The 57,671-nt window shown below is 41.6% G+C and carries 38 protein-coding genes, 1 tRNA gene, 1 other RNA gene and 2 pseudogenes (1 of these 42 running past the window's edge); 23 read left to right on the top strand and 19 right to left on the bottom strand.

The window, feature by feature from the left end; translation table 11 throughout:
- Positions 1–185 precede the first annotated feature (185 nt).
- Positions 186–530, bottom strand: coding sequence for a helix-turn-helix domain-containing protein (locus tag VGE44_RS00330; protein ID WP_331075784.1), 345 nt, complete (start codon positions 528–530; stop codon positions 186–188).
- Between the two features lie 202 nt (positions 531–732).
- Here VGE44_RS00330 and VGE44_RS00335 point away from each other — a divergent pair, with 202 nt between their 5' ends.
- Positions 733–1,848, top strand: coding sequence for a helix-turn-helix transcriptional regulator (locus tag VGE44_RS00335; RefSeq protein WP_331075785.1), 1,116 nt, complete (start codon positions 733–735; stop codon positions 1,846–1,848).
- 348 nt (positions 1,849–2,196) lie between these two features.
- On the opposite strand, the gene VGE44_RS00340 is transcribed toward VGE44_RS00335, so the two are convergent.
- Positions 2,197–3,744, bottom strand: a complete 1,548-nt coding sequence (locus VGE44_RS00340; protein ID WP_331075786.1) for a Fic family protein — start codon at positions 3,742–3,744, stop codon at positions 2,197–2,199.
- A 428-nt stretch (positions 3,745–4,172) separates the two neighbouring features.
- Between VGE44_RS00340 and VGE44_RS00345 the strand changes: the two genes are divergently transcribed.
- Positions 4,173–5,111 (top strand): HNH endonuclease, encoded by a 939-nt coding sequence (locus tag VGE44_RS00345; protein ID WP_331075787.1) that lies wholly within the window; start codon positions 4,173–4,175, stop codon positions 5,109–5,111.
- A gap of 267 nt (positions 5,112–5,378) precedes the next feature.
- Here VGE44_RS00345 and VGE44_RS00350 read toward each other — a convergent pair whose 3' ends face one another.
- From VGE44_RS00350 to VGE44_RS00385, 9 genes and pseudogenes are all read right to left on the bottom strand, one after another.
- On the bottom strand, positions 5,379–7,205 hold the full coding sequence (locus tag VGE44_RS00350) for a hypothetical protein (protein WP_331075788.1): 1,827 nt from the start codon (positions 7,203–7,205) through the stop codon (positions 5,379–5,381).
- Positions 7,206–7,263: 58 nt separating this feature from the next.
- Positions 7,264–10,866 carry a hypothetical protein gene (locus tag VGE44_RS00355; protein ID WP_331075789.1) on the bottom strand — a complete coding sequence of 1,201 codons (3,603 nt, stop codon included), beginning with the start codon at positions 10,864–10,866 and terminating at the stop codon, positions 7,264–7,266.
- A gap of 132 nt (positions 10,867–10,998) precedes the next feature.
- A pseudogene (locus VGE44_RS18410) lies at positions 10,999–11,064 on the bottom strand (SEC-C metal-binding domain-containing protein); the annotation flags it as partial.
- A gap of 232 nt (positions 11,065–11,296) precedes the next feature.
- On the bottom strand, positions 11,297–12,655 hold the full coding sequence (locus tag VGE44_RS00360; protein ID WP_331075790.1) for a phage tail sheath family protein: 1,359 nt from the start codon (positions 12,653–12,655) through the stop codon (positions 11,297–11,299).
- Between the two features lie 792 nt (positions 12,656–13,447).
- Positions 13,448–13,816 carry a type II toxin-antitoxin system death-on-curing family toxin gene (locus tag VGE44_RS00365; protein ID WP_331075845.1) on the bottom strand — a complete coding sequence of 123 codons (369 nt, stop codon included), beginning with the start codon at positions 13,814–13,816 and terminating at the stop codon, positions 13,448–13,450.
- A gap of 30 nt (positions 13,817–13,846) precedes the next feature.
- Positions 13,847–14,248: pseudogene (gene rhuM, locus VGE44_RS00370) on the bottom strand (RhuM family protein); the annotation flags it as partial.
- Positions 14,249–14,269: 21 nt separating this feature from the next.
- Positions 14,270–14,443, bottom strand: a complete 174-nt coding sequence (locus VGE44_RS00375; protein WP_331075791.1) for a hypothetical protein — start codon at positions 14,441–14,443, stop codon at positions 14,270–14,272.
- Positions 14,444–14,808: 365 nt separating this feature from the next.
- A complete protein-coding gene (locus VGE44_RS00380; protein WP_331075792.1) occupies positions 14,809–15,690 on the bottom strand; it encodes a PorP/SprF family type IX secretion system membrane protein in 882 nt (293 codons plus the stop codon).
- 16 nt (positions 15,691–15,706) lie between these two features.
- Positions 15,707–22,018 carry a cadherin-like beta sandwich domain-containing protein gene (locus VGE44_RS00385; RefSeq protein WP_331075793.1) on the bottom strand — a complete coding sequence of 2,104 codons (6,312 nt, stop codon included), beginning with the start codon at positions 22,016–22,018 and terminating at the stop codon, positions 15,707–15,709.
- A 234-nt stretch (positions 22,019–22,252) separates the two neighbouring features.
- Between VGE44_RS00385 and VGE44_RS00390 the strand changes: the two genes are divergently transcribed.
- Positions 22,253–23,026, top strand: a complete 774-nt coding sequence (locus VGE44_RS00390) for a helix-turn-helix domain-containing protein (protein WP_331075794.1) — start codon at positions 22,253–22,255, stop codon at positions 23,024–23,026.
- A 255-nt stretch (positions 23,027–23,281) separates the two neighbouring features.
- Here the strand turns inward: VGE44_RS00390 and VGE44_RS00395 are convergent.
- The 4 genes from VGE44_RS00395 to VGE44_RS00410 all read right to left on the bottom strand — a co-directional run bounded on the left by VGE44_RS00395 (position 23,282) and on the right by VGE44_RS00410 (position 27,593).
- A tRNA-Ile gene (locus VGE44_RS00395) sits at positions 23,282–23,355 on the bottom strand.
- 196 nt (positions 23,356–23,551) lie between these two features.
- Positions 23,552–24,844, bottom strand: coding sequence for a gluconate:H+ symporter (locus VGE44_RS00400; protein WP_331075795.1), 1,293 nt, complete (start codon positions 24,842–24,844; stop codon positions 23,552–23,554).
- Between the two features lie 128 nt (positions 24,845–24,972).
- Positions 24,973–25,752, bottom strand: a complete 780-nt coding sequence (locus VGE44_RS00405) for a ThuA domain-containing protein (RefSeq protein WP_331075796.1) — start codon at positions 25,750–25,752, stop codon at positions 24,973–24,975.
- A gap of 89 nt (positions 25,753–25,841) precedes the next feature.
- The gene (locus tag VGE44_RS00410) at positions 25,842–27,593 is read right to left on the bottom strand and encodes a sensor histidine kinase (RefSeq protein ID WP_331075797.1); all 1,752 of its coding nucleotides are present in this window, start codon (positions 27,591–27,593) and stop codon (positions 25,842–25,844) included.
- 83 nt (positions 27,594–27,676) lie between these two features.
- Between VGE44_RS00410 and VGE44_RS00415 the strand changes: the two genes are divergently transcribed.
- Positions 27,677–28,315, top strand: coding sequence for an HAD family phosphatase (locus VGE44_RS00415; RefSeq protein WP_331075798.1), 639 nt, complete (start codon positions 27,677–27,679; stop codon positions 28,313–28,315).
- Positions 28,316–28,735: 420 nt separating this feature from the next.
- On the opposite strand, the gene VGE44_RS00420 is transcribed toward VGE44_RS00415, so the two are convergent.
- Positions 28,736–29,929 carry a proline dehydrogenase family protein gene (locus VGE44_RS00420; RefSeq protein WP_331075799.1) on the bottom strand — a complete coding sequence of 398 codons (1,194 nt, stop codon included), beginning with the start codon at positions 29,927–29,929 and terminating at the stop codon, positions 28,736–28,738.
- A 76-nt stretch (positions 29,930–30,005) separates the two neighbouring features.
- On the opposite strand from VGE44_RS00420, the gene VGE44_RS00425 reads away from it, so the two are divergent.
- The 6 genes from VGE44_RS00425 to aroC all read left to right on the top strand — a co-directional run bounded on the left by VGE44_RS00425 (position 30,006) and on the right by aroC (position 36,007).
- The gene (locus VGE44_RS00425; RefSeq protein WP_324487171.1) at positions 30,006–30,212 is read left to right on the top strand and encodes an RNA-binding S4 domain-containing protein; all 207 of its coding nucleotides are present in this window, start codon (positions 30,006–30,008) and stop codon (positions 30,210–30,212) included.
- Positions 30,209–31,267, top strand: coding sequence for a 3-dehydroquinate synthase (gene aroB, locus VGE44_RS00430; RefSeq protein ID WP_331075800.1), 1,059 nt, complete (start codon positions 30,209–30,211; stop codon positions 31,265–31,267). Before VGE44_RS00425 ends, aroB begins: the two co-directional genes overlap by 4 nt.
- A gap of 256 nt (positions 31,268–31,523) precedes the next feature.
- Complete coding sequence (locus tag VGE44_RS00435; protein ID WP_324487173.1) at positions 31,524–32,351, top strand: prephenate dehydratase; 828 nt, start codon at positions 31,524–31,526, stop codon at positions 32,349–32,351.
- Positions 32,352–32,429: 78 nt separating this feature from the next.
- The gene (locus VGE44_RS00440; protein ID WP_331075801.1) at positions 32,430–33,533 is read left to right on the top strand and encodes a chorismate mutase; all 1,104 of its coding nucleotides are present in this window, start codon (positions 32,430–32,432) and stop codon (positions 33,531–33,533) included.
- 2 nt (positions 33,534–33,535) lie between these two features.
- Positions 33,536–34,768, top strand: coding sequence for a 3-phosphoshikimate 1-carboxyvinyltransferase (locus VGE44_RS00445; RefSeq protein ID WP_331075802.1), 1,233 nt, complete (start codon positions 33,536–33,538; stop codon positions 34,766–34,768).
- 135 nt (positions 34,769–34,903) lie between these two features.
- Positions 34,904–36,007: a chorismate synthase gene (gene aroC, locus VGE44_RS00450; protein ID WP_331075803.1), complete on the top strand. Its 1,104-nt coding sequence runs from the start codon at positions 34,904–34,906 to the stop codon at positions 36,005–36,007.
- Positions 36,008–36,302: 295 nt separating this feature from the next.
- Here the strand turns inward: aroC and VGE44_RS00455 are convergent, their stop codons facing one another.
- Positions 36,303–38,720, bottom strand: coding sequence for an alpha-ketoacid dehydrogenase subunit alpha/beta (locus VGE44_RS00455; protein WP_331075804.1), 2,418 nt, complete (start codon positions 38,718–38,720; stop codon positions 36,303–36,305).
- A 186-nt stretch (positions 38,721–38,906) separates the two neighbouring features.
- On the opposite strand from VGE44_RS00455, the gene VGE44_RS00460 reads away from it, so the two are divergent.
- The 9 genes from VGE44_RS00460 to VGE44_RS00500 all read left to right on the top strand — a co-directional run bounded on the left by VGE44_RS00460 (position 38,907) and on the right by VGE44_RS00500 (position 48,536).
- Positions 38,907–39,296 carry a DUF1573 domain-containing protein gene (locus tag VGE44_RS00460; RefSeq protein ID WP_331075805.1) on the top strand — a complete coding sequence of 130 codons (390 nt, stop codon included), beginning with the start codon at positions 38,907–38,909 and terminating at the stop codon, positions 39,294–39,296.
- 64 nt (positions 39,297–39,360) lie between these two features.
- Entirely contained in the window at positions 39,361–40,557 is a 1,197-nt protein-coding gene (locus tag VGE44_RS00465) for a pyridoxal phosphate-dependent aminotransferase (RefSeq protein ID WP_331075806.1), read from the top strand.
- Between the two features lie 87 nt (positions 40,558–40,644).
- Positions 40,645–41,013, top strand: a transfer-messenger RNA (tmRNA) gene (gene ssrA / locus VGE44_RS00470).
- A 240-nt stretch (positions 41,014–41,253) separates the two neighbouring features.
- Positions 41,254–41,574, top strand: a complete 321-nt coding sequence (locus VGE44_RS00475) for a metalloregulator ArsR/SmtB family transcription factor (RefSeq protein ID WP_331075807.1) — start codon at positions 41,254–41,256, stop codon at positions 41,572–41,574.
- Between the two features lie 35 nt (positions 41,575–41,609).
- Positions 41,610–42,455 (top strand): SRPBCC domain-containing protein, encoded by an 846-nt coding sequence (locus VGE44_RS00480; RefSeq protein ID WP_331075808.1) that lies wholly within the window; start codon positions 41,610–41,612, stop codon positions 42,453–42,455.
- A 299-nt stretch (positions 42,456–42,754) separates the two neighbouring features.
- Positions 42,755–44,962 carry a catalase/peroxidase HPI gene (katG, locus tag VGE44_RS00485; RefSeq protein ID WP_331075809.1) on the top strand — a complete coding sequence of 736 codons (2,208 nt, stop codon included), beginning with the start codon at positions 42,755–42,757 and terminating at the stop codon, positions 44,960–44,962.
- 159 nt (positions 44,963–45,121) lie between these two features.
- Entirely contained in the window at positions 45,122–45,613 is a 492-nt protein-coding gene (locus VGE44_RS00490; RefSeq protein ID WP_331075810.1) for a cupin domain-containing protein, read from the top strand.
- A 42-nt stretch (positions 45,614–45,655) separates the two neighbouring features.
- Complete coding sequence (locus VGE44_RS00495; RefSeq protein ID WP_331075811.1) at positions 45,656–47,101, top strand: sulfatase-like hydrolase/transferase; 1,446 nt, start codon at positions 45,656–45,658, stop codon at positions 47,099–47,101.
- A gap of 19 nt (positions 47,102–47,120) precedes the next feature.
- Entirely contained in the window at positions 47,121–48,536 is a 1,416-nt protein-coding gene (locus tag VGE44_RS00500) for an alpha-L-fucosidase (RefSeq protein WP_331075812.1), read from the top strand.
- 265 nt (positions 48,537–48,801) lie between these two features.
- Here the strand turns inward: VGE44_RS00500 and VGE44_RS00505 are convergent, their stop codons facing one another.
- Positions 48,802–51,528 (bottom strand): sulfatase-like hydrolase/transferase, encoded by a 2,727-nt coding sequence (locus VGE44_RS00505; protein WP_331075813.1) that lies wholly within the window; start codon positions 51,526–51,528, stop codon positions 48,802–48,804.
- 164 nt (positions 51,529–51,692) lie between these two features.
- Between VGE44_RS00505 and VGE44_RS00510 the strand changes: the two genes are divergently transcribed.
- From VGE44_RS00510 to VGE44_RS00520, 3 genes are all read left to right on the top strand, one after another.
- On the top strand, positions 51,693–53,204 hold the full coding sequence (locus VGE44_RS00510; RefSeq protein WP_331075814.1) for an arylsulfatase: 1,512 nt from the start codon (positions 51,693–51,695) through the stop codon (positions 53,202–53,204).
- Positions 53,205–53,235: 31 nt separating this feature from the next.
- A complete protein-coding gene (locus tag VGE44_RS00515) occupies positions 53,236–54,726 on the top strand; it encodes an arylsulfatase (RefSeq protein ID WP_331075815.1) in 1,491 nt (496 codons plus the stop codon).
- Between the two features lie 201 nt (positions 54,727–54,927).
- Entirely contained in the window at positions 54,928–55,680 is a 753-nt protein-coding gene (locus VGE44_RS00520; protein ID WP_331075816.1) for a hypothetical protein, read from the top strand.
- Between the two features lie 16 nt (positions 55,681–55,696).
- Here the strand turns inward: VGE44_RS00520 and VGE44_RS00525 are convergent, their stop codons facing one another.
- Positions 55,697–57,124 carry an ATP-dependent DNA helicase gene (locus tag VGE44_RS00525; protein ID WP_331075817.1) on the bottom strand — a complete coding sequence of 476 codons (1,428 nt, stop codon included), beginning with the start codon at positions 57,122–57,124 and terminating at the stop codon, positions 55,697–55,699.
- A 123-nt stretch (positions 57,125–57,247) separates the two neighbouring features.
- Here VGE44_RS00525 and VGE44_RS00530 point away from each other — a divergent pair, with 123 nt between their 5' ends.
- A protein-coding gene (locus tag VGE44_RS00530) for a DUF3822 family protein (RefSeq protein WP_331075818.1) crosses the window boundary here: on the top strand, positions 57,248–57,671 show its 5' end (the start). Its footprint extends 431 nt past the window's final position; 424 of the gene's 855 nt are visible here — the first part of the coding sequence; its start codon is at positions 57,248–57,250; the stop codon falls past the right edge of the window.

Raw genomic sequence — 57,671 nt, forward strand, 5'->3', positions numbered from 1 at the left:
GATTGCACCCACAGGATAAAACGTGGATTTACAACAAATATCAGGAAGGCGCGGCTCTTTTGCTTACTTTTCCAGCTGCAGGGAAAAGTAAGTGCCCTCTCCGCCGGCAAGAGGCGGGTGATATAATATTTAATATTTGCTATTTTTTGTAAACATACCTCTCAGCTAAATAGAATGCATAGCCGCTATTTCATAAAGCGATGCCTGATTTTTAATATATCCTGCTTTAAGTAATAGTAGCGGCGACCAATACAAAAGGGTTTGAGGGTGCCATCCTTCCGGCGGCGGCGCAGGGTACTGGTACTTATTTTGAGTTTAATTTTCAGATCCGAATCATCCCACCAGTCGGATACGTCTTCTTCAGGCAATAAAGAGGGTTCCAGCGGGGCAAGGGTTTCAGTAGAAGGAGCAGCAGCTTTGCTTCCAGAGGACATTTCAGCAGTCGTTGTTCCTGACTCATATCTGTCAAGAAGGAGCTGGAGCTTTAAGAGAAGCTCGCGGATTTCGGCTATGTAAACCTTGTCGTCCACCTTTGTTTGTTCAACAAAACAAAAGTGTGGCAAGTTTTTGCTAATGAAGAAGAAAGCCTGCACGATTTGTGTGCATACCCTGCCCGATTTATGCGCATCGCAAAAAGCAATGCCAGCCCGATGCCATTCGTGTTTTATTTGTTGCAGCTAGTCCTTATATTTACTATAGCTCTCGCATTGTTAAACATTCATCTGTCTGCCAATGGGAAAATTTAACCTCGCAAACGCACTCCTGCAATACCGTACGCGCGAGTGCCTGAGTCAAAAACAAATGGGAGAGATATTAAACATGTCGCGTTCGGCATACGACAGGCTGGAGAAGGGCGTAAGAATACCGGGCTATGACGAGGTAGTAAGGCTGGTCAGAATACTTGAACTCCAGATTGAAGAAGATGAAATCATCCCCACTACGAGAAATCCCCTGCCAGAATCGATAGTTAATCTAAAACATGACCTTCTTTACAATACCATCGGCTTGTACGATGCGCTTAGCCGGGTAAAAGCATTTGCGAAAAGTATCAACTGCAGAAATTTATTAGAATGGTCACATAGCGAACTGGTAGGTTACCTTGAAAACCCCGGTTTTTCCGACTACCGTATCTACCCGCATGAATACTTAGTGAATTTTGAAAGCGGAAATGAAAAATTCATAGAATTTCCGGTACCCTTCGAATTGCTGGATCCGGAAGATGAAAAAGGCCGACTGATTTTTCTATGTGAACCGGTATCCGGCTTTTACGAGAATTTTCTACTCAACGATGGATCTGCATCCGACGCGGCTAACCATATGAGTCCTTTAATTCGCAACTTTCTCAGAGAAGCTTTTGACCCGGATATCAGAATAATTGGTGTAAGCCGAAAAAAAACGGGGAGAACGATCAGAAAAGTCATCCTTTCGGTATACGAGATTATGCTCAATTTTATATTAAATCTGGAACGGCGGTTCGGAACCTCGCCCAGCCTTGAAGTTCTCCGATTATATTCAGAAGAAATCGACCTGATATTTTCTGAAGCCTTGGCGCGAACGGGTAAGGCAGCGCATCTCGACCTACAGATTAAATTCGTTCCCTATGACCGGGAGAATAATTCGGATATACTGATGGACTTTTTATATGAACATGTCTCCGACGAGCATTTTGACGAGATCTGGGATTTAATTGAAGAAGAAGAAAAAAAAGGAAAGATACCCGAATCATTTGGTTACCGGATTACAAATATGATCAAACGGATGGCTGAGATCTATCCCAAACTCGGCCCTGAGGGTAGCAGGCTTAAGGATGCTATCAGGGGGTATTTGGGATTTGATAAGGGGGGATGAGGGGTTAGGATGGTATCGGGGGAATGTGTTGTACTATAATTAGAGATTTTTAAAGAGCAAAGCAAAAATGAGTAATTGGTGGGTTTGTGGGGCCACCAGGAGTTCTCTCCTATCGTCGGGACAGGCTTCGAGCCCAGGCTGGTGCAAAAAAAAGCCCCGCTTTCGCGGAGCTTTCGTGCGCCCACCTGGGCTCGAACACCGTATGTTATTAACTGATAATCAATCTTTTACACAAAGTCATCAATACCGGGACTCTAATTAGATATTGCGCCCGTTTGTTGAATTAGATATACGAAAATCGGACCAAATGAGCAAGGAAATATCAATCTCTTCCGTGTCTGTAACTTATTAAATACTTGCCACAGGTTTTCCCTTGAGCGTCAAAGAAACCAGCTCTGCGATAAATTTTGCGAGCGGCCGGATATCGGATTCGACACTGCCTTTTTCTAAAGCGCTCATATATTCCGTTCTCCTTTCGACAGGGATCACTGTCCATGGATATCCGCCTGAACTAAGCATTACATTTATCAGGAAGCGGCCGGTTCGTCCGTTGCCATCCATATACGGATGAATATATACAAATATAAAATGGCCCAGTACGGCACGTACCGAGGCCTCTGGTTCATTTTCCAGCAGTTCGAACAACAAGGGCATAACTTCCCGCATAGCCTCCACACTTAATGGCACATGCTTGGAGCCTCCTATAAATACCTGGTTGTTCCGGTAGCCTGCCAGATCCGATGGCTTTAACAAACCTGCCGCAACACTCGGTGCGAAAAGTTCCCGGTACCAGTCGGAATGATCTTTATCTGCAACAGCGCCTGCATTTGCACCCTCAAGAATTCGGGCTATACTTTCCTTCACTTTTAAAAATGCTTGCCAGTATCCCCTGGCTGCCATGGCGTCCTTTTGCTTTTTATCTTCCTCACTGCCCACAACATCCCACTTCCCGCTGCGTACCCGTTCGATCAGTTCCGGCGTTACCTTGTATCGTTCAATGGAGAGCGAATGGTAAGCATCGGTTACATATATATCTTCAACCATTTTCAGATATTCCTTATGCTGTTCAGGCAGTCCGGGAGCCGCAGGAAAAACCTTTATTATCTCAGCCCTCATCGTACTCCATAATAACCTGATGCGGTTTGAGTAGGGTGATCTTTCCCTGAATGATAATTCTACTGCTGTGTGATCCTGGAAAGGGTCCGATTCACGAACATCGTAACCGGCCGATTTCATCGTTTTCAGTATATCCTCAGCGATACGATCCCGCCCGATATTCCGGAATGCCCCGGCAAGCCGCCCGGCTATTGTACTATGGCCTTTGCTCAGCAAAACATTCAATACTTCCGACGAATCTCTGATCATTGCCAGGGCTGCCCGGGCGTCTGTTGGATCTTGGGTGTAAAAGCTTTGCGAGCAGTACACCAGCGCAGCAGGCAGCGTATAAAGTTGCAGCTCCCTTTCTGTAGTTCTTAACTCATTTTCCGGCAGCTCGCCTCTCATGAAAAAAATGGACGTCTGATAAAGAAGATCAGTATTGAAATTGGATGCGTTCGGCGATTTTATCATCAATTGGTGGGGCACGGTCCAATTTCCGGCATGTAACTGAAGCGACTGGTTGGGAGATATGATCCATTCATCTCCATGCTTTTCATCGATGAATTGCTTGCAAAATTCCCAATACGATGTGTACCAGGAAGTACTGTCGTCAGCTCCTTCATCCGGCCGGGTAGCAATATACCAGCCCCGGGTTACCTCTTTCAGAAAACCCTGCTGCACCAGACCCCTTCTGTGTGTTTTACTTATCTGGTCTGTTTTAATACCTATCAGGCCACTCTGTTGCAGTTTATGAAGCGCTTTAAGCGCCTCTGCTAATTTCTCGGCCGGTGTTGACATTTTGGCTTTTCTTAATATCCAGTATTTAGATATGTTGTAATATTATAATAAATGTACGTATTAAAATTATAATAACAGTATGTATTTAAATTATAATAAGTATCAGTGCTAAAATTATAATTGGCACAAAACTATTCAGGCCTTCTCATCCGCAAAGGAAAGATAGGTCTCTCAAATAAGATTTTGAGCTATAAGGCATGATGTGTTGAGCTATAAGTCCTTGAGAAAAATGCTCAAGCAATGATTGTGGAATTTAGACTGGTCGCAACTGCTAGTAAATGCAGCATAGTTTTATATGTGGATGAAATGGTCTATCTGAAAATATAAATTATTACATCAGCATGAACGGTTCTATAAGACTGGAATTTCAAACTCTCGCATAAGAACACTGTATCAATTTTATCTTACTTTTAGAAAAACAAAACTTGATGAAGTTTTACGCAGGAGCGACTGATAATAGTTGGTTCAATTATTTAAGCAGAATATCACCTGAAGATGTCAATTTTTGGCAACCAGGAGGAAACTCAGCTTTTAAATATCTTCAACCAGGAGAACCGTTTCTGTTTAAATTAAAAAGGCCCTACCATGTTATTGGTGGGCTTGGATTCTTCTCAAGTCATACTTTTCTCCCGCTCAATATGGCTTGGGATGTTTTTGGTGAGAAAAATGGGTGTGCGTCCTTTAATGAATTCAAAAGGTCAATCCTTTCCTATCGGACAGACAAAGAAAACTCAAATCCAACTATCGGCTGCATCGTTTTGACTAATCCAATATTTTTTGAAACCCAAGATTGGATTCCTGTTGATCAATTTATGAGTAGAACCGGTATTGTTCAGGGAAAGGGCTTTGATACCGCAGTAACAGGAAGTGAACTTTGGACGCAGATCAACAACACGCTCCAAAAGTATCTTCCTTCAAATCCAGTATTCACAGAAAATCAGTTTATCTCAAAAGAGTCGGATTGGCCAGGTTACGGCAAGTCGGTTTTACAGAAAGTTCGAATTGGACAGAGTGCCTTTAGGGTCCTGGTAACAGATGCATATAGCCGTAGATGCTCAATAAGTGGTGAGAAAACCTTGCCAGTTTTGGATGCAGCGCATATTAAGCCTTACAACGAACAAGGACCACATAATATTTCTAATGGCATACTCCTTCGATCTGATATGCATAAATTGTTTGATACGGGATATATCACCATTACAAAAGATTATAAAGTTGAAATTAGCAAGGCGATCAAAGAAGAATTTGAAAACCGGCGGGAGTACTACCAATATCATGGCAAAGAATTATTGTACCTTCCTGGAAAAGAAGTTGATAAACCTAATCAACAATATATTGAATGGCATAATTCTATTTTTAGGGGTTGATATGTCGCTCCGTTGGCATGCGTTTCATTTTGGCTTTTGATAGAGACAAAAAATTTGTGCAGAGACCGTGGAAGGCAAGACTTTTTGAGAAAAATACTACCTGTGGGGGAAATTTCATTTGTTCAAATTCGGACGGCATGGCCTTGCTAACCGAGGTATAACTTTGCCTCAGCAAAAGCCAAAAACGGAATATATTGAATAATGAACGCACGAACTGGAAAAAGGCGAAAGCGCAGGGATATCAGGTTAATGCTGAATCAAAGAATACTACACCTCCTTGCTGCGATAAAGTCCCCCAGGTGAAAGTGGTTCGGTGGTATCGATTTCTTCACTTTTGAAGAGGTCTTGTGCAAATTTTTTGAAGATATCGGGGATACGAGGCTTCATTTTCCGACGGATAAAAAAGCCGAACGAATCAAGTGTGGACCATATCCTCTGCTCAAGCATATCTTGGGTTACCCCTTGTTTTCTCTTTATTGATTCCACTCTGTCCTTCGAGCAGGCATAATTATAATCAAGAATCAGTTTTTCCAGCAAACGCGGATTCTCTTCAAATTCTTTTGAGAATATGATCAGGGTGTCGATATCGATGATCACGAGATCGTTAATCCTTTGTCTTGCGCATTTCAATACATTGTAATTTTCAACTTCCTCCCAGAACCATTTATTTAGTATCTGATTTATGCCTGGCGTGGTCAGCATCAATTCTGAAACAAGCAAAATGGGAAAGAATCTAACATTTTTTGGATTATACCCTTTGTCATAAGCAGATCTTTCGGAACGCTCCAGTAGAATTTTTATTCGTTCTGCAAGTTGCTTAACGGCTTTATTCTTTCCGTCCGATGTATCTAAAAGGAATTTTTCCTTTAGCTCCGTCTCAATGTCTTCGTATGTAAAAGATTGTTTGGCTGGCCCGGTAACTATGCTCCCTTTTATTTCGAAGAGAAAAATTTTGTTTCCGTTTCGAGCGTAGTAGTCAGGTTCGGTACCTAACTTGAACTTTTTTTCTATTTCTGAACCTTGAAAATGAATAAACTTACTCTCAGCGAAAATTCGATCCAGCAGTGAATAACAAAGGTATTTTTCGATGAATTCGAAAGTAAAAACACTGAAAAATTTGCCCTTTAGGTTTAAACTAGAGTGTTTTTCTGAAATTCTTAATAACTCAAAGAACATCGAATTAAAAATCCGATAAACTGTGAGGACCGAATCTAAAATGAGGTATTCGTCTTCATCCACCTTGAACAAGGGATGAGATCGAGCATGAATAAAATCGGTTCTTAGCGGATATTCGTCATCATTTGTTAATGCTAAATGGTCAAGGAATTTCTTGTTGCTTACCATGTCCGTTGATTCATTCAATTTAAGATAATTCAGCCCGGTATCATTTCCTGGTATTGCTGCCATGTGTGCAATAGGGAGTATGCCCTTCAGATACCCTTGCCAGGTTTGAACACCATATACTGTAAGGAATTTTGTTAATAAGTCTGGATAATCCTCGCGAAAAAATTGTAAACAGTAGAACGACTTGGTGAATTGGGAAATTAATAACTCAACCGGGTTAAAATGATTTAAATCATGGTAAGGATATAATAGTGTTAAACCAATCCGAGCAAAACGATCTACGATATTCGGATGATCTTGTTCTTTTATCTGATCGAAAATACGATCGGTTCGTTGGGCCGCTTTTTGATTTGCATCTAGATAAAGCTCGAAGGCAAGCACTTCAGATTCGGAGTTCGACATTCCAGAGTTCTCGGGAATTTCCGTAGACAAGACCTCATCCAATAAAGTGAGATTACTCCACACGTTTAAAATATGGAGATCATTGGCCCTAACTCCCAGCTTGTTGTAGGAGGCCTTCAACTTGTCCCATATTTCATTCGCAGCGGCGTGATTCTCACTGTTAAACCAATCGCTGAATACGTCAATAGGAGCGTATTCTGAACGTGTTCTCGCAACATGGTTTAGTCGCGCAATTATTTTTGCCCATGTTATTTTATTTATCGCGGATATTCCGACGTGATCTGCCGGTAAATTTTCGCCGTAAACCTTTTCATAGGTGACAAGAAGCTGTCGGTTGAAATTTGCCATACTGATAATTTAGGTAAACATCATCCAATAAATCAAGTAATTGATATCTACCATTTGTTTACAGATTCATAAAAACCCGATTTTGCAATAGGTCCGCGAACGAAAACATAGGCAACTTTGTTTCTTTAATGTACTTTGTTGGAAGAATATTCTTGGTGATTACAATAGATTTAATCGCATATTCTTTTGTTAGTCCTAGCGTTGAAAGGCAATCCTCCTTGTTTTCATTTAGCCATTGGTCGCGTCTGACGTGCTTCTCAATCATGCCTTCCTTTCCGTTCCTACCTAAATAGTTGCTAATCTCCGCATGAATATCGTAAGCGATTTTAGCTTGTGAAGTGTTCTTGCATTCGATTGAGTAAAGTATTTTACCCTGGTGATCGATTGCCAGAATGTCTATATCTCCTTTGTCACATTCAGATTTGAAAAAAGCCTTAGGCTTAATTTTGACTTCATAAGGATAAACCTCGAAGGTCGTATTCTCTTTTAGCCAATTGCAAACCTTGTCCCGAAATGCCTTTCCCTTGATATCGTTTCGCTGAGCAAGGAGGTTTTGAATTTTAAAGTCCTGTTTTCCTGTTTTCAACGTGCCGTCGAAGAAACGAGCAATAATATTTTGAGCAGCGGTATAAAGATGCCTCACACTAATCAAATAGAACTGTTGTTCGTTCAATTTGACGGGAACGATCGGTTTTAGCATATAGGATACCCTCCTGTTATACCGCCAAGGATATACTTCAGGCAGGTCTTTTGCATCAACGCCAAGAATGCCCTTTCGTTCCTCGAATGAGAGCACTTTTAGAAATCCAGCAAATTCCTCATTAGAAAGGTTGGAACGGTTCGTAAATAAATCTTTCAATTCTTCATGAGACATAATCGCTACCGATTCATTCTTCGAAAAAACCGTCCATCCGATAAAGTTACTCGCACCTAAAATATCCCATATCGTTATCCCCCAAGTTTCACGGAACACTGCATCTACTTTGTCCCAATATGGGTCTTCTTTTGAAGACAAAGCATCTGGCTTCTTTTGTTCTGGATCGTAAAAATGCTCTGCATACTCAGTTATATGTCTTTCATATTCTTCGATATATATGTCATCACGAAAAGCCCGCAAAGTGGTATCGGCAAATTCGTGACCGATTCCAATTCTTCCCGAAGGCAAAAGGCCAATTTCGGGCTCATATATCTCGAATTTAATAGTGTCGGACATCGCGCCGTAATTGACCAATTCGCTAACGTGTGCCAACATAAGATCGATATCATCGTCGTTGGGTATCGATTTGCCACCAGGCATTTCACAAGCAACAAATTCAATCAATGTTCGAAGGGCAAGGCTGCTGCTAACTAAATCTGCTTCGGTATCAATGTATTGTTGCTGGACGTCGATAAAGCTTCCGTAGCAAGCTGCTTTGGCTGGATAGGTTATCTTTCGAAATGCTCTCTCATGAAGGGTATTTTCATGCCGCTGCATTAAATAAACAAGAAGCTGAACAGCGTCGTATTTATTTACCAAATCTATGACCTGTTTAAAATGCACTTTTACCAAGTCATTTAAAAGAGATATTTTAACGGAGGCCGATGCGATCTTCCTCGGGATTTCCTTTGTATATCCTAACCAACTCACCTGGTTATTAAGAATATATGAAATTTCGGACTTGGGTATTTTACGCGCCGGCCGAATTGCGGTAGCTGACAAACTAATATCCCGGTCACTCTGCGCCATAATGATCATTTTCTCATTACCGCTAGGCATTATTTCCTTTATCGTGGCATCCAGTTCCTCTTCAGTAAGATTTGTTCCAAGTCCCAGTTGTTCTATCAGATCTCCAATTATATGAATTATATGCTTCATAAAAGTCTGCTCTCCCTCATTACTAACTCTGGAAAGCTGATCAACAATACCGAACGGAACTTTGATTTCCACAGCTCTAAGTGTTGGAATAATGTTGTAGCTAAGTTCAATTTCCTGTGTAACATCAGGAAATTCCCACTCTTCGGGTCGTGACAAAAGGGTATCTAAATGCAGCGTAATGACGATTGGCCGTTTTCGAAGCTGGTTAATAAATCCATGTAGCACATCGTAGCCTCTGTACAACCAAAACAATATTGCATTTATATATATATCCGCGGTATAATCCATTGATTGATTCCCTTGAATCCATATAGGGCACGAGAACCCAAGTAAACAACTCCGGAGATAGCCGGAGCGGATTTCATCGGATATGTATACCGGGTAGTGTTCTTCCTTTCTGCGGCATCGTACAAATCCGGTAACTCCGTTAACAGTGAAAGGGATGCCCACTCTGTCGATCTTCGCTTTGGCTTCGCGTTTTATGTTTCCTTCAATATCCAGTTCGAAAGCTGCAAAGTTAAACGGTCGTTCATCCGAGTCATTAAATGCCTCATGGTTGCGTTGATACCAATTGAACTTGGATAGATGAGAGTTCATCGGAGAAAACATGATCGCAGCTCTGCTTAGATCGAGATATTTAACATATTTCCACAAAGTCAAAGGTTCGAAATGCCAATGACGGGTCAGGCATTGCAGATCGTAAAATGGGATTACTATTTCCTGATCAACATATTTAATATCCTTACAGGACATCATAAACCTCTGCAAAACAGAAGTTTTTAAGGTAATACCTACAACCATCAGCCTTCCGTCGGGATTCTTTGCATGAAAAGCTTCAGCGATTGCTTTAACCCGGGCTTCAAATTCTTTTGAAACCTTCTCCATTTCGTCCCTGGGAATGAAAGTTTTGGGTAACTCTATTATCGTAGGGACATATGCGAGTTTGTTGGTATCGAATTGCCACATTTCTTCAACCAAGCCGAAGTTGGACACTTTGGGAGGTTTGGTTATAAAATCGAAGTCGACTTTCCGCCATCCCATCATTCCTAGAATCATATCAATCTCCCCTGCGGCCTCGTTCGAAAAATTACTGAGAAGCTCATCGAGACAGGAATATTCTCTCGCTTTTTCGACAATGAACTCACATAGTGCGCAAAGAAGTGCCGTCGGCATCACAAGAAAAAATTGTCCGTCCAACTCTATAAACGGCTTTAAAAAAAGTGGATTAGAATCGTCGAATTCTATAGCATTGATCTTGTGGGAGATTTCGTAGGTAAAGTTGCGGATCGTATTAACTGGTATGTTCAGATTATCGGATATCGCCTCAAGCTGATCCTGGTCGAAAGAAAAAAGTTCTTTATCTCTAGCGAGTATAGCTTCATTCGGTATGAACAACTCCTTTCCGTCAGACTCTTCGAACATTCGGTGTGTGTGACCAAGCTTCTCAGCTATGGTATTCTGAACGTGCAGAATAAAAAGACTTGCTTCTGAAACTTCATGTACATAGTCGTTAGGTAGTTTCTTACGGTCTAATAAGCTGTGCAAAAGACCCTGAACGATCTCAGTGCAATCCGAGTAAATTCCAGGATAAACGATATTGTTCCCATTTACAAAAACGATGTTCTCGGTAAAGAATTCCTCCGGTGGATCTTCTGCCCAATGCTTTGTACAATGTATTTTCAGATCCCTTGAAATTTCATTATGCCTTGTATTTGTCCCACCTCCACGAATATTGTTTACGATTTCTGTCGCCAACAGCTCAAGGCGTACATTCTTACCATGGTTAAGTGGCTGAAGCTGGAGCAATGAAACGAGTTTAAGCAGTTCTCGTAAATCGTACTTCTTAATGAACGAGTGAGATGGTTTTTGTTGCTTAAATACGCTCTCAAAAAGCTGTGCTGGCTGCATTTGAGATTCTGGAGGAACTCCCAAATTAATGCAGCATTTTTTGTATTTTTTTCCGCTTCCGCAAAAGCAGGGGTCATTTCTTCCAAGTTTAGACATTAACTAAATATAGCTAAAAGAAAAATTCTGTAAAAAAAAGCCCGCTTCCGCGGGCTACTCAATCCTAAACTTTCACACTTTTCTTCCTGTTTCACTTATTCTGCTCCCTCAGATCTTCTTTCTGATCAACCTTCTTTTTTTCCTAAAGATACTTTCGGCTATTGAACCTGGGATGCATTCTCTCCTTTCTTCGCCTCCTTAAAGGTATCCCGAACTGACAAAAAGTATGACCTTATACTTTGTTGAGTTTATGCACAAGCATCAGCGTTATAAATTCCTGTGCTCTGACGGCAGCCACTCCCAGTTCAACAATCAGTTTTCCCTCTGTTATATCCAGGGCGGTCATCGTAATACCCAAACCCACATGAACAAAGTATGCTTCCTCAGGAGTCTTGCCTGCCAGAGCTCCTTGCTGCCACAAACCATAGAGGTAACTTTCAAGTATGCCTTTTACTTTAAGCCATGTGCTGGCATCATTTGGCTCAAAAACGACGAAATTGCTGGCTTTAATAGCCGATGTCTCAATCATGTTGAATAGCCTTCGGATCGAGATATACCGCCACTCATTATCTATGCCAGCCATGGTGCGGGCGCCCCAAACCAGCGTGCCCTTACCCACAAAACTGCGAATACCATTTATAGATTTTCCATCCGGCGAAACGTTTAGTATGTCCTGATCCTCGGCTGTAATTTTTATCATCGGTTTCAGTACCGACATCAGCACTATATTTGCAGGAGCTTTCCACACTCCCCGTTCCCGGTCTACCTGTGCATATACACCCGCAATAGCCGATGAGGGTGGAAGGATGAGTGTATATTTCGGATCAGTTAACGCTGTTGTGATGGCCTTGTAAAGCTCCGGATCCGATTGTCCGGTCTCATGAAGCGTTTTCGTATCCCGGCTTGCACTCTCAATTACAGCGATCCTATCTTCCGGCACCAGGGCTCTTTGTGTTGTTCTGAGAAAAGGATAATACACCGCACCATACTTCAGGTTCTTTTCGCCAATCCCGTTCTCATCTCTGAATCCCTTTCCATTGATATCATCACTCAGCACATCCAGGATGCAGAAGCGGTTGGTCATGGTACTGCATTGCTCCAATGCCTGCCGGCAAATGGTATAATAATCACCGGGTTGCTCAAGACCGCATGCTTCAGATAATACTATCAGCGTAGGTTCTTCTTCATGTTTAAGGGCGGTCAATCCGGCCTCGAAATCTGCGAATGATTTTTGCGAATGATATCGTCCAACAGAAACGATATAACAATTCCTGCCTCCATTATCAAAGAACATTCTAAGCGCGTAATACAGGGTGTGAACTACTTCCGCCTGATTTATATCTAATTTGAATTTCCCGGCTACCTTCTTCCATTTTACAGATACTGACGACTCCGGCGGTCCCCCGAACAATTGATTGTACTCAGACAAGGAAGATATCCTTGTTGGAACAGGTGAGATATCAGTTCTGTCTCCCGGCGCCTTCACGGTATAACCCAAAAAAGCGGGAATGGCGCTTGCGACCTCGCTAACAGAAGGTGGAAGGTTGGAGATTTCATCCACGTATATTGAAGGCGTTGTGTATTTGGGCATAGGGATATATTATTCAGGGGAATATACAAAATATGGGGAAGTTTTATTTAGAAACGGGGGCTTTGAATTCTCATCTCATTTGATGCTCTTAAATCTGTTTAAGATGCTCATTAGAAAATCCGGCTTCGGAGGATTTTTAAGGCAAGATTCATTTTCAAAAAGAGATGGTCTGATCGTGTACCAACCCATTCTTTGAGAAGCAAAGATCTCACGTTCATTTCACCTGAAAGAGCTTTCAGGGCATAAATTCTCCATCGTCCGATTTATTCCATGAACTTTCTCAGGGTTTATATTATTACCCGAAACTAAGTGCCTTTGGTAAAACGCCACCTGAGGAAGAGGTCTTAATACGAAGCTTTCTTAAGGATGGTAGATTTCTGGTTACTTCACCAAGCTCTTATAACAGTTTAGGAGTTGCTACTACCCAGTTTTATAATGAAAGAACCGTATACAATCATAAACGACACGGTGAATTCAAACTAGGGAGCAGGAAGTTCTCCTTCCGCATGAAGCCACACTTTCCGAGTAAAATAACCAAAGAATTCCTGATAGTTGACCTGTTAAATAATCTTGAATCTCTTGCTGAAGATCCGGTAGAAGTTTAAAAAAATGTAGCGCTTAAAGTTAGTACCATGGACACCAGGAAGCTTAAACGCGATGTTTCGAAATACGAGAATGCAAAGACAAAAAAGATATTAGCCCCGCTATTAGAGTCCCCAACTAAACAGTATGTCTCTTAGTTACTTTCACGACCGAAGATTTCCTGGAGCTCGAAAAATGGATGCACCTGTTTTAATTTTTTTGATTTATCAGGTTGATGACCACTTTCATCATCATCTCTCTTTCATCTGGTCTTGATTCTGCTATCATAAGTGTAAGTGCAACCAGAGTGTTATCGGCAATTCTCTTTGAACCATCCAGCCTATACAGGATGCCATTCTTTTCCAAGAACCAAACAAACAGATATGCTGCAATACGTTTGTTCCCATCCGTAAAGGAATAATTCTTCACGACAAAGTAGAGTAAGTTCGCTGCTTTTTCCTCAATACTTGGATATAAATCAACACCTCCGAATGATCGGTAAATCGTTCCAATTGAACTTCGGAAAGATGCGTCTTTTTCATTTCCAAATAGCGAACTACCACCAAACTTGTCTTTCAAGGTCTTTATTGCTTTTATGGCCTCTTCATAAGTTGCTCTAAAAATCAGATTATCCTGGGTAGTATTATCTAACCCTAGTTGTTGATGATCATATTTGTCCAGGATGTCTAAAGCATAGGTATAATCTGTAACGACTTTTAACAAACCGGTGGCTTCGTCTGATGAAAGTTGTTTACTTTCTAATACTTTGCTCAGAAGGTTCACAGTTCGTTTCAAATTGGCTAATTGCTCCGCTTGACCTTTTAAGCGATCTTCGTTGATTGAGTAGCCTCGTATTAAATACTCTTTAAGAATTTTATTCGCCCAGATACGGAATTGTGTCCCTCTTTTAGAATTTACTCTATATCCTACTGACAAGATAATGTCAAGGTTGTAATATTCAATTTCTCTAATTACCTCTCTATTGCCTTCTTTTTGAACTGTTGCATTTTTTGCAACAGTTGCACCTCGCTCTTATTCACCTTCCTTAAATACATTACGAATATGCCTTGAGATTACAGACTTATCTCTTTCAAAAAGCTCTGTTATTTGGTTTAAAGTCAACCATACCGAATCATCTTGCAAGACAACTTCAACGTCAATATTTCCGTCCGGATTTTGATAAATAATAATTTGATCGTTTGTCATACCATGATTACTAATGTAACAAATAATTAGGCAGGCTTCATTTCATACCACCATATACTCACATATCTCCTTCTCTAACACCTTAGCATTGATCCGGGCACTTGTAATAAATATTAAAACAACTTCTCCTCCAACAGATCCTTCCAAAGAATAAATCCTTTTGGGTCATCAGAATAATCATGAACAATTCTACTAAAGTTATCAGCGTTGGTATCCAGATAAGCCTGGCGTCCATTTATCCTGATTTCGCCTAATAATTGATCTATCTCCTTTCAAATCCTTCACGTAGCACTTCAAAAGGTACCTAGCCTAACTGGAATTGTAACAATAAAAACTGGACAAAAGATTAAGCCAGCAATAGCTTATTATTTAAATACTGAGGCTTTCAAACCAATCTCAAAGTTCCCGCTGCTATAGCCGGCCAGTGATGTGGTGCTGGTTGAGTAAATGCCAATAATACTAAATGATTGGTAATTCATCCCCAATCCGAAAGTAGCACTTCCTATGCTATGATACATTCCGAAAAGATTAACCTTATTTACATAACTAACATTAGCCCCGATGTCCAGGATGTTATTAAGTCCTTTAATGCCACGATATACCACTTTGGGCTCCAGGCTTATCCCATTGGGGTTTTCGCTATCAATTTTATAACTTACTGCTGAGAAAAACGTAGGATGATTTATGCTCTGGTTTACCAGGTCACGTTGAAAAATACCCTTAATATTCGGCAGGGCAGCCTGAACACTCAGCTTGTTACTGGTATATGCCAGTCCGAAATCGCCATCTACATAGGTTTCCGTCTGGTTATAGTTAGCAACAATAATATCATTTGGATCACCATTCATATCTTCCCGGCTTAGGCGTTCATTCAGGAAGCCTAATGAAAGACCGAATGAAAGTTTAGTATTATTTTCGTTGAGAGGCATATGATATGCATAGCTGGCTACGCTCCTCAGACTTCTGAATAATCCGGACGTTTCATTGGACATATTCAATCCGATACCTGCATTGTGGGTAAATGCGTACTCCCCGGTAAGTATCTGACTGGATGGTCCTCCGGGAATGTTGCTCCATTGTTTGCGATAACTCATGTTAACATCAAAGCCTTTTCTTCCTACCATTGCCGGATTGCCCAGATATTGATTTTGGAAGTAAAGTGCGCCGATTGGATTAAGCTGTGCATGAACGTCTATTGCGATGCCTTGTAAAATATAAAACAGCAATGTCAGTAATATAAATCTCATTTTTAAAACCATCTTCTTACTTTACTATACTCACAAAACCTTTCAATCTGTTCTTACCCGCACCGAAATCTATCACATAATAATAAGTTCCTTGTGCCAGGGGGGAACCTTCAAAACTGCCATCCCAATCGTTCTGATAATCTACTTTCTGATAAATTATCCGGCCAGAACGATCAAATATCCTGAGCGAATGGTCGGGGTAATAGTCCAGGTTTTTAATGACCAGATAGTCATTTTTCCCATCACCATTTGGTGTCAAAATATTCATCGCTTCAAGCGCCTGATAATCGTCGATCACGTTGACGGTTATGCTGTGTGAGCTTATACAACCCATAGCACTAGTTACCTTTACGGTGTAGCTTGTTGTTTTTGCCGGTCTGACAGTTAGTACTGCTGAGTTTTGTCCGTTGATAATGCCTGATTGTGTTACCCAGCTGTATTCTGTTCCTCCCGAAGCTGTAAGCACTGCTGTATTTCCTTTGCTCAGCGAATTACCTGCACTGTTGCTTATATGGATCGACGGAAGTGGATTAATGGTGACAGTGAATGACCTCGATATTGCATCTGTACCGCCATCCTCTGTACCACCATTATCTTTTACAATAACAGTGATTATTGCTGTACCGCTAGCACCCGGAACAGGCATGTAAGTGATTGCTCCTGTTGAACCATTGGATGTCACACTAAGCTGATTAAGCAGATCAGGCTTGTTTGAGCTCACGCTTAGTGTAGTGCTTTGCCCCGATTCCGGCCCTGCGCTGATTCCACTTAATGCTATACTTTGCAAGACCGGGGCAGGACATATGGCCGGCTGATTAACGATAGGCCCTAGTGTTGGTGCCAGGTTTGCCAGGGGTAATACCTTTAAATTAAACGTTTTTGTATCAGTTATTAGTCCTTTCTTAACCGTTGCAGTAAGTGTTACCAACGGATTTGGCAACCCCATTAAGGGTCTGTTTAGTGTTTGTCCGTCTGCCGAAATTATCGCAGCATTGCTGCTTGTCCAGGACACTTCAGATCCTCCGGGAAGAGTTGCCGGGAGTGGATTAGTCAGTGTGGTAGTGATATGATTAAGGTCTGTGTTTGCACCTTTGATGAGATCCTCTGTCAGTGCATCTTTATCAGAAGCTACCACAGCCACGTTCAGGTCTGTTGTTTGTGTAAAGGTGATAAATCTTGAAAACGCTTTAGTCCAGATCACCAGGTCGGCACCAACATTGATCTTAAAGGCCCCTTCTGCCGGAAGCGCGTCGCCAGCCGCTTGTGTATCCGATGAGCCTACAGCGGTGATTTCTGTATAAACCAATCCATGAACCCTGGCAACACGCATGCCGGATTGTCCCGGTAACAACAGCCGGACTCCTTTACTAAACGAAAGTGAATTCGTTTCACTTCCGACTTCTATGATCAGTCCAACCGTAGTTACCTCCCCAGGTACTACAGGAAGATCATAACTTGAAACTGCCGGTGCATAGATTACACCATTCCATGTGGAGTTTGAGCCTGTTACAACAGTTCCGGCAGGGATCTGCACGTTTGCCAGCGGGGAATTAATACTGGTTTGAGGTATAGTTCCTGTACCTCCGGAAATAAGATTACCATAAGAGATAGATGGAGCTGCTGTTGTTCCGGCTGCTACCGTTACCGTAACAGCTTGTGCGGGAGAGGTTATTAATACCTGATTAGACGTATTATTTACGGTGCTATTACCGCCTGTATCGGGTAAAATCTGCTCTGGTTGCAAGCGGGTGACTTTTACGACATAGGTATTCGTGCTTTTACCATCTTCAGCGGTTACAATGGTAGTAATGGTATTTTCCCCTGCGTTTAGTGCTATCTTTCCCGAAGGATTTTTAGCAGTTACAGTATTGCCATTTATTTTAATGCTTGCTCCTGCCTGATCTGCTACCGGGCTTAGTGTAACAGAGCTTATTCCGTTATTGACATAAGCAGTATAAGAACTTATTGAGGGTGAAAATGCCGGGCTTAATATTCCTGCACTTAGTGAAAGAGAAGATAAAGTACTTACAGAGGATAAAATAGCCACCGCACGTGTTATAGTGATGGTGTAGGTTTTGCTTGTTGAGCCGTCCTGTGCTGTAACGACAGTGCTTATTGTATTACTTCCTACATTAAGAGCTATTATTCCTGATGCAATTCCGCTGTTTACCAGGCTTCCGTTTACCCGGATGGTAGCTTCTGACTGTTCGGCTGCAGGTGTTATTGTTACTGAGCTAATGTTGTTTGCGACAGACGCACTATACGAAGTCGTACTTGCCGAGAAAACGGGACTTAAGATTCCGGTGCTCAATCCCAAAGCCGAGAGCTTAGCAATAGCTGATACCCCTTTATTAACAATTAATACCTGCTGCACGTCTGCTGCATCAGTATAATTAGCGTTACCCGCTTGTGATGCAGTAATATTAGTTGATCCGGCTCCAACCAGCGTCACGGTTCTGCCTGATATTGTAGCGACGGCCGTGTTCGAGCTGAGGTAAGTAAGCGCATTGCCCGATGCTCCGCCTGTAGCGGTCAGATCAAATGCTGCATCCCCAAAAGTTTTAGCTGCCAGTGCCGAAAAATTGATGCTTTGTCCTGCTTTGTTAATTATTAGCGACTGTACCACATCGCTTGCTGCATTGTAATTGGTATTTCCTGCCTGCGAAGCAGTAATGTTGGTGCTGCCTGCGCCTAGAATCGTAACCCTAGTGCCCGAGATTGTTGCTACAGCCGTGTTCGAGCTGAAGTAGGTAAGCGCATTGCCCGATGCCCCGCCAGTAGCAGTCAGATCAAAAGCTGCATCTCCGAATGTTTTTGCAGGCAGTGCTGCAAATGTGATTGTCTGGAAGGCTTTGCCCACTGCCAGCTCCTGAACGACATCAGTAGCTGCATTGTAATTGGTATTGGCCGCTTGGGAAGCAGTGATATTTGTTGTTCCCGCGCCTACTATGGTGACCGTATTTCCGCTAACAGTTGCTACCGCTGTGTTAGAACTGGCATAGGTAACCGCATTGCCTGAACCTCCGCCGGTCGCTGTCAGGTTAAATGCAGCATCTCCGAAGGTTTTAGCAGGGAGTGCTGCAAATGTGATTGTTTGTACTGCTTTGCCCACTGTCAGCTCCTGAACGACATCATTAGCTGCATTGTAATTGGTATTGGCTGCCTGAGAAGCAGTAATGTTTGTTGTTCCGGCGCCAACTATGGTGACCGTATTTCCGCTAACAGTTGCTACAGCTTTGTTAGAACTGACATAGGTAACTGCGTTTCCTGAAGCCCCGCCGGTCGCTGTTAGATTAAACGCGGCGTCTCCGAACGCTTTAGCAGGCAGGGCTGCAAATGTGATTGTCTGGGAGGCTTTGCTCACTGCCAGCTCCTGAACGACATCATTAGCTGAATTGTAATTGGTATTGGCTGTTTGAGAAGCAGTAATATTTGTTGTTCCCGCACCAACGATGGTGATAGTATTTCCGCTAATGGTGGCTACAGCCGGGTTCGAGCTAACATACGTAACTGCATTGCCTGAAGCCCCACCGGTCGCTGTTAGATTGAACGCCGCATCTCCGAAGGTTTTAGCAGGGAGTGCTGCAAATGTGATTGTTTGTACTGCTTTGCCTACTGTCAGCTCCTGAACGACATCATTAGCTGCATTGTAATTGGTATTGGCTGCCTGAGAAGCAGTAATGTTTGTTGTTCCGGCGCCAACTATGGTGACCGTATTTCCGCTAACAGTTGCTACAGCTGTGTTAGAACTGACATAGGTAACTGCGTTTCCTGAAGCCCCGCCGGTCGCTGTTAGATTAAACGCGGCGTCTCCGAACGCTTTAGCAGGCAGGGCTGCAAATGTGATTGTCTGGGAGGCTTTGCTCACTGCCAACTCCTGAACGACATCAGTAGCTGAATTGTAATTGGTATTGGCTGTTTGAGAAGCAGTAATATTTGTTGTTCCGGCGCCAACGATCGTGATTGTATTTCCACTAACAGTGGCTACAGCCGGGTTCGAACTAACATACGTGACCGCATTGCCTGAAGCACCGCCGGTGGCTGTCAGGTTAAACGCAGCATCTCCGAACGTTTTAGCAGGCAGTGCTGCAAAGGTGATTGTTTGATCACCTTTAGTTACGATAAGTGTTTGCACTGCGTCTGGCGCTGCATTATAGTTCGCATTACCTTCCTGTGAAACTCTTATTTCAGTTTCTCCTGTACCAACTATCGTAAATATGTTGCCGGATACAGAAGCGACTGTGGGAACCGTGCTAACGTATATCAACGGATTTCCTGATGCGCCGCCAGTAGCTGCGAGTTCAAAGGCAGCATCACCATATTTTTTAGCACTAAAGGCATTGAAAGTAATTACCTGATCGGCTTTCTCTCTGGTTACTGTAATCGTATACGTTTTAATTGTAGTCCCATCCTGAGCGGTAACCTTTACATCGATGGTATTGCTTCCTACATTCAAAGCTAGGGCAGCAGATGCACTGGCGCTGGTAACACTGGAATAGCCGCCGCCATTTACCTGTACCTGGATGGTCGCGTTCGCCTCTGAGAGAGTGGGTGTGACCGTTATCGAAGAGGTGGCAAAGGGTACACTCGCTGCATAGCTCAGCTTAGCTGCATCGAATACTGGGTCGATAGTGCCCGAACTGGTTGACAAAGCCGCCAGGTTGGCATTAGTTGAAAGCGCGCGATTTATTATAAGGGTATAGGTTTTGGTCGTTTCGCCATCCTGGGCAGTTACCACAGTAGTAATGGTATTAGAACCTCCGGATAAACTGATTGCCGCACTTGCGCTTCCGCTTGTTACTCCAACACCATTCACCTTTACACTTGCTGTTGCATCTGAAACTGTTGGTGTTACCGTGATGCTCGTAGTACTGTTGCTCACCGAGGTTGAATAGCTCGTAGTATCGGAATGAAAATCCGGCGACAAGGTGCCATCAGAAAGCGTAAGACTAGTAAGTGCCGCACTGGTAGAAACGAAAGTGGCTGACCATAAGTCTCCCCGAATACTAGACCTTTGGTCGGTAATGCTAGAACCTGTACCGCCGAAAAGATAGAGCTTGCCCCCGGCCTTCCAGCTTATTGCATCATCTCTTGCCCCAGGCTGATTTGCGGCCTCTAGCGATCCTAGTATACCGAGCTTGTTAGGCAAATTACTGCCCTTGATCCAGCGCCAGTGCCCGGTATCTGGGTTATATTCCCAAAGGTCATTGAGTGTCCCGGAATTTGTTGAGCTCCGGCCAAATCCCCCAAAGAGAAAGAGTTTTCCCCCGCTTTCCCAGCCTTCGGAGTTGTATCTTGTGCCCGGAGTATTGGCTGCCGCTGCCGTACCACGTGTGCCATAGATGCCTGCCTGGTTTGTCGAGTTGCTCCCTTTGATCCAGCGCCAGTGACCGGTTTCTACTTCATACTCCCAAAGGTCGTTGAATTGCTGGCCATTACCGCCCCCAAACAGATAGAGCTTTCCTTCGATTTCCCAGGAAACGGAACCAAATCTTCCGCCTGGTGTATTGGCTGCTGCTGCTACACCCAGTGTACCATAGGTTCCTGTTTGATTTGCTAAGCTGCTGCCCTTGATCCAGCACCAGTATCCAGTTGCGGGATCGAATACCCAAAGATCGTTCAACTTGGAATCGATTGATGAGATATAGGCTTGCCCCCCAAACAGATAGAGTTTGCCCCCGCTTTCCCAGCTTACCGAACTATGTCTTGAGCCTGGTGTATTGGCTGACGCTGCTACACCAATTGTTCCATAGATTGCATTTTGGTCAAATAAACTGCTGCCCTTGATCCAGCACCAGTATCCTGTTGCAGGGTCGAATACCCAAAGATCGTTCAGACGCCGGTTATTACCTGGAAGAATATAGGTTTGACCTCCAAAAAGGTAAAGCTTTCCTCCGCTTACCCAGGTCACTGAATTGCCTCTTCCCCCCGGGCTGTTGGCTTCTGCAGGTTCGCCCAAGGTGCCATAAGTAGCTGCTTGATTAGTTGAACTGTTCCCTTTAATCCATCTCCAGTTCCCGGTATCCGTATCGTATTCCCACATGTCGTTGAGGTATGAGGAGTTTGAGGTTGTGGCACCTCCCCCAAAAAGATAGAGCTTGCTGCCGATTTGCCAGGTAGCTGAACTGTGTCGCGCGCCGGGCAGATTGGCCGGGTCTGCTACGCCCATTGTGCCATAAACGGGCGTTCCTTGTAATTCTGCAAAGCCTTTCAAAAATGCCCAGGTCACGCTTTGAGCGTTGGCAACACTAGTGCACAGCGAAAGGAGAAAGATGAGATAAATTCTCTTCGAACTGCTTTTAAGAAAATGATTATAATGTTTTTTCATAGACAGGTAGAAATTCTTGAAGAGGTCAAGGCTGAATATTTAATTCCGCCTTCCCAACATCTACAAAAATCTGCCTTAGGAAAATAACAAACCCGCCAATCTCCTGAACCAGCCTGCCAAAATGGTCGATACGATTTAACTCTTACAGTAACTTTTTAACCTTATACATCGTTTAACTCACGATAATTATCATATTTGAAAGACCGAAACCTTTTAAGAATAAAATACTCTGCGATGAATCAGCCCACTTTTACAAGTTTATTTGATCTCGAGTATTTTATTGAACTGACTCCGGATTTGATCTGTATTGCCGGATACGATGGTTACTTTAAGAAAATAAATCCCGCAGTTTCAAAAACGCTTGGATACACTGATGAAGAGCTGAAATCGCGACCAATCAACTCTTTTGTTCACCCCGACGATCAGGATATTACAGCTAAAAGCAGGCAAAGCGTAAAGGAAGATCAGCCGCTCCTTAACTTTGAGAACCGATACCTTAGCAAAAGCGGGGAGGTAGTTTGGTTATCATGGACATCCATGCCAATAAAACGCGATCAGTTGATCTTCGGAATCGCCAAGAAGATCAATCCCCGGCATAAAAAAGAGGAAGCGGTGTCTCACCTGCTCGTTTCTAATCGTGGTGTTGTTAACGAGCGTTTAAAAGCGGAAGAGGAATGGCTCAATGAATTTGAAGACGCTGTTAAAAAGTATATCGGCTATATGAATTTAAGTGTTGGCTTGCTGAGTACGGAATTGGGGATGAGCGAACGTCAGCTTTTCAGGAAGGTAAAACGGATACTGGGGATCACTCCCAATCAACTGATCCAGAATGTTCGGCTAAAAATAGCATCCGAAGCTATTTCGTCCGGGAAGTATACAACCGTAGCCGAAATTTCAAACATTGCCGGTTTTAGTACAGCCACTTATTTCAACAGATTATACAAAGAGGTATACCAATTGAATGTATCGGATCTGCTTGCCGCGGCACCGGATGAAAAGGAAATGTAATCTATGATTTATCAAAGACTCTTAATTCCATAGGTTTTGCTCGCCGGACAGTGTCTGGATTTTTTTTATTCAGACTCAATATTCTAATTCGACTCTTTCCCTATGCCATGATAAACAGTATGACTTTATGCTTTGTTGAGTTTATTTGAGGTTTCATTATTTGTGCGTCCACCTGCAGTTCCCTCCTTTCGTCGGGACAGGCTTCTCGCCCAGGCTGGCGCAAAAAACAAAAGCCCCGCTTTCGCGGAGCTTTTGTGCGCCCACCTGGGCTCGAACCAGGGACCAAAAGATTATGAGTCTTCTACTCTAACCAACTGAGCTATGGGCGCTCATTCCACCAAAAGGCAGCATGATTTGAGGATGCAATTTTACGGAAATGCTTTGGGATTCTAAAATAGAATTTAGGAATTATTGGAATTTGATAAACGGGTGATATTTAAGAGGGGTTTGGAGACTAAACACCTCTCTGAAAACTAAATAAAGACAAGCCTATACCCTAATGTCCATTTTGGACATCAAAGCATCTTACAGAAATTGATTGATCAAAAGCACCCCGAGTAAACCCAACACAGATACCAGACTCTCCATGACAGTCCAGGTGCCGAAGGTCTGTTTTAAACTCAGGTTAAAATATTCCTTAAACATCCAGAATCCGGTATCGTTCACATGAGAAAACATCAGGCTTCCGGCACCTATAGAAAGTACCATTAACTCTGCTGATACGCCATTCGCGGCTAATGGCAGGACAATACCTGCTGCAGTAAGTCCGGCAACCGTAGCCGAACCCAGGGTAACCCTGATTAAAGCTGCTATAAGCCAGGCAAGAAATAAAGGCGAGAGATCAAACACTGAGGAAAACTCTTTGACTGTATCTCCTACCCCGCTGTCAATAAGAACCTGCTTAAATGCACCACCTGCGGCAATAATCAGAATAATCATCGCAACACCTTTAAGCCCCTCGGCACTGTAATCCATTGCCCTAGCAATCGGAATTTTGAGAATAATAATGCTAAGCAATACCCCTGCCAGCAGGGCAATTGTAGGATCTGCTATAAACACAAACAGTGGTTTGATAGCTTCCGAACGAATGAAAAAAGTGCCTGCAGTGCCCGCAATTATTAAAAATACCGGCAACAAAGCTGTGATAAAGCTCCTGAAGCCAGATGGCAGAAGCTTTTCTTCTTCGGGTAGAAATTCTACCGGACTGGCAGCAGACAAATTATTCTTCAGGATGATTCGGGGCAAAATTATTCCTCCGGCGATCGCAATAGGGAAAGTCAATATTAACCCATAAATAAGAATAATACCCACATCGGCTTTAAAGATAGATGCTATGGCCAATGGGCCGGGATGAGGAGGAAGAAAACCATGAGTAACTGATAATGCGGCAGCCATCGGCAAAGCGAGGTATAATAAGGGTAAACGTGTAGTAGAAGCAATGGCAAATATCAGGGGAACCAAAACCACAAATCCCGCATTATAGAATAATGGGATACCTACCAGCAAACCAGTTAATAATATAGCCCATTGAATATTTCTAATCCCGAAAAGACGAATCAGGATGAATACAATTTTTTTGGAAGAACCGCTTTCTTCTATCAATTTACCCAACATGGCACCCAGTGCCAATACCATCACCATACTGCCCAATGTATTGCCTATCCCTGCTGAAATGGTTGTCATTACTTTTCCCGGCGACATTCCAAGCAATAAGCCGGTAATAACAGATACGATCAGTAAGGCCAGCATCGGACTTACTTTTTTGATGATAAGAACCAGGAGAAGAAGAAGTCCGAAGAGTACGGTAAGTAAGGACATATCCAGAAATTAATTATCCGAAAAACTGTTGTATTATATCTAAAGATTGGCAAATAAATCTTCAGATAACAAAATATTGATAGAAATAAACAAACCGGGTTTTCAGAACTTCCTCAGTAAAACCCCAACTACTTCATTTTTTTGGCTGCCCAGAATATGGCATTTTTGTACAGCGTGGTATAAGAGGGATTTTCGAATAGTTCAGGACCATGTCCCATAAAAATATAGAGATTCCTGGCTTTCATTTTTGTATTTGTCCAGATAACGGGATGGTCACCCATCTTAATATCCCTTGAGGGGATATAGGTATTTTCATCTACAGTGGCCAGAACCTGAATATTTTTATTCAGGCGCGGACTTTTATCATAGGTATACCACTCTTCTCTGATGATGGGAAAAGAAGCCGGTACACCCGCCATTACAGGATGTCTATTAATCTCGACATTCACTGTGGCCGCTGCAAAATCAGGGATATATTTTTTGAATTGAATACCGCCCATAAAGCTGGAAAACCACTGCCATAATGGAAAACCATCAAAAGTTCCTAACAAGGTAGCATGATGAAAACCAATCCAGCCTCCTTTTCCCTGTTCAATATATTCAATAAAAGCATCTTCGGATTCTTTACTCCAGGAGTAAGGAGGATAATCGATCTGAATAAATAGTTGATACTGCCCTAGAAACTCTTTAGTAATTGGCCTGGTACTGGTATAATAATCAATGGTAAAATTACTATCTGCCGCAAGCTTGTTGAGCCAGATCTTCGCCGCCCGGGTATGCAGAATATGATGTCCGCCATCCTCTCCTATAGCAAGCACCTTAAATCTAGGCTTAATTGCCTGAGCATAGACAATACTGCTAAAAAACGAAACGCAAAGAAATAAAAGTACTTGAAACAGCCGCATCATTATTTTTAATTTCACTGAACTATTCATTCAGCTTAATCGATAGTGTAGTAAAAATTAAATCTTCTAATTCCCGGGAATACAACCAGGCATTACCAGTTAGAATTTGGAATGCGGACACAAAATTTACTGCCTTTTCCAATTTCACTTTCAACCCAGATTGAGCCACCATTCTTTTCAATAAAATCTTTACACAGAAGTAGTCCAAGACCAGTACCCTGCTCATTATCAGTACCCCGGGTAGTAAAGGTCTCCTGCTCAAATAGTTTTTTCTGGTCAGCCTCAGAGATTCCAACTCCGGTATCTGTCACACAAAGGATAGTATAATTTCCCTCAGTCCTGGTTGTTAGTTTAATACTTCCACCCCGCTTTGAGAATTTTACAGCATTGGATATCAGATTCCTGACTACCAACTGGATCATGTCCTTATCCGCATAAACCTTACAAGTCAGTTGTATATTGTTCTCTATTAAGATCTCCTTCTCGTGAATTGTGTTCTCAAAAAGATGGAGAATATTAACACTAACCTCTTTCAGATTAAAATAAACAGGCTTTACCACCTCACCCTGCAACTGACTCTTAGACCAGAATAAAAGATTCTCCAGCAAACCTGTGGTATATCCAATGTTCTTTGATAATTGGGGCACAAATGATTTGAACTCTTCTTCCGTGATCATTCCTTCATTGAGCATTTTAATAATGTCATTTAAATTGATCAGCGGACCCCGGAGATCGTGTGAAATGATTGAAAACAATCGGTCTTTGAGCTTGTTCATCGCTAAAAGCTCATCCGATTGCAAGCGTACCTTATTTTCAATTTCTACACGTTCTGTAATATCCCTGATCAGAATAATCAAACCACTGTATGCTTGATGATTCTCAAACAAAGGAGTAAGATTGGCTTCCAGGAAAAGCTCTGAGTTCACAAGCTTAAATTGTAATTGCCCGCCCTTCCGGGCCTTAATCAATTCATAAAGTTCCGGCTGCTCCGGAAGAATTAATTCAAGGCGCTTACCAACGATCTTTTTCTCTTCAATAGAAAGGATTTTCCTGATCTCCTGATTCAGATCTACTATCCGGTCCTGATTATCCGTCACGATCAGACCCTCGTTCATAGCTTCAATAACTTTCTCGCGCGCAATTGGGATGATATCCAGCAATCTGAAACGAACGAGTCCGATACTGAGAAATAGCACTGTTATGATAAAGGCAAAAGGGGTACTATCTATATGCCCCAGGGGCCGGTAACCGAATAAGTATAATATATTCGCAACCCATGGAATAAACACCGCAATAAGAATAGTTAGATTCTGCCTCCTGAAAACCTGATCAGACTTCCTGTACTTCTGGACCAGCAAGACTACGCCCCAAAGCAGAAGTATATAGAAATAAATAGTATGAACGATATACCATGGACCGGTTTCAAGGCTTAATAAGGGAAATGGACCAGAATTATCAACGCTCACACTTTTGTAATGGAGATGATGATACTTATTGGTCCAGACCATCAGCAGCGTGATTAAAGGCAGAAGCATGAAGGCATAAAAGTATTTCGGATGCAGCCACTTATCTTTGCCGGTAAACTTTAAGAGGAATAATAACCAGAATGCCGGAATGAAAGCTATTCCGAGATATTCAACATCGATCCAGAATAACATCTGCTCAAGACTGGTACTTGAAAGTTCTAATCCATAACTTAGGGCCCAGATTGCAATGCCTAACATCATAAATCCAAACCAGCGTACAACAATCTCGTATCTGCGGAAAATCCTGACACACATGTATAGTGTGATGAGGCCACAGATTATCAGAATAATTGAATAGCTATTCGGAATGAATGTCATTTAGCAAATCAGATCGGGCACATAAAAACAAGACAGCGCTTTGCCTTTAAAGGGGTTAAAATTATGCATACTTCACTAAATATATGAATAAGATTAGAAATATAATTTTCGATTACGGTAATGTAATTTTCACGATAGACTTTAACCGGGCACAGCATAGTTTTACTGAACTTGGTGTCAAAAATGTAGAACATTTCTTCTCACACAAAGGTCACGATTCACTGTTTGATCAGTTTGAGCAAGGCCTTATTTCCTCCTCAGAATTCAGGGATGGTATCCGTAAAGTTACGGGTATCGAAAGTTTAAGTGATGCTGAAATTGATCAGGCATGGAATTCCCTGCTAATCGGTGTGCCTGAGCCAAATCATGATCTTCTTTTGAAAGTAAAAGAAAAGTACAGAACCTTCCTGCTTAGTAATAATAATGAGATCCATTACAACTGGATCATGGATTACCTGCAGCGAGAACATCGTTTAGATTCCAATGCAGTATTTTTCGAAAAAGATTATTACTCCCATCTCATGAAAATGAGGAAACCCAATCGGGAGATCTTTGAATTCGTGATGCGTGAGAACAATCTCAATCCTATTGAAACCCTTTTTATAGATGATAGTCCGCAGCATTTGAAAACTGCTGATATGCTGGGACTTAACACCCACCTGCTCACAGCGGATGAGACACTGGAAAGCTATTTGTATTCTTCTGGCTTGTTAAAGAGATAATTTTTTGATCAAGGAACAAAGAGTAAGGAGCAATGACAGATTGGGGTTAATTGGAGATTAGCATTTATTGTCTTTGTTCCTTGTTCTTGATTCCTTGTTCTCGATCTTGGTTCTTGGTTCTTGATTCTTTGATCAAGGAACAAAGAGCAAGGAACAAAGACAGATTGGAGTTAATTGGAGATTAGCGTCATTTGTATTGATACTTTATTTGATCAAGGAACAAAGAGCAAGGAGTAAAGACAGATTGGGGTCAATTGGAGATTAGCGTCATTTGTATTGATACTTTATTCTTTGATCCAGGAATAAAGAGCAAAGACTGATTCAAGTTAATTGGAGATTAGCATTTATTGTCTTTGTTCCTTATTCCTTGGTCCTTATTCCTTGTTCCTTGTTCCTTATTCCCTATCTTGATACTTGATACTACTTCAGTTTCCGCCGCTTCATCTCGGCCGAGATCAATCGAAGTTCTCTGCCCATTTGCCCGGCAACTGATGTGTTTTCCTCCGCCCTTCTGAAAAGATAAGGCATAACTGCCTTCACGGGCCCATAAGGAACATATTTCGCAACATTATATCCTGCTGAACCCAGATTAAAGCTTAAATTATCACTCATCCCAAGTAATTGGGAAAAGTAAATATGCTCATGATCATGTGGGATACCCTTTTCTTCGAGCAATTTAGTCAGTAACTCACAGCTAAATTCATTGTGAGTACCTGCAACAAAGGAAACGAAATCAATCTTACTGATACAGAATTTTAAGGCATCATTATAATCATTGTCTGTGGATTGCTTATCAGAATGAATTGGTGAAACATAAGCCATTTCTTCAGCACGCTCACGTTCCTTTTCCATATATGCACCCCTAACCAGCTTGGCTCCAAGTATAAATTGTTCTGAAACTGCCAATGAGACATCCGCCTTGAGGGAAGCTAATTTGTCATTTCTGTATAGCTGGTAGGTATTAAAAACGATTACCTGCTCCTGATTATACCTGCGCATCATTTCAAGAGCCATCGAATCTATCGGATCCTGAATCCAGCTTTCTTCTGCATCAATCATCACCCTGACTTTCAGTTCATGTGCAAGTCCGCAGATCTGATCAACCCTATGACTCAGCCGTTGAAATTCTGATTTTTCAGCGGCTTCAAGAGCTTGTCCTGAATTTATCTTCTCAAGTAAAGCAAATCTGCCCAATCCGGTGACTTTAAACACTGTTAAAGGAATGCGATCGTCACCATCTGCATGACGGATCGTTCTCATGATTTCTTCACAGGTATGATCAAATACTTCTTCATCATCTTCCCCCTCAACCGAATAATCTAGAATCGACCCCACACTACCGGCGTGAAGCTGGGCAACAGTTTGTTCACATTCTGCAATACTCTCTCCCCCACAGAATTGACGAAAGATGGTAGCTTTAATCAGGGATTTAATTGGTAAGCCCAGCTTAAGGGCTGCATTGGTTATCGGAGGACCAATCTTCGTAAAAAAATTAATACTGATAAACTTAAATAACCAGTATGCACGGGTCAGATCTGCATTCGTTTTTCCACGAAAAGCGATCTCAGTATTATCAAATGATAAATTATGGCTTTTTGCCGGGCGGCTCTTCAAAATAATTGGTTTATTGCACAAAGGTAGAAATATTGAGATATTAACATACAAAAGCTAAAATTTGTAAGTTTGCTGCATGCTCGAATTTAAATTAGAAGGAGAATTCATTCCGATGATCCAGTTACTAAAGGCGATGAACCTGGTCCCAAGCGGTGGAGAAGCCCAAATTGTGGTAGAGGCGGGATTAGTAAAGTATAATGGAGAGGTGGATCTGCGCAAACGCCTGAAAGTTAGGCGTGGCGATATCGTTGAATTCAAAGGACAAAAAATAAAAGTTACATGAAACCTATTGAGAGTATAAGCTATTCCGTTTTTTTTGAGAGCAGTCTGCAGGAATTATCTGCATTTTTAAATAAAAAGAAATACAGCAAAGTTTTTGTTCTGGTTGACAGCAATACAGAAATTCATTGTCTGCCCGCGTTACAGGAAGCTTTGGGATCAATTGAATTTGATCTGATTGAAGTTACACCCGGTGAGGAAAATAAGAATATTGATTTTTGTATCGGGATCTGGAGAATGCTTCTTGACTTTGGTGCCGACAGAAACAGCATCATGATCAACCTTGGCGGTGGGGTGATTACTGATATGGGTGGTTTTGCGGCTTCAACATTCAAACGGGGTATTGATTTTGTACAGGTACCTACTACCCTCTTATCCCAGGTTGACGCTTCTGTTGGTGGCAAGACCGGAGTAGATATGGAGAATGTCAAGAACATCATAGGCACCTTTACTCAGCCAAAAGCGGTTTATATTCATACGGGGTTCCTGAAAACATTAAGTGATAGGGAACTGCGTTCAGGATATGCTGAAGTAATTAAACACGGACTCATTTACGATGCTTCCCTGTTCGAAAAGCTTAAGGGAATTGTTCCAAAAGACCTGAGTGATGAAATTATCTATCGTTCCATTGAAATTAAAAATGAAGTAGTCATCACAGATCCTTTTGAAAAGGGATTACGAAAAATTCTGAATTACGGACATACGATCGGACATGCAATTGAAAGTTACTCTTTGAAGCATGATAAAAGTCCATTATTACATGGAGAAGCGATAGCAATCGGTTTCATTTGCGAAGCTTTTCTCTCTGAAAAGAAAAATGGGCTTAAAAAAGAAGAACTTTCGGAAATTGTAAAAACTATTCAAAACACCTATCCCATTTATAAATTAAATAAAACCAGCTATTCTGACCTTCTTGAAATTATGAAAAATGATAAAAAGAACAATGCAGGGCAGATCAGCTTCTCCTTATTAAGTGAAATTGGTAAATGCGGATACGACATTTATTGTACCGAAGAAGAGATATTTGAGAGTTTGGATTATTACATAAGCTGTTCCTGAATCCTGGATTATTGATTATATACCCAATACCATTTAGGTCAAAAATCTAAATTTGTAAAAAAAATATTTTTTTCTATTGACAGAATTAAATTTTGTGCTACATTTGGAAAACATAAGGATGAAAAATTCAACTACATATTACTTCGCTTATTTTTACTATCACGGTAAGAGCGGGGAAAATATGCAATAGATCTTAATATAGAAATTAGCAAAAAGTCCCTGCCCAAAAGCAGGGACTTTTTTTATTTAAAATCAAATGCAGAAAAAACGAGTAGCTATTCAGGGAATCCGGGCTTCATTTCACGAAGAGGCGGCATTTAAATTCTTCGGGACTGATATCGAGACCATTGAATGCGAATCATTCAAAAAAACCTGTGAGGTTTTGAAGAATAAACAGGCAGATTATGTGGTTATGGCTATTGAAAATTCAATTGCCGGAAGTCTTCTACCTAACTATACCCTGCTAAGAGAATACAACTTCTCCATAGTCGGTGAGGTATATCTGGCGATACAACTTCATTTGCTTGCGCTTCCCGGAGTAAAATTTGAGGACGTAAAGTATGTACAGTCGCATCCAATCGCCATCCGTCAATGCAGTGATTTCTTCGAAGAATTTCCTCATTTACAAGTAGTTGAAAGCAGTGACACTGCAGCCTGCGCGAAAAAAATCAGGGAAGAAAACCTGACTGACACCGTAGCTATTGCTAATCTGCTTGCGGCTAAACTTTATGATCTGGAGGTAATGGAAAGAAGAATCGAATCGAATAAGAAAAACTTTACCCGATTCCTTATTCTCGCAAATAAACCACTAGAAAATGTTGAAGTCAATAAAGCCTCACTTAGTTTCCAGGTAGGAAACTCCGTTGGATCCCTGGCTGACGTCCTGAATATCTTTGCCTCGCACAAGATCAATCTGAGTAAAATTCAGTCAATGCCCGTACTTGGAAAACGAAATGAATACAATTTTTACGTTGATATAGAATGGAAAAACCAGGCCGATTATGATTCTGCGATCCGGCAGGTTTTAAAACATACGATCAACTTTACTATCATGGGTGAGTACCTGAAAAACGATAAAGTTTAACCTGAAACAAAGCAAATAACAATTAAAAACGATACTATAATCAATCTCCTGGCTAGTTCCGGACCAAAAATTAAAACGATGAAATTAAATTTAAAATTAGAACCCTTAAATACCTGGGTAAAAACAAAAAATGAGCCTTTATTAATTGCAGGGCCATGTAGTGCTGAAACTGAAGATCAGCTATTGGCTACCGCACATTTACTGGCAAAAACAGGAAAGGTTTCTGTTTTAAGAGCTGGAATCTGGAAACCACGTACCCGTCCGGGAGAGTTTGAAGGAATTGGAAGTATTGGTTTAACCTGGTTAAAAAGAGCCAAGGAAGAAACAGGCTTACCTACCGCAGTAGAAGTAGCAAACGCAAAACATGTGGAAGAAGCCCTGGCAGCAGGAGTTGATATCCTTTGGGTAGGTGCACGTTCAACGGTAAATCCATTTACAGTACAGGAAATTGCCGATGCCCTTAAAGGTGTAGACATTCCGGTGATGGTTAAAAACCCGGTTAATCCTGACCTTCAGTTATGGGTAGGTGCATTGGAACGTTTCAATAATGCAGGTATCACAAAGCTTGCCGCTATTCACAGAGGTTTCTCCTCTTTTGAAAAAACTGCATTCAGAAATGAACCGATGTGGGAACTGGCCATTCAGCTAAAAACTCTATGCCCTGAACTTCCAATCATCAATGACCCAAGCCATATTTGCGGAAACCGTGAATTAATTCAATATGTTGCTCAAAAAGCCCTTGATCTTGACATGCAGGGATTGATGATTGAGTCGCACCTTGACCCTTCTGTAGCATGGACTGATGCAAAGCAACAGTTAACCCCTGCTGCATTATCAGAATTAATGGAACTTCTTACACTGCGTAAGCCAGAGAGTAAAGACAAAGAATTTACTGATAAACTGGCTGATCTGCGTACCAGCATCGACAAAATTGATGATCAGATCATTCAGAAAATAGCCGAAAGAATGCAGGTTGTACAAAAGATTGGTGAATTCAAACGTGATAACGGAGTAACTATCCTTCAGGTAAACCGATGGGATCAGATCATGAACAAACGCAGTGCATTTGCAAAGGCTTTAAAGCTGGATCTTAACTTTACAGGTAAACTTCTGGAATTAATTCACAGCGAATCTATCCGCAAGCAAACTGAAATCATGAACGATAAAGTGAATGTTGAATAACAATGAGTTCAGCAAGCATAAAAATATCAGCAGCAAATAAAAAACTGGACTGCACCATACCCCTGACCGGATCAAAAAGCGAGTGTAACCGCGCATTGATCATGCAGGCCTTGAGTGATGGTGCAGTCCGGGTAGACAATATTTCTGAAGCTGCTGATACTGTTACTTTAAACAATATCCTAAGGGATAAGGCACATAAAGTGGTTGATATTGGTCCGGCAGGTACTGCCATGCGCTTTTTAACTGCCTTTTATTCCTTACAGGAAACAGAAATTCTATTAACCGGATCGGAACGCATGAAACAGCGTCCTATCGGGATTCTGGTGGATGCTTTAAAAACGCTTGGCGCTGATATTCAATATGCAGAAAAAGAAGGATTCCCTCCATTAAAAATCAGAGGCCCGATTAAGCAGAAAACCAATCAGGTCAGTATTAAAGGCAATATCAGCAGTCAGTATATTTCTGCATTATTACTTATTGCTCCAAAACTTGAACAGGGTTTGAATCTGGTTATTGAGGGAGAATTAACCTCAAAACCATACGTTCAGATGACGCTGGCAATGATGGAACAGGCTGGCATCAGACATACCTGGACTGATAATGTGATCAGCATTGCAAAGCAGCCTTTCAATAAGTCGGTAATCAATGTTGAACCCGACTGGAGTGCGGCTTCTTACTGGTATGCTATTGCGGCATTATCCAAAGAAGCCCGTCTTTTCCTCCCGGGATTGAATGGATACAGCCTGCAGGGCGACAGCATGATCACTGAGATTATGGCCAACTTTGGTATTACCTCGCAATTTAAAGATGGGGGTGTTTACTTAATCAAGGAAGCAAAGAAATTGGAGAGAAAGATCTTTGATTTTAAGGAATGTCCGGATCTGGCACAGACAGTAATTGTTTGTTGTGCAGCACTGGGACATGATGCTACCTTCACCGGATTGGAGACCTTGAAAATTAAGGAAACCGACCGGGTCAATGCGCTTCAAACTGAACTGGCTAAGATCGGAGTAAAACTGATTGAAAAGAATCAAACCTATAAACTGGATTGCTCAGGGCTTGATCTGAATAAAAAAATCCAGATAGCAACTTACGATGATCATAGAATGGCTATGGCCTTTGCACCACTTGCTCTGGTTATGCCGGAGCTTGAAATCGAAGATCATCTGGTTGTTGAAAAATCATATCCGGATTTCTGGAAACATCTGGAACTTGCAGGATTCAATATTAGTTGAGAATTGAGACCCGATAGCTATCGGGTGGAGAATTAGGATATCGCACTATGAATTGAAATTTTCATCTTTAATCCTAATTCCCAGAACCTAATACTTAATACTTACTACTTAATACTTACAACTTACAACTCAAAAATGGCAGGCAATTCATTCGGTCAACTGTTCCGCATCACAACTTTCGGAGAATCACATGGTGAAGCTATTGGTGTGATCATCGATGGCTGTCCTTCTAATCTGGTGGTCGACATGGATTTTATCCAGTCTGAGCTCGATAAGCGTAAACCCGGGCAATCAAAGATTACAACCCAGCGCAAGGAAAGTGATACAGTACAGATTCTGTCGGGAGTATTTGAAGGCAAAACTACAGGCACTCCTATAGCGATGATCATTCCGAATGAAGATCAGCGTTCAAAAGATTATTCGCATATCAAAGATGCCTATCGTCCCTCACACGCAGATTATACTTACGATGCCAAATACGGGCATCGCGATCACCGCGGTGGCGGGAGATCATCGGCGAGAGAAACAGCTGCAAGGGTAGCAGCGGGAGCAATAGCTAAACTTTTATTACAACAATCAGGAATCGAAATATTTGCGCATGTATCAGCAGCAGGTACCATTGAAGCACCCTTACTTTCAATAAATTCGATTCCAGAATTGCTTGAGATCAGGGAGAGTAATATTGTACGCTGTGCAGATCCGGCTACCGCCAACCAGATGATTGAACTGATCGATGGGATCAGAAAAGAAGGAGATACGATAGGTGGAAAAATTTCATGCCTGGTTAAAAACTGTCCTGTTGGATTAGGTGAGCCTGTTTTTGACAAACTGCATGCCGATTTAGGCAAAGCGATGTTAAGTATCAATGCCGTTCATGGCTTTGATTATGGATCCGGATTTGCAGGTTCTGAAATGAGAGGTTCTGAGCATAATGATCTTTTTGTAGCCCCTGCAGAAGGACAGGAAAACAGCAATTTCCGTACTCTGACTAACTATTCAGGTGGAATTCAGGGCGGCATATCAAACGGAATGGATATTACATTCAGGGTGGCATTCAAACCGGTAGCAACTATCATGCAAAATCAGGCCAGCCTCGATTCTGCAGGTAATGCAGCAAATGTTCAGGGCAAGGGCAGGCATGATCCATGTGTTGTGCCCCGCGCAGTAGCAATTGTTGAGGCCATGACTGCACTTGTTCTGGCTGATCATTTATTGAGGAATAAGGTTATCAGGCTTTAGGAGGTTCCCGTCATTTCGAAGGAGGAACGACTGAGAAATCTGTACTTAAATTGCACAATCTTACTCAACAGATTTCTCCTCGCGTTGAAAATCATCTGATTACAAAAATTTTAGCCCGCTCGTCGAAATGACGGTATTGGATTGTCCGTCATTTCGAAGGAGGTACGACTGAGAAATCTGTTCCTTGATGGCACGGAACAATGTTACTCAACAGATTTCTCCTCGCGATAAAAATCACCTGATTAAAAAAAAAATTAATCCGCTCGTCGAAATGACGGTAGGTTGTTCACAATTATTAAAACAATTTCGGAAACTTATCCGGGAAACTGTCATTCATCATTGCATAAACAATTTCAACAACATCATCCACAGAGGGTTTGGTGAAATAATCACCATCAGAACCATAAGGGGTACGATGAGGCTTGGCAGTAAGTGTATGCGGCTGACCGTCTAAAAACCGGTATCCATTCTGACGTTCCAGTACCTGCTGCATGATAAAAGCAGATGAACCTCCCGGAACATCTTCACCAACTACAAGTAATTTATTGGTCTTACTCAAAGACTCTGCGCACAGGTTGCCAAGATCAAAGGGCAAAAACGTCTGTGGATCAACAATTTCAATATCTATACCTAAACGCTCAAGTTCCTCAGCAGCCTGTTCCACTATTCTCAAAGTTGAACCATACGAAATAACGGTGATATCCTTTCCTTCACGAATAATCTCTGCTTTACCCAGTTCCACTCTGAATTCACCTACATTATCAGGCAATTTCTCTTTCAGGCGGTAACCGTTAAGGCACTCTATCACCAAAGCAGGCTCATCACCACGAAGGAGGGTATTGTACATACCTGCGGCCTGAGTCATATTTCTGGGCACACAAACATGTACCCCCCTTAAAGAATTGACAATCACCCCCATCGGAGAACCTGAATGCCAGATTCCCTCTAAACGGTGTCCTCTCGTTCTGACGATAAGCGGAGCTTTTTGTCTTCCCTTAGTACGGTAACTTAACGTTGCAAGATCATCACTCAGAATATTTAATGCAAATAGCAAATAATCAAGATATTGTATCTCTGCTATGGGTCTTAAACCTCGCAAAGCCAGACCTATTCCCTGGCCTATAATGGTCATTTCACGGATACCGGTATCCGTGATCCTCCTTTTACCAAACTTGGCCTGCAGACCGGCAAAACCCTGATTCACATCCCCGATTGCCCCAACATCCTCACCAAAGGCAAGAACACGGGCATCGCGAGCGAAATTTGCATCAAAACATGCATTTAGAATTTCCCTGCCATCAACCTCTTTTGAACTTTCGGAATATTCAGGCTTAAGTTCTCGCAGATTTAACGGAGATTCCTTTGATCCTGTGAAAAGTTTGGAATTATAACGCTCAAAAATATGGCCTTGCTGCTGTTCATACCAATCCAGCAATGCCTTTTTAGTTTCTGAATGATCATGTCGCAATAATCTTATTGCATTTCTGACCATTGCTATGACATCCTTACGGGATGGGTCGATACTTGTTTTAAGCTGAGTGGCTAACCGGATAAGTTCAGGCTTCTGAGTCTTTTCAACAAGGCTGATCGCTGTATCCAGCTCTGATTTCATCCCTGAATTGAATTCAGCCCAGGCCTTCTTCTGACAATTACGAATATATATTTTGGCATTTGCTTCAATCTCATTCAACTCATCTTCTGTAGATATAGCTGATTCGATCATCCATTTGCGCATCTGCAACATGCAATCGTATTCATTTTCCCAGGCAATCCTATCCTTATTTTTATAACGTTCATGCGAACCTGAAGTCGAATGCCCCTGAGGCTGCGTCATTTCAGTAACGTGTATCATTACCGGAATATGCTGTTCACGGCAAACTTTGATCGCTTTTTCATAGGTTTCACACAAACCGGGATAATCCCAGCCTCTGACTTTAAATATCTCGTACCCTTCACCCTTATCATCACGCTGAAATCCTTTCAGAATTTCAGAAATATCCTGTTTGGTGGTTTGATACTCGGCTGGAACAGAAATACCATAGGCATCATCCCATATAGAAATTGCCATTGGCACCTGCAGTACTCCGGCAGCATTGATAGCCTCAAAGAAAATACCTTCTGAAGTTGAAGCATTACCTATGGTTCCGAAAGCAACTTCATTACCATTTACTGAGAAATTCTTTAAATAATTAAGATCCGGATTGTTCTTATACAGCTTCGAAGCCAGAGCTAAACCAACAAGACGCCCCATTTGTCCACCCGTAGGTGAAATATCTGAGGATGAATTCTTGGTACTGGTCAGATCCATCCAGCTTCCATCTTCGTTTAAAAGACGGCTTGCAAAATGGCAATTCATCTGTCTGCCACCCGAACCCGGGTCAGCATCAGGATCTGTATTGGCATAAAGCTGAGCAAAGAATTCAGGCATCGTTAACATACCTGCAGCAAGCATAAAGGTTTGATCACGGTAATACCCTGAACGCCAGTCGCCGGCCATAAAGACCTTAGCCATAGCCAGTTGAGCTACCTCTTTGCCATCCCCGAAGATTCCGAATTTAGCTTTACCGGTCAGAACTTCCTTACGACCCAAAAGACTAGCCTGCCTGCTTTCAAAAGCAATTTTGTAATCATTAACGATTATGCTTTTGAATGCTTCAAAGCTTAATTCCTCTTGTTCCTGCAGATTGTTCTCGTTTACCCGGGTTTCTATCATAGAATTGCTTTATGGCCAAAAATAAGAAAAGAGTGCAGGAAATGATAATCCTTATGCAAAATAATAATTCGCTATTTCCGGAATTATCCAAATAATAACATCCGGATGATTAATAAATAAATGCAATCACCTGATTTGGAATGATATTTGAACGATTCTGCCTGATATTGCTAAAATAAATAAAAGATGAAAAAAATATTAATCCTGTTAGCTGCCCTGATTGTAATTGTGGTTTTTAAGTCGATGCAGACTCAGAACAAGGCAGAATTCAAATTTGACAAAGAAACACATGATTTCGGGCAGATCCCGCAGGGTACACCGGTTAGTGCCGAGTTCACCTTCACAAATACAGGTGCTGAGCCACTGATTATTTCATCCATTGAAACTAGCTGTGATTGTATTATGACCAAATTCACAAGAGAACCTATTTTAGAAGGTGGTAAGGGAATCATTACAATCACTTATGATGCCGCTTTGCCACAGGCAGGCTTTACAAAAGCCGTGAGGGTCAAATCCAATGCAAGAACTCCTATTAAAGTGCTGTATGTTAAAGGTGAGGTTCGGAGCGCAGGCTGATAAATAATCTTAAATTAAAAATTAAAAAGCCTCTCCATTCGGAGAGGTTTTTTAATTTTGTACCATGCCAGAAATTTCAAGTAAAGGCAGGCAAATGCCTGCTTCTCCAATTCGAAAGCTTACTCCTTTTGCTGATCAGGCAAAACGTGATGGAAAAAAGGTTTACCACTTAAATATTGGTCAGCCGGATATTGAGACCCCTAAGGGGATGCTCGATGCGATAAAAAATATAGATTTTAAGGTTTGGGCATACACTCCCTCTGAAGGAACTCTGGTTTATCGTACCAAGCTGACCGAATATTACAATAAACTGGGTTATGACATCAATCCTGCGCAGATCCTGGTAACAGTAGGTGGTTCTGAAGCCATTACTATTGCAATGCAGGCCTGTGTTAACGAAGGGGATGAGATAATCATTCCTGAACCTTTTTATGCCAATTACAATGGATTCGCCTGCATGAGCAATGTAGTGGTAAAGCCCATCCTGTCTGTCATAGAAAATGGATTTGCTCTCCCTCCGATATCTGAATTTGAGAAACTGATTGGTCCGAAGACCAAGGCTATCATCATCTGTAATCCAAATAACCCAACCGGATACCTGTATTCAAAACAAGAATTGGAAGCTCTCAGGGAATTATGCCTGAAATACAACCTGTTCCTGTTCTCTGATGAAGCCTATCGTGAGTTCTGCTATGATGGTAAGGAGTTTATTTCTCCGATGCATCTCGAAGGACTTGATCAGCATGTGATCGTTCTGGACACTGTTTCCAAACGATATAGTGCCTGTGGTGCCCGTCTGGGATGCCTGATTACGAAAAACAAGGAAGTAATTGCCGCGGGATTGAAATTCGCGCAGGCGCGTCTGAGTCCGGGTATGGTTGAACAGATTGCAGCAACTGCCGCTGTTGACACACCCGACAGCTATTTTGAACAGGTAAATAAGGAGTATACCATCCGCAGGAATACACTTGTTGAGCGGCTTAACAAAATTGAAGGGGTATTTTGTCCGAACCCGGGTGGTGCCTTTTATGTTGTTGCAAAATTCCCGATCGACAATGCGGATAAATTCTGCCAGTGGATGCTGGAAGAGTTTGAATATGAAAATTCGACAGTAATGATGGCACCTGCGACAGGATTTTACAGCACTGCAGGGGCTGGAACCAATGAAGTACGTTTGGCATACGTTTTGAACAGGGAAGATCTGGAGGCTGCTATGACCTGCCTTGAGCAGGCATTAAAAGTGTATCCGGGTCGGGTATAGTGGCTTTTGCAGGGATGCTATTGTAATATTTCGTATCTTTGTATTATATAATCTCCAGGTATTATATAATCTCCAGCATAAAATTCAGGGGCCGACCGGAATTGACAGGATGGAGGCAGGTATGTAAGCATGCAGCGCATTGTAAGTATTAGCGCTTAAATCTGAACTTTCAAACCACAATTGGCGAAAATAACTACGCCTTAGCTGCTTAATTTAGAATTAAGTAAGCTTTTGTTCCGTCAGATTCTGTTCTGTAGTCTGACATCAGGAGCATCGAACAACAGGACTGGCCAGGGTTTAATGGTGTGATAATCCGGTAAGACAAGACATCTACGGAAGACGGTACAGGTAAGCGGTTGACCTTCCCCTTCCCGACAATTAAACAACAGCTAAGCATGTAGAAAGCGTAACATGTCCCATGTTTGGACGAGGGTTCGAATCCCTCCGGCTCCACTTGATGATCAAAAGCCAGGCCGCAGGCTGAGCGAAATAAAAAAACCAAGTCCTGAAAGGCTTGGTTTTTTTATGCAATATTTTTAAGCAGAAATGAGCATTTACTTTTACTTGAAAGGGCTCGTATCAGGCTTCCTTATGCATAAACCTTCCCTATTAATCAGGAGATCCAAACTTTATTAAATAAAATTTTGCGTAACCATATGGTATCCTATATATTTGTAACCACATGGTTTCAAATATATGGACTTAAGAAGAGATGTATATCAGGCAATAGCTGACCCTACCCGAAGGGAAATTATTGATTTACTCAGTAATCGTTCTATGAATCTCAATGCCGTAGCCGGACACTTTGATATCAGTCGCCCGGCAATTTCAAAACATATCAAAATTCTTACTGAATGCGGATTGATCAGGGTGAAGCAAACGGGCAGGGAACGGCATTGCAGTGCAGATATCCGAAAATTGAAAGAAATAGATAACTGGCTAAGTCAATACCGAAAATTCTGGAACCTCAAACTGGATGCCCTGGGTGATTTCCTCGAGCGCCCTGATGTTCCCTGACCTATCTAATAAAAATCATCTTAAATAAAATAAATATGGAAACTAAACCACTCGTTGTTGAGCGCATTTACAATGCCCCGATTCAAAAAGTATGGTCAGCTATAACTGATAAAGACCAGATGAAAGAATGGTATTTCGATCTTGAAACATTCAGGGCAGAAAAGGGATTCAAATTTCAGTTTACCGGAGGAGATGAAAATGTACAGTACTTACATGAATGTGAAATATTGATATGTGATCCCCCGAATAAGCTAAGTTACTCATGGACCTACCCCGATTATAAAGGCTATTCGGTGCTGACCTGGGAGCTTTTTGAAGAAGGTGAACATAAAACACGACTGAGATTGACACATAAAGGATTGGAGAGCTTCCCTCAGGATAATCCAAATTTCAGGATTGAAAGTTTTACAGGTGGCTGGAACTACTTCATTAATGAAGCGCTTCCCAATTTCGTTGAAACAGAAATAATCCGGAAGTCAATTTCAATTAATGCTTCACCGGGGATAATCTGGGATATTCTACTCAACCCAGACAATCAGTGGGCCATGGCATTTGGTTCTGGATCTTTAGTTAAAACCTCCTGGAAAATTGGATCAGAAGTAATCTGGACCGATCTGGAAGGTGGAATTGGAGCATATGGTCTTGTGAAGGAACATCGCCCGGAGGATTACCTGCAGATTGATTTTTTCGATGATACTGAACCAGTTGAAGGCGCTCAGACAGGAGAGTACGCTGAGAAGTATAAACTTTCAAAGAACGATGACAGAAAATGTGTCCTTACAATTGAATCTGGTCCCCTTGCAATAAAACACATCAAAGACCATAGTTCAATGTGGGATGAAGCCTTGAAAATTATAAAAGAGCTATCAGAAAGTCGGTAAGAAAAAATATTCCTGCTTAAATGTATTCTCGGTTGCTCTGTGTTTAATCTCCAAAAAAGCATTCCCAGAATACTGCAAGGCTACAATCAGAATATAGGTCAGCCCCCATTAAAGGCTGTGATCTTTTATAGATCCATAAACAAGGAATCCACAATGTATCATGGAAGGTTTTCATAGACAAAATCTATATTAGCATAAACACAATCAATAAGATTTATAATGTTTTATGATGTAGCTTTGATTAGGTAATTTTAATTAAAAACCTATACTCAACATAATCTAATAAATCTTTAATAAAAATGGAAAATAACACATCCCAGGGCAAGTGCCCGTTTGGTCATGGTTCATTAAAACCAGCCGCAGGTGGTGGCACAAGCAACCGCGACTGGTGGCCAAATCAGTTAAAACTGAACATTCTGCGTCAGAACTCTACGCTATCTAACCCAATGGGAGATAGATTCAACTATGCCGAAGAGTTTAAAAGTCTGGATCTGGATGCTGTAAAAAAAGACATTTTCGAATTAATGACCACTTCACAGGACTGGTGGCCGGCTGATTATGGTCATTATGGTCCATTCTTCATCCGTATGGCCTGGCATAGTGCCGGAACTTATCGTATCCAGGATGGTCGTGGTGGAGCAGGCTCCGGCACACAGCGTTTTGCACCACTGAACAGCTGGCCTGATAATGCAAATCTTGACAAAGCACGTTTGCTGCTTTGGCCAATCAAGCAGAAATATGGCAGGAAAATTTCCTGGGCAGATCTGATGATCCTAACTGGAAATTGTGCGCTTGAATCAATGGGTTTTGAAACTTTCGGTTTTGGCGGTGGACGTGAAGACGTTTGGGAACCTGAAGAAGATATCTATTGGGGTGCCGAAAAGGAATGGTTAGGAGATCAGCGCTATTCTGGCGACCGTGATCTTGAAAACCCTCTGGCTGCTGTTCAGATGGGATTGATTTATGTAAATCCTGAAGGGCCTAATGGAAACCCGGATCCGCTTGCAGCGGCACGTGATATCCGCGAGACCTTTGCCCGTATGGCAATGAATGATGAAGAAACAGTGGCTCTGATTGCCGGGGGACATACTTTCGGTAAGACCCATGGTGCTGCTGATCCGGGTCAGTATGTAGGTAAAGAACCTGCAGCTGCCGGCATTGAAGAAATGGGGCTTGGCTGGAAAAACACCTATGGCAGTGGTAATGCAGGTGATACAATTACAAGTGGACTTGAAGGTGCATGGACCACCACTCCAACAAAATGGAGTAATAACTTCTTTTGGAACCTTTTTGGTTACGACTGGGAATTGTCTAAAAGTCCGGCAGGTGCGCATCAGTGGAAACCAAAGCATGGAATGGGTGCTGATTCAGTCCCCGATGCACATGACCCCTCTAAACGTCATGCACCTACGATGCTGACAACCGACCTGGCACTTAAGGTAGATCCTGCTTACGAAAAAATTTCAAGAAGATTCCACGAGAATCCTGATGAGTTTGCAGATGCTTTTGCGAAAGCCTGGTATAAGCTTACCCACCGTGATATGGGGCCTATTTCAAGATATCTTGGTAAAGAAGTTCCTTCTGAAGTATTAATCTGGCAAGATCCAATTCCTGCAGTTTCGCATGAATTGATCGACAATAATGATGTCGCTGCACTGAAAGCTAAAATACTTGAATCAGGGCTTTCAATATCCCAACTGGTTTCTACGGCATGGGCTTCGGCATCAACCTTCCGTGGTTCTGATAAACGTGGCGGTGCAAACGGTGCACGCGTCCGCCTGGCTCCTCAAAAATACTGGGAAGTCAACAATCCGGCTCAGCTTGCTCAGGTGCTTGATAAACTGGAGAGCATTCAGCAAGAATTTAATAGTGCTCAGTCAGGGAATAAAGCAGTTTCCCTTGCAGATCTGATTGTCCTCGCTGGCTGTGCTGCTGTCGAAAAGGCCGCACAAAATGCCGGTCATCATTTAGCGGTTCCATTTACGCCAGGAAGAAGTGATGCTTCACAAGATCAAACTGACGTAGATTCATTCGCAGCATTAGAGCCTCTTGCAGATGGATTCCGCAACTATCAAAAAAACAAGGCGACTTCTTCTGCAGAAGAAATGCTGATCGATAAAGCACAATTACTGACGCTAACTGCACCCGAAATGACAGTTCTTGTAGGCGGTATGCGTGTGTTAAACACAAACTTTGATCAGTCTCAGCACGGTGTCTTCACAAAAAATACGGAAGCACTGAGCAACGACTTCTTCGTGAATCTGCTTGATTTAGGCACAAGCTGGAGAGCAATTTCCGAATCTCAGCAAGCATTTGAGGGTCGCGATCGTGCAAGTGGTGAAATCAAATGGACTGCTACCCGCGCAGACCTGATCTTCGGATCAAACTCAGAGCTTCGTGCAATTGCTGAAGTTTATGGCTGTGAGGATGCGAAAGATAAATTCGTTCAGGATTTTGTTGCTGCTTGGACTAAAGTGATGAATCTTGACCGCTTTGATCTGGCCTGATTTAATAGCTAAATAATTTAATAAAAAGGTGGTCAGGTAATGGACCACCTTTTTTTATACCTTTCTGACTTATTAAATGGTTTTTATTCGATTAACATTTAAAATTGCTGCTAAAGAAATTAATACCCTCAATTTTTTAATTTCAGGAAACATTTTACAATGATTCAAAACCTCATCCACCAATATAACTTACTCCCGCATCCGGAAGGAGGCTATTTTAAAGAGACTTACCGTTCAGAAGAAAGTATTCCTGCAAACGGATTACCATTAAGATTTTCAGGTGGGCGGGCTTTCAGTACCGCCATTTATTTTCTGTTATTAAAAGATTTATTTTCAGCCTTCCACCGAATCAAAAGTGATGAATGCTGGCATTTTTATGAAGGCGAGAGCCTGAAAGTGCATGTACTTCATCTTAACGGAACTTACGAACTGATCCGTCTGGGTAAAAACAGGGATGCGGGAGAAGTATATCAGGCCATCGTGCCCGCCGGGGCATGGTTTGCCTCAGAAACAAGTGGAGAATATTCCTTTGTTGGCTGTACAGTAGCTCCGGGATTTGATTTCGCCGATTTTGAGCTGGCCAGGGCTGAAGAACTGAAATCAGAATACCCCGAATATGCAAGCTTAATCGAAAGACTTTGTCGTCAGTGAAAAATCTTTAAATTACAGAATAATAAACACAAGATTTCATTCATGAGAATTCTATCATTTATTCTGGCGGCACTTATACTTCCAACGAGTTTAATTGCCCAAAAACCTACCAAAAGGGCAAAAAATATATTGATTATTTATTCAGATGATCATAGTTATCATGCCTTAGGTGCTGCCGGGAACAAGGAGATTTCAACACCCAATCTGGATAAACTGGCAAAATCAGGACTGATGTTTACCCAGGCTCATGTAATGGGCGGCCATCAGGGTGCAGTTTGTATCCCTAGCAGGGTAATGCTGCTTACCGGCCGCTATGTGAACCGGCTTCCCGGTGACGGAAATATTATCCCCGACAGTATTGTCAGTCTACCTGAAGTACTACGGAAACAGGGTTATAACACCTACCATACTGGTAAATGGCATAGTGATAAAGCATCCCATAGCCGGATGTTCAGCACAGGCGGAGATATTTTTTTTGGCGGAATGCATTTTCCAAAATTCGGCGGACAGGAACATCCAACAGTATTTCTTTTCGATAGTGCAGGTGTTTATAATGAAAACCGCAAGCGGGTCAGTGATATTTATAGTACCACGCTTTATGCGGATAATGCTGTCCGCTTTTTAAACAGTTCCACCGCTAAGGCAAAGCCATTTTTCTGTTATGTTGCCTTTACTTCGCCACATGACCCAAGAACTCCTCCAGGGAATTTTGCAACAATGTATGATCCGGAAAAAATCACCTTACCGGCAAATTTCCTGATCAAACATCCCTTTGATAATGGTGATCTGAATGTACGGGATGAACAGTTGTTACCCGTTCCCAGGGATCCGCAAGCTATAAAAAAAGACATTGCTCTTTACTATGGAATGGTCAGTGAAATGGATGCCCAGGTTGGCCGGATTTTAGAAGCACTGGAGAAAAGCGGCCTGAAAGAAAATACTTTAATTGTTTTTGCCGGTGATAACGGCCTGGCAGTTGGACAGCATGGATTACTCGGCAAGCAAAATCTTTATGAACACAGCATCAGGGTACCTATGATCATTTCAGGTCCCGGTATACCTGTTAACAAGAAAACTGAAGGATTTACCTATCTGAGTGATATAACACCCACAATAATAGATTATCTGGATGTAAAAAGACCTTCAAGTGTTGAAGGACGTTCATTATTACCGGTTATTCAGGATCCGGCAAGAAAAGTCAGGTCATCTATCTACAATGTTTACGGTCATTGGAGCAGAAGTATTAAATCAGAGGATGGATATAAAATGATCGTTTATAATGTAGATGGAATTGCGACTACACAGTTATTCAATCTCAAAAAAGACCCCTTAGAAATTAAAGATCTTTCTAAAGATCCTGCATACGGTGAAAAGCTAATGCGAATGAGGATCCTCCTGAAACAGCAAATGACAGTTGCATTCGACGATCTTAATATTGATCTGCCTGATTGGGGAAGAAAGAAAAATCAGAAATCCCGTGGTAGTTGAAAGCAGAAAATCAATTAGAATGATGTTCATTACTTCAAATAAATACATTGCTTTAATTACTGCATGCCTGATACTTGTCTTAACTGACAGGCTCTATGGTCAAAAGAACATACCGCTTCCTAAAAAAAGTCAGTTGGTATGGCAGGATGCTGAACTTACGGCACTAATCTCTTATGATCTGCATGTTTTTGATGGCAAAAGGTATGACCAGGCGCTAAACAGAATCACACCTATCGCCGATTATAATATTTTTAATCCTGTAAAACTGGATACTGATCAATGGATCAGATCTGTAAAGGATATGGGAGGCAAGATTGCGATTCTTACAGTAACACATGAAACCGGATTTGCACTTTACCAATCTGATGTGAACCCCTATTCTATGAAGGCTCTTAAATTTCAGGATGGAAAAGGCGACATAGTACGTGATTTTGTTGCCTCCTGTAGTAAATACGGCATCTTACCCGGACTTTATATCGGGATACGCTGGAATTCCTATTATGGAGTTTATGATTTCATGGTTCATAATGACAATTCTCCATTCGCAAAGAACAGGCAACAATATTATAACAAGCTTTGTGTAAAAATGACGGAAGAACTGATGTCAAGATATGGAGAACTGGCCATGGTCTGGTTTGATGGAGGTGCACATGGACCCGAATTAGGCGGGCCAGATATCCTGCCTGTTGTAGAAAAATACCAGCCAAATATTATTTTCTATCATAATACCCAAAGGGCAGATATTCGCTGGGGCGGAAGTGAAACAGGAAAGGTCAATTATCCTTGCTGGGGCACCTATCCATTCCCCTATTCTCACTCCACCAATCAGAAAGAGATCTTCAAAAATGATTTTCAATTACTTAAAGAGGGCGATCCGGAAGGAAAATATTATATGCCGGCAATGAGTGATGCTCCATTACGGGGTCATAAAGGTCGCCATGAATGGTTTTGGGAACCAGGTGATGAAGAACACATTGAACCACTTGAAAACCTGATGGATATGTATTATGGCTCCGTTGGCAGAAATTCAACACTTATTCTTGGTATTACGCCAAATGCAGAAGGCCTTATTCCGGATCCTGATGTTAACCGAATGAAGGAATTTGGAATGGAAATCAAAAAACGCTTTTCCTCAGCTCTTGGAAGGGTTTCAGGAAAGGGCTCGAATTATGAATTAAGATTAAAATCTTACCAGAAGATTGACCACCTGGTTCTTATGGAAGACATTGTCAATGGTGAACGGGTCCGGGAATTTAGTATTGAAGGTAAAACCAGAAATGGCTGGATTTTGATTAGTGAAGGTTCAAGTATAGGTCATAAATTCATAGCCAAATTTGATCAGATAGAAGTATCAGCACTTAGGTTGAATATTACCAAAAGCATTGCTGAGCCCGTTATAAGAGACTTTTCAGTTTATAATTCTTCAGGCAATTAATCAAAAACAGAGTTTAGTATTTTTTATTAAAGGGAAGGGGGTATTGTGGTGATTTTAACTATCTATTTTTTGAAATGTGCTATTGTGATTTTTTTTAATGCTCGTCCCGCTTTTCGCTCATACTCCACAGGCCTTAGTCACAGGCCGGTATCCGCTGCAATCGCGTTTAAGAACATCAGACATCAGATTAAACTTAATCCAGTCCGAATTCTATCATCCTAATCTGATTTTCAGCTGGAAAAAGATTGTTTTGAATGGCTGCCGCCTAATTAACCAGAAAATGTAAAATTCTGCAGGCATTGCCCTTACTCTTACTATTTTTCTCTGCAAGAGTTCTGATAGTCACCGTATGCTTTTTATCATCTAATTGATCATTTAACATGATGTACCAGGGAAGATGAAGCCCCCCGCTCCATTGGGTATACAGATCTGCCTTTTTAAAAGCAGATCCATCAATACTGTATTCAATTATACCTGCATCCGGACCGGAAGTAATACATATACCGATGGCCTTTCCGCTAAAGTCAAGCTTCATTTCAGCACCGGATACTTCTGCGACCATTGCAGGAACATCAACATAACGCTTTCTTGTCGAAACACCGTCCTTAGGCGACCATTTCTCAATAAAATTCCAGTTAATCACATTTCTTGCCTGACTAACAGGCAGGTACTGGCCTGAGGTATAACTGAAACTATCCAGCGCTTCAGGCAATTTTCTGGCTGTAGGTTTCTGACTGTCTGAAGCAGCCATTGCGAATGCATTATCCAAAAATGTGCTGATCGAGCGGGCATAGATCTCATGTCCGAAGGGTGATGGATGAAGATCCTTAAAATCATCTTTCCAGTTAAATTCGCCCGCAATAATACGATCACTGATCTCTCTGGCAAGATGAATACTGTTCACTTTGTATTGCTCGGCTACTCTTTCGTGATTGACAATAACCTCCGGAACACCGCCATTCTTATAAATTTCAAGTTTTGGGGGATCGACAAAATGCAGCATCACTACATCCATATCCGGATAGCGTCTTAATGCATGTCTTATTATGCCTTCCATCCCCCTTAATTGTGATTTCCCATCAAAGCCATTCACCTCATCATTCACAGCAGCTTCTTCAAAAAACAAGTCGATCGGACCTTTAGAAAGCACATCCTGCTCCAGCCTGAATGCTCCGGGAGTACTTCCGGTCGAACTGATTCCGGCATTGATAAATTCGAAATCAGTATCCGGAAAACGGCCTTTCAGATAGCTTTCTATCTTCCCGCGCCAGGCACCACCCTCCGTAATCGATCCCCCCATGAATGCTACCCTCCCTTTTTTCTCCTGACTAAACTTATTATAGCTGTTTTGTAAGCTCTGACGATGAATATGGTAATTGGATGGCGGAATAAAATTATTTGAAGCCGCATTTTGCTTTCCATGAGGCTGAATAACTTGTTGAAGCCTTAATGAATCTGCGATCTGTTCGTATAATTCATCCGGCCACGGAATCTGCTGCCCGTTTTTTTTATAAGTCGGCATTACTGCCCCTCTTTTTTTCAGCTCAGTGGTCAGAAGCCCGGCCATCTCCTTCAACTTTTTGGCTTGCAGCATTGAAAGATCGTTTTTCTCCCCAATATCTGACTGAATATCATATAGTTCCAGCTTAGCTGCCTTGTGGAAATAAATAAGTTTCCAATTCCCTTTGCGAATGGCAGAAGCCCAGGAAATTCCTTTCAGATTGATAGTTGTCCAGTTATTCGGATAATGCCATAACAGAATCTTCTCATTGTCTTTTTTATTTGAATCAAACAGAAAAGGACTGATACTTTTTCCGTCAACTTGCTGTATGGTTTCGTATTTTTTGAGTCCTGCCAATTCCAACACTGTTGGAAAAACATCATCAATCCCAACATATTGATTGCTTGTACTGGCTTTGGTTATTCCAGGGCCTGCTGCGATCATCGGAATACGAATTCCCCCTTCATACAAAGACCCTTTCCCCATTTTTAATGGCAAATTTTGAGTATGTGCCAGTCCACCCCTGTTTGGTGTAGTTGTTAATCCACCATTATCAGAAAGAAATAGAATATAGGTATCATCGGATATTCCTTCTTTCTCCAGATAATCCATCAGGTCACCCAAACTTTTATCCATACCCTCAACTAAGGCTGCATATCGGGCTTCTGTGTCCGACAAACCCTTATCGATATAGTGCTGATAAAAACGCTTGTCTTTACTGAATGGCAGATGCACCGCATAATGCGACATGTACAAAAAGAATGGCTTTTTATTTGTCCTGTTTGATGCTAAAGTAGCAATGGCCTCTCTGGTCAGAGCCTCTGTAAGATTTAAGCCCTGATCCGCATATTTATCCAATCCCCTGACGCCCCAGGTAGTGTCATTTGGATTGTTTCGGTAACGGTCTTCGGCCAGAAAACTTCCCGGGTGGCCAGCTGCTGTTCCAGCAATATTCACGTCAAAACCAATTGTTAAAGGATTTGATGCAGGGGTACCATAAGGAGCAAAATGGGCCTTTCCGCAATGTATATTGAAATAACCTGCCTGCTTTAAAAGCATGGGCAGTGGCGTAGCTGTAATCGTATTGTTAATACCTTTTGCCAATGCAAGTCCGTTATGGTTCCACACCGGGGGAATCAGAACACTGTCCGGATAATCAGTGGGTGTATTTTTCTTCACATTGGTCCAGTTAGTTATTCCATGCCTGGCTACATTCATTCCTGTTACCAGACTAACCCGGGTTGGTGTACAAACTGAATTTGCATAGGCATTACTGAATTTCATTCCACGCCTGGCCAGACGCTCCATATTTGGGGTACGATAGATCGAATTCAAAGGGGTTGATTCAGACCAGAAAGGCACAGATGTATCCTGCCAACCCATATCATCAACCAGAAATACGATGATATTCTTTTTCTTCTGCTGGGAAAATGCCTGCATCGAAATAACTGAAAGCAAAGCAATTAAAAGGGAGTATCTGATCTTAAGCATTTGACTAAATTAAATAATAAAACCAAAAAATGATGCTCAGGTAATAAAAATGCATGATTGAATTCAGAAGGAAGTATTTCTTCATTACATAAAGTATATTGAATGAAATTGTGAATACAATTTTTCTATCTTGTCATTCAATTTTGATCCAAAAAATATTGAAAGTGTCAAGGAATACTTTAAATCAATACTTAAGAACATCAGACCTGTTTGTTTTATTTTTCCTTATTCCTTTGCTCACTATAGCTCAGGAACAAAAAACTAAACCAAATATCATTTACATCTATGCTGATGATCTCGGTTACGGAGAATTGGGCAGCTATGGTCAAACAAAAATAAAAACCCCCAACCTTGACCGTATGGCCAGGGAGGGAATGCGTTTTACGCAGCACTATAGCGGAGCACCGGTCTGTGCCCCATCCAGAAGTATATTAATGACGGGTAAACACTCAGGACACTCCTACATCAGAGGAAATTATGAAATGGGTGGTTTCGCTGATAGTCTGGAGGGCGGGCAGATGCCCCTGCATGAAGGCGCATATACAATAGCCAGAATGCTCAAAGAAAGAGGCTACCATACCGGGCTTGTCGGGAAATGGGGAATGGGGGTAACCGGAACCACCGGTAGTCCGCTGAATCATGGCTTCGATTATTATTACGGGGTTTTAGATCAGAAACAGGCTCACAATTTCTATCCTACCCACCTCTGGGAAAACGACAAATGGGATGCATTGAACAATCATATATTCAGTGTTCATGGAAAAATTGATCCTAAGACTGCAACAGATGCAGATTTTGAAAAGTTCAGAGGCAAAGATTATGCACCTGCAAAATTCACTCAGAAGGCATTGACCTTTATTGATAAGAACAGTAAACAACCTTTCTTTTTATATCTGCCCTATACCCTGCCGCATCTGGCTTTGCAGGCTCCTGAAGAGACTGTCAGGAAATATGTCGGCCAGTTTGATGAAAAGCCCTATTATGGCGAAAATGGTTATGCTCCAAATAAATATCCACTCTCAACCTATGCTGCAATGATCAGCTATCTGGATGATCAGGTAGGAATCATTATGGACAGGATAAAAAAACTCGGACTTGATGAAAATACGATCATCATGTTTTCAAGTGATAACGGTGCAACTTTTTCGGCGGGGGTAGACACAAAATTTTTTAACAGCGTTGCAGGCTTACGAGGATTAAAGATGGATTTATATGAAGGCGGAATACGGGTACCTTTCATCGCCCGATGGCCAAATCATATCAAAGCAAATACTGTGAGTGATCATGTTTCTATTCAATATGATATAATGCCCACCCTTGCTGAGTTGACTGGCTCAAAAATTAAGCTAACAGATGGAAAATCATTAGTTCCGGAGTTATTGGGTAAGAAAACAGAGCAGAAAAAACATGAATTCCTTTATTTTGAGTACCCTGAAAACGGAGGGCAATTGGCTGTCAGAATCGGAAACTGGAAAGGGGTAAAACGAAATGTGAGAAAAAACCCAAAAGGTCCATGGGAGCTTTTTAATCTTGGCAGCGACCAGTATGAGCACAATGATCTTGCAGCTAAACATCCTGAAATCATTGAAAAAATGAATGCTATTGTAAAACGGGAACATATTCACCCCCATATCCTCGACTGGGAATTCATTGACCCAAAGATTATCAAAAACTAAGCCTATCGGACCTGATTTTTAATACTAAGACATGAAGTATCGCTTTTTAATTTTATTACTGATTCTGACTGCAGAATCATTCGCACAGAAGCCAAATATAATTCTCATTTATGCCGATGATCTGGGTTACGGTGATCTGAGTTGCTATGGTGCTAGAGCTATAAAAACACCTAATATTGACAAATTAGCCAAACAAGGTACACGGTTCACAAGGGCTTATAGTACTTCTGCAACCTGTACTCCATCCCGGTATTCATTGCTTACCGGCCGTTATGCATTTCGTAGGAATGATACAGGGATAGCCCCTGGAAATGCTTCTGCATTAATTAAAGGCGGGCAGCAGAGTGTAGCTTCTGTTTTCGGTAAAGCAGGTTATCAATCGGCAGTTGTAGGTAAATGGCATCTGGGTCTTGGTGGTCCCGAAGGCCCTAACTGGAATGGTAAGATATCTAACGGACCACTGGATATAGGATTCAATTATGCATTTTTAATCCCCGCAACCGGCGACCGGGTGCCTTGTGTTTATGTTGAAAATGATCGTGTAGTAAATCTTGATCCAAAAGATCCGATTGAGGTTAATTATGTAAATAAAATAGGTCAGTGGCCAACAGGGAAAGATAATCCTGAACTTTTAAGAATGAAACATTCTGACGGGCATGATAACACCATAATCAACGGAGTAGGTCGTATAGGTTACATGACTGGTGGAACCAGTGCTCTGTGGAAGGATGAAGATATTGCCCAGCGAATTACCGACAAAGCCAAAGAATTTATTTCAAAGAACAGCCAAAACCCATTCTTCCTTTTTTTCTCTACTCATGACATTCATGTTCCGAGAGTCCCTAATTCCCGATTTTTGGGCAAAAGTGGTCTTGGAAACAGGGGCGATGCTATTTTGCAGTTCGATGATTCAGTTGGGCAGCTTATGAAATTACTTGATTCGCTTAAATTGAGTTCAAACACTATGGTTATTTTAACAAGTGATAACGGACCTGTTGTTGATGATGGATACCATGATGGTTCGAAAGAGAATATTGGAAAACATAAGCCTGCAGCAGGCTTAAGAGGAGGCAAATACAGTGCTTTTGAAGCTGGAACACGGGTACCATTCATCGTCAGGCATCCATCAGTAAAAGCAGACGAAGTCTCCGGAGCTTTGGTATCTCAGGTTGACTTTCTGGCAACAATGGCCGGTTTAACGAATCAAAAATATGATGTAGCTTCAGCTTCAGACAGTCAGAATCAGCTTAAAACCTGGCTGGGTACCGATAGTAAGGGAAGAACTCATGTTATCGAGCAGTCGGGCACCTTAAGTATCGTACAAGGCAACTGGAAGTATATCAAACCGAATAAAGGCCCTGCTTACAATCCTAAAATCGATATCGAATATGGTAACGATGAATCAGAACAACTATACGATCTTAGCAGAGATCCCTCTGAAAGATATAATCTTGCAACTTCTGTTCCTGCAAAATTAGGCGAATTGAAAAATCTATTACAAAACGAGTTGTTAAAGAAATAAGGAATCGATCTTATTTGAAAAGGAATATTTTCTGCCAAATTGATAAATGATTACTGTCGTAAGAGAAAATTAATTTTCCCAATAGGAAATTTTACACCACATCGCTTTGACAGAATTTAATTGCTGAAAATCTGTAATTTATATTCATTATAAACTGTTTAATTCTCATATTTAACTGTATTGATATAAAATAACAGATATATGCTGCCCCAGGAAAAAGATGATGACAGTGATAAGCGTTTTCATAAAACTGCCCAAATAACTAACCAGATCAATATTGACATCCCCAGGATCAAAAATTTTCTATACTTCGCTTTCCTGATACAATTATTATTCAATCTTTCAGTAGTCCTTTTAACTGAAGCAGGCCATACCAAATTTTACGGCTTTAAAAAGTTCTTCTTTGATGATGAGGAAAGCGTACCCACATACTTTTCAGCAATTAACTTGCTATTTGCAGGAATTTTATTAGCCATAATTACAAATTTTAAGTCAAAGTTAAATGATCCCTTTAAGATGCAATGGAAGGTGCTTTCAATAATTTTTGTACTCTTATCGATTGATGAAATTGCAGGCTTTCACGAAATGACCATAGACCCCCTGGTACTGGCTTATCAGCTTAACGGTTACATGAGGTTCCCCTGGGTTATTTTGGGAGTAATTTTCATGGCCGGTTTTTCCCTGTACTACTTTCAATTTTTAAAAGCCTTGCCTAAACCTTATATCAAAGGTTTCTTTTGCTCATGCCTGATTTTTTTAAGTGGCTCCATTGGTCTGGAAACTTTAAGTGCCAAAATATTTATCAGTCTGGAGCAAAGTCCTAAAGATTTGATGTATAATTTAGTGACTACCCTGGAAGAAAGTTGTGAAATGATAGGAATAATCATGTTCATTAACGTCCTGCTTTCATACCTAAAGTCAATGAATATTCCTATTAACTTCTATTTTAAGTAAAGTGAATAGCTGTAAATTATTTTAAAGAATTAGAATTCTCCAAAAAAAACTGATCACTAAAGTTCACCAGAAATAGTTCCTTATTAGAGCGGGTAACACCGGTATACAACCATCTTAAAAATTCAGTGTTCAGCATCTCATCTGTAAGATATCCCTGATCAATAAAAACGGCAGGCCATTGTCCACCCTGAGCTTTATGGCATGTGACAGCAAATGCAAATTTTATCTGGAGGGCATTGTAGTATGGATCCTTTTTCAGTTCCTCCATTCTGAATTTTTTGTTTTCGATATGCATATAATCTTGCAATACTGCTTCATAAAAGCGTTTATTGTCGGCATTTGAAAGACTTGGTGTTTCAGAATACAGGGTATCCAGCATCACTTTACAGCTTAAAGGCTCCTCCTCAGGATAATCAAGCAATTCAATGACAAGTTCAGCAAAGCGGAAGCCATATTGCTCTTCAATTCTTCTCACCTTCCTTATTCTGGCAATATCTCCGTTCGCAATAAAATCACCACTATTATCTTCCGGTTTCAACCAGAAATAATTATTCCGAACGACCATAATATGGTCGCCGCCGCTTAATTCCTCTTCCCTGTACAAAATGCGGTTACGGATGTTTTGATTGTAAGCATTTGCATTTTTATTGGAGCGGCAAATCACAATCGTATTTTCCATTCCATACTTATCATAAGCATAATTCAGGCCTTCAACAAGTCGCTCACCGGTCATTCTGAAAATATCCCTGTATCCCCTGATCTTAAATTTGGGAAAGACCTCTTCTCCTTTTCTTACCAACTCACGGAGCTGGGTTGCATTAAACAATATTCCGGATTCCTTTTCCTGACGAACTACATCAGTCAGTTCATAAGTAAAGACTTTCAATCGAAACTGATCGGAAACGAATTGCTCATTCAATGCCGGACTTATTGCCGAACCTACAGGCGGCAATTGTGCGGTATCCCCAACTAACATCAGTTTACAGTTCTTACCATTGTAAACATAAGAGATCAGATCCTGCAAAAGGCTTTGGCGACTGTAATCATGCACCTGGTCTGATATCATAGATGCCTCATCAACGATAAACAAGGTATTCTCCATGATATTATCACCCAGTACGAAATTCATTTCCGGACTTACAGCAACTTTCTTCCTGTATATCTTCTTATGAATGGTAAATGCTTTTCTACCTGAATAATTACTGATTACTTTAGCTGCCCGGCCGGTTGGTGCGAGTAAAACTGATTTTAACTTCATTTTAGGAAGCACCTTAACCAGTGCACTGATCAGGGTAGTTTTACCTGTACCGGCATATCCTTTCAGAATAAAGCATTCATCTTCGGTAACTGAGCTGAGAAATTTCTCCAGCATAACAAAGACCTCCCTCTGCTGGGAGGTGGGTATATTACCAAAATTTTGCCCGATAAGATCCCGGATATACATTCCCGCAAATTGCAAATAATGAATCTATTTTCCCCAGAAAGCATGAAATGGATTGAAAATAATTGATGAGGTAAATCTGCAGATTGTGTAAAATATTGCAGAGAAACTATATTTTTGTTGTTGATGATCAAATTACTACACTTAGTCGATAACAGCTTACAATCTCAAACAGCAGCAAAGTGCGATCTTTTGATCCATATAGGTATTGGAAAACTACAATACGCCATTATTGATAAGGTAAGGGATGAACTTAAAGCTCTTGCAGAATATGAATTGCCTGAGATTAGTAATCTGGCTGACCTGATGCTTGCGTTTGAAAGACTTCCTGAAACCAAACGGGAATTTACATACCCTTTCAGCAAGATCCGGATTTCTTTCGACTCCTATAAGTTCACGTTCATCCCTGAAGAATTGTATGAAAATGAGAATGAACAGGAATATGCAAAATTCATCAATCCTTCTGCATCAGATCTGATTCTAACGAACAGGATCAGAACTGCAAAAATCAGGAACATTTTCGCCATAGATTCAAATTTCAATAACGCTT

It is taken from the genome of Daejeonella sp. (genome assembly GCF_036405355.1).
In the GTDB taxonomy this organism is placed as follows: Bacteria; Bacteroidota; Bacteroidia; order Sphingobacteriales; family Sphingobacteriaceae; genus Daejeonella.

What these genes read in the sequence shown, in the direction of transcription:
- VGE44_RS00335 (WP_331075785.1), top strand. Translation starts at nt 733, where the DNA reads ATGGGAAAATTTAACCTCGCAAACGCACTCCTGCAATACCGTACGCGC.
- VGE44_RS00340 (WP_331075786.1), bottom strand. Translation starts at nt 3,744, where the DNA reads ATGTCAACACCGGCCGAGAAATTAGCAGAGGCGCTTAAAGCGCTTCAT.
- VGE44_RS00345 (WP_331075787.1), top strand. Translation starts at nt 4,173, where the DNA reads ATGAAGTTTTACGCAGGAGCGACTGATAATAGTTGGTTCAATTATTTA.
- VGE44_RS00350 (WP_331075788.1), bottom strand. Translation starts at nt 7,205, where the DNA reads ATGGCAAATTTCAACCGACAGCTTCTTGTCACCTATGAAAAGGTTTAC.
- VGE44_RS00360 (WP_331075790.1), bottom strand. Translation starts at nt 12,655, where the DNA reads ATGCCCAAATACACAACGCCTTCAATATACGTGGATGAAATCTCCAAC.
- VGE44_RS00375 (WP_331075791.1), bottom strand. Translation starts at nt 14,443, where the DNA reads ATGACAAACGATCAAATTATTATTTATCAAAATCCGGACGGAAATATT.
- VGE44_RS00380 (WP_331075792.1), bottom strand. Translation starts at nt 15,690, where the DNA reads ATGAGATTTATATTACTGACATTGCTGTTTTATATTTTACAAGGCATC.
- VGE44_RS00385 (WP_331075793.1), bottom strand. Translation starts at nt 22,018, where the DNA reads ATGAAAAAACATTATAATCATTTTCTTAAAAGCAGTTCGAAGAGAATT.
- VGE44_RS00390 (WP_331075794.1), top strand. Translation starts at nt 22,253, where the DNA reads ATGAATCAGCCCACTTTTACAAGTTTATTTGATCTCGAGTATTTTATT.
- VGE44_RS00400 (WP_331075795.1), bottom strand. Translation starts at nt 24,844, where the DNA reads ATGTCCTTACTTACCGTACTCTTCGGACTTCTTCTTCTCCTGGTTCTT.
- VGE44_RS00405 (WP_331075796.1), bottom strand. Translation starts at nt 25,752, where the DNA reads ATGATGCGGCTGTTTCAAGTACTTTTATTTCTTTGCGTTTCGTTTTTT.
- VGE44_RS00410 (WP_331075797.1), bottom strand. Translation starts at nt 27,593, where the DNA reads ATGACATTCATTCCGAATAGCTATTCAATTATTCTGATAATCTGTGGC.
- VGE44_RS00415 (WP_331075798.1), top strand. Translation starts at nt 27,677, where the DNA reads ATGAATAAGATTAGAAATATAATTTTCGATTACGGTAATGTAATTTTC.
- VGE44_RS00425 (WP_324487171.1), top strand. Translation starts at nt 30,006, where the DNA reads ATGCTCGAATTTAAATTAGAAGGAGAATTCATTCCGATGATCCAGTTA.
- aroB (WP_331075800.1), top strand. Translation starts at nt 30,209, where the DNA reads ATGAAACCTATTGAGAGTATAAGCTATTCCGTTTTTTTTGAGAGCAGT.
- VGE44_RS00435 (WP_324487173.1), top strand. Translation starts at nt 31,524, where the DNA reads ATGCAGAAAAAACGAGTAGCTATTCAGGGAATCCGGGCTTCATTTCAC.
- VGE44_RS00440 (WP_331075801.1), top strand. Translation starts at nt 32,430, where the DNA reads ATGAAATTAAATTTAAAATTAGAACCCTTAAATACCTGGGTAAAAACA.
- VGE44_RS00445 (WP_331075802.1), top strand. Translation starts at nt 33,536, where the DNA reads ATGAGTTCAGCAAGCATAAAAATATCAGCAGCAAATAAAAAACTGGAC.
- aroC (WP_331075803.1), top strand. Translation starts at nt 34,904, where the DNA reads ATGGCAGGCAATTCATTCGGTCAACTGTTCCGCATCACAACTTTCGGA.
- VGE44_RS00455 (WP_331075804.1), bottom strand. Translation starts at nt 38,720, where the DNA reads ATGATAGAAACCCGGGTAAACGAGAACAATCTGCAGGAACAAGAGGAA.
- VGE44_RS00460 (WP_331075805.1), top strand. Translation starts at nt 38,907, where the DNA reads ATGAAAAAAATATTAATCCTGTTAGCTGCCCTGATTGTAATTGTGGTT.
- VGE44_RS00465 (WP_331075806.1), top strand. Translation starts at nt 39,361, where the DNA reads ATGCCAGAAATTTCAAGTAAAGGCAGGCAAATGCCTGCTTCTCCAATT.
- VGE44_RS00475 (WP_331075807.1), top strand. Translation starts at nt 41,254, where the DNA reads ATGGACTTAAGAAGAGATGTATATCAGGCAATAGCTGACCCTACCCGA.
- VGE44_RS00480 (WP_331075808.1), top strand. Translation starts at nt 41,610, where the DNA reads ATGGAAACTAAACCACTCGTTGTTGAGCGCATTTACAATGCCCCGATT.
- katG (WP_331075809.1), top strand. Translation starts at nt 42,755, where the DNA reads ATGGAAAATAACACATCCCAGGGCAAGTGCCCGTTTGGTCATGGTTCA.
- VGE44_RS00490 (WP_331075810.1), top strand. Translation starts at nt 45,122, where the DNA reads ATGATTCAAAACCTCATCCACCAATATAACTTACTCCCGCATCCGGAA.
- VGE44_RS00495 (WP_331075811.1), top strand. Translation starts at nt 45,656, where the DNA reads ATGAGAATTCTATCATTTATTCTGGCGGCACTTATACTTCCAACGAGT.
- VGE44_RS00500 (WP_331075812.1), top strand. Translation starts at nt 47,121, where the DNA reads ATGATGTTCATTACTTCAAATAAATACATTGCTTTAATTACTGCATGC.
- VGE44_RS00505 (WP_331075813.1), bottom strand. Translation starts at nt 51,528, where the DNA reads ATGCTTAAGATCAGATACTCCCTTTTAATTGCTTTGCTTTCAGTTATT.
- VGE44_RS00515 (WP_331075815.1), top strand. Translation starts at nt 53,236, where the DNA reads ATGAAGTATCGCTTTTTAATTTTATTACTGATTCTGACTGCAGAATCA.
- VGE44_RS00520 (WP_331075816.1), top strand. Translation starts at nt 54,928, where the DNA reads ATGCTGCCCCAGGAAAAAGATGATGACAGTGATAAGCGTTTTCATAAA.
- VGE44_RS00525 (WP_331075817.1), bottom strand. Translation starts at nt 57,124, where the DNA reads ATGTATATCCGGGATCTTATCGGGCAAAATTTTGGTAATATACCCACC.